Source organism: Cupriavidus campinensis (assembly GCF_905397395.1).
In the GTDB taxonomy this organism is placed as follows: domain Bacteria; phylum Pseudomonadota; class Gammaproteobacteria; order Burkholderiales; family Burkholderiaceae; genus Cupriavidus; species Cupriavidus campinensis.
This window is the reverse complement of the sequence record NZ_CAJPVH010000032.1, coordinates 1-55,851: the sequence shown is the minus strand read 5'-3', so window position 1 is coordinate 55,851 and position 55,851 is coordinate 1. Positions and strand designations below refer to the sequence as shown.

General features: G+C 65.7%; 55 protein-coding genes. 25 read left to right on the top strand and 30 right to left on the bottom strand.

The genetic code is table 11. The features are described 5' to 3' along the window. Positions 1 to 14: 14 nt before the first annotated feature. The 5 genes from hutC to KHO18_RS17715 all read right to left on the bottom strand — a co-directional run bounded on the left by hutC (position 15) and on the right by KHO18_RS17715 (position 4,675). The gene (gene hutC / locus KHO18_RS17735) at positions 15 to 788 is read right to left on the bottom strand and encodes a histidine utilization repressor (protein WP_211943639.1); all 774 of its coding nucleotides are present in this window, start codon (positions 786 to 788) and stop codon (positions 15 to 17) included. Positions 789 to 793: 5 nt separating this feature from the next. Next, the gene (locus KHO18_RS17730) at positions 794 to 1,573 is read right to left on the bottom strand and encodes an ABC transporter ATP-binding protein (protein WP_092300909.1); all 780 of its coding nucleotides are present in this window, start codon (positions 1,571 to 1,573) and stop codon (positions 794 to 796) included. Continuing rightward, positions 1,570 to 2,415 (bottom strand): ABC transporter permease, encoded by an 846-nt coding sequence (locus tag KHO18_RS17725; RefSeq protein WP_244844888.1) that lies wholly within the window; start codon positions 2,413 to 2,415, stop codon positions 1,570 to 1,572. Before KHO18_RS17725 ends, KHO18_RS17730 begins: the two co-directional genes overlap by 4 nt. A 52-nt stretch (positions 2,416 to 2,467) precedes the next feature. Continuing rightward, complete coding sequence (locus tag KHO18_RS17720; RefSeq protein ID WP_144197847.1) at positions 2,468 to 3,430, bottom strand: ABC transporter substrate-binding protein; 963 nt, start codon at positions 3,428 to 3,430, stop codon at positions 2,468 to 2,470. Between the two features lie 216 nt (positions 3,431 to 3,646). After that, positions 3,647 to 4,675: an NAD-dependent epimerase/dehydratase family protein gene (locus tag KHO18_RS17715; protein ID WP_144197846.1), complete on the bottom strand. Its 1,029-nt coding sequence runs from the start codon at positions 4,673 to 4,675 to the stop codon at positions 3,647 to 3,649. A 10-nt stretch (positions 4,676 to 4,685) separates the two neighbouring features. Here KHO18_RS17715 and KHO18_RS17710 point away from each other — a divergent pair, with 10 nt between their 5' ends. Next, entirely contained in the window at positions 4,686 to 5,741 is a 1,056-nt protein-coding gene (locus KHO18_RS17710) for a CDP-6-deoxy-delta-3,4-glucoseen reductase (protein WP_144197845.1), read from the top strand. A gap of 277 nt (positions 5,742 to 6,018) precedes the next feature. Continuing rightward, positions 6,019 to 7,206 (top strand): acetylornithine transaminase, encoded by a 1,188-nt coding sequence (locus tag KHO18_RS17705; RefSeq protein ID WP_144197844.1) that lies wholly within the window; start codon positions 6,019 to 6,021, stop codon positions 7,204 to 7,206. A gap of 80 nt (positions 7,207 to 7,286) precedes the next feature. Here the strand turns inward: KHO18_RS17705 and KHO18_RS17700 are convergent, their stop codons facing one another. The 7 genes from KHO18_RS17700 to KHO18_RS17670 form a co-directional block, all read right to left on the bottom strand. Further along, complete coding sequence (locus KHO18_RS17700; protein WP_092300924.1) at positions 7,287 to 8,003, bottom strand: ABC transporter ATP-binding protein; 717 nt, start codon at positions 8,001 to 8,003, stop codon at positions 7,287 to 7,289. A gap of 17 nt (positions 8,004 to 8,020) precedes the next feature. Next, positions 8,021 to 8,797: an ABC transporter ATP-binding protein gene (locus KHO18_RS17695; RefSeq protein ID WP_144197843.1), complete on the bottom strand. Its 777-nt coding sequence runs from the start codon at positions 8,795 to 8,797 to the stop codon at positions 8,021 to 8,023. Between the two features lie 13 nt (positions 8,798 to 8,810). Next, positions 8,811 to 9,965: an ABC transporter permease subunit gene (locus KHO18_RS17690; RefSeq protein WP_144197842.1), complete on the bottom strand. Its 1,155-nt coding sequence runs from the start codon at positions 9,963 to 9,965 to the stop codon at positions 8,811 to 8,813. Between the two features lie 13 nt (positions 9,966 to 9,978). Continuing rightward, positions 9,979 to 10,914: a branched-chain amino acid ABC transporter permease gene (locus KHO18_RS17685; protein ID WP_144197841.1), complete on the bottom strand. Its 936-nt coding sequence runs from the start codon at positions 10,912 to 10,914 to the stop codon at positions 9,979 to 9,981. A gap of 218 nt (positions 10,915 to 11,132) precedes the next feature. Next, on the bottom strand, positions 11,133 to 12,335 hold the full coding sequence (locus KHO18_RS17680; RefSeq protein WP_144197840.1) for a branched-chain amino acid ABC transporter substrate-binding protein: 1,203 nt from the start codon (positions 12,333 to 12,335) through the stop codon (positions 11,133 to 11,135). Positions 12,336 to 13,002: 667 nt separating this feature from the next. Beyond that, positions 13,003 to 13,968, bottom strand: a complete 966-nt coding sequence (gene ispH / locus KHO18_RS17675) for a 4-hydroxy-3-methylbut-2-enyl diphosphate reductase (protein WP_186296833.1) — start codon at positions 13,966 to 13,968, stop codon at positions 13,003 to 13,005. Positions 13,969 to 13,994: 26 nt separating this feature from the next. Then, a complete protein-coding gene (locus KHO18_RS17670; protein ID WP_144197838.1) occupies positions 13,995 to 14,486 on the bottom strand; it encodes an FKBP-type peptidyl-prolyl cis-trans isomerase in 492 nt (163 codons plus the stop codon). A 118-nt stretch (positions 14,487 to 14,604) separates the two neighbouring features. On the opposite strand from KHO18_RS17670, the gene radC reads away from it, so the two are divergent. The 4 genes from radC to nadB all read left to right on the top strand — a co-directional run bounded on the left by radC (position 14,605) and on the right by nadB (position 17,717). Then, on the top strand, positions 14,605 to 15,297 hold the full coding sequence (gene radC / locus KHO18_RS17665; protein ID WP_144198122.1) for a RadC family protein: 693 nt from the start codon (positions 14,605 to 14,607) through the stop codon (positions 15,295 to 15,297). A 204-nt stretch (positions 15,298 to 15,501) separates the two neighbouring features. Beyond that, positions 15,502 to 15,735 carry a 50S ribosomal protein L28 gene (rpmB, locus tag KHO18_RS17660; protein ID WP_006575661.1) on the top strand — a complete coding sequence of 78 codons (234 nt, stop codon included), beginning with the start codon at positions 15,502 to 15,504 and terminating at the stop codon, positions 15,733 to 15,735. Positions 15,736 to 15,748: 13 nt separating this feature from the next. Next, positions 15,749 to 15,919 (top strand): 50S ribosomal protein L33, encoded by a 171-nt coding sequence (gene rpmG / locus KHO18_RS17655; RefSeq protein WP_008644909.1) that lies wholly within the window; start codon positions 15,749 to 15,751, stop codon positions 15,917 to 15,919. A 178-nt stretch (positions 15,920 to 16,097) separates the two neighbouring features. Beyond that, complete coding sequence (nadB, locus tag KHO18_RS17650) at positions 16,098 to 17,717, top strand: L-aspartate oxidase (RefSeq protein WP_144197837.1); 1,620 nt, start codon at positions 16,098 to 16,100, stop codon at positions 17,715 to 17,717. 76 nt (positions 17,718 to 17,793) lie between these two features. Here the strand turns inward: nadB and nadC are convergent, their stop codons facing one another. The 6 genes from nadC to purN form a co-directional block, all read right to left on the bottom strand. Continuing rightward, positions 17,794 to 18,657 (bottom strand): carboxylating nicotinate-nucleotide diphosphorylase, encoded by an 864-nt coding sequence (gene nadC / locus KHO18_RS17645; RefSeq protein WP_211943638.1) that lies wholly within the window; start codon positions 18,655 to 18,657, stop codon positions 17,794 to 17,796. Then, on the bottom strand, positions 18,654 to 19,808 hold the full coding sequence (gene nadA, locus KHO18_RS17640) for a quinolinate synthase NadA (RefSeq protein ID WP_144202376.1): 1,155 nt from the start codon (positions 19,806 to 19,808) through the stop codon (positions 18,654 to 18,656). Before nadA ends, nadC begins: the two co-directional genes overlap by 4 nt. 139 nt (positions 19,809 to 19,947) lie before the next feature. Next, entirely contained in the window at positions 19,948 to 21,138 is a 1,191-nt protein-coding gene (locus KHO18_RS17635) for a DesA family fatty acid desaturase (protein ID WP_144202378.1), read from the bottom strand. A gap of 302 nt (positions 21,139 to 21,440) precedes the next feature. Beyond that, positions 21,441 to 22,730 carry a mechanosensitive ion channel family protein gene (locus KHO18_RS17630; RefSeq protein ID WP_244844886.1) on the bottom strand — a complete coding sequence of 430 codons (1,290 nt, stop codon included), beginning with the start codon at positions 22,728 to 22,730 and terminating at the stop codon, positions 21,441 to 21,443. A gap of 36 nt (positions 22,731 to 22,766) precedes the next feature. Continuing rightward, on the bottom strand, positions 22,767 to 24,170 hold the full coding sequence (locus KHO18_RS17625; protein WP_144202383.1) for an RsmB/NOP family class I SAM-dependent RNA methyltransferase: 1,404 nt from the start codon (positions 24,168 to 24,170) through the stop codon (positions 22,767 to 22,769). Continuing rightward, entirely contained in the window at positions 24,167 to 24,826 is a 660-nt protein-coding gene (gene purN / locus KHO18_RS17620; protein WP_144202385.1) for a phosphoribosylglycinamide formyltransferase, read from the bottom strand. The genes KHO18_RS17625 and purN overlap by 4 nt, the downstream gene beginning before the upstream one ends. Positions 24,827 to 25,060: 234 nt before the next feature. Between purN and KHO18_RS17615 the strand changes: the two genes are divergently transcribed. Continuing rightward, positions 25,061 to 25,720: a response regulator gene (locus KHO18_RS17615; protein WP_092300966.1), complete on the top strand. Its 660-nt coding sequence runs from the start codon at positions 25,061 to 25,063 to the stop codon at positions 25,718 to 25,720. Positions 25,721 to 25,791: 71 nt separating this feature from the next. Here the strand turns inward: KHO18_RS17615 and KHO18_RS17610 are convergent, their stop codons facing one another. Continuing rightward, positions 25,792 to 27,597: an ATP-binding response regulator gene (locus tag KHO18_RS17610; RefSeq protein WP_144202387.1), complete on the bottom strand. Its 1,806-nt coding sequence runs from the start codon at positions 27,595 to 27,597 to the stop codon at positions 25,792 to 25,794. A gap of 201 nt (positions 27,598 to 27,798) precedes the next feature. Here KHO18_RS17610 and KHO18_RS17605 point away from each other — a divergent pair, with 201 nt between their 5' ends. The 6 genes from KHO18_RS17605 (at position 27,799) to dut (ending at position 35,180) form a co-directional block, all read left to right on the top strand. Next, entirely contained in the window at positions 27,799 to 28,797 is a 999-nt protein-coding gene (locus tag KHO18_RS17605; protein ID WP_144202389.1) for a bifunctional riboflavin kinase/FAD synthetase, read from the top strand. A gap of 113 nt (positions 28,798 to 28,910) precedes the next feature. Further along, positions 28,911 to 31,790 (top strand): isoleucine--tRNA ligase, encoded by a 2,880-nt coding sequence (gene ileS, locus KHO18_RS17600; protein ID WP_144202391.1) that lies wholly within the window; start codon positions 28,911 to 28,913, stop codon positions 31,788 to 31,790. Beyond that, positions 31,790 to 32,332 (top strand): signal peptidase II, encoded by a 543-nt coding sequence (gene lspA / locus KHO18_RS17595; protein ID WP_092300975.1) that lies wholly within the window; start codon positions 31,790 to 31,792, stop codon positions 32,330 to 32,332. Before ileS ends, lspA begins: the two co-directional genes overlap by 1 nt. Before the next feature lie 22 nt (positions 32,333 to 32,354). Continuing rightward, the gene (coaBC, locus tag KHO18_RS17590; RefSeq protein WP_144202393.1) at positions 32,355 to 33,554 is read left to right on the top strand and encodes a bifunctional phosphopantothenoylcysteine decarboxylase/phosphopantothenate--cysteine ligase CoaBC; all 1,200 of its coding nucleotides are present in this window, start codon (positions 32,355 to 32,357) and stop codon (positions 33,552 to 33,554) included. A gap of 12 nt (positions 33,555 to 33,566) precedes the next feature. Then, complete coding sequence (locus tag KHO18_RS17585; protein ID WP_144202395.1) at positions 33,567 to 34,601, top strand: LLM class flavin-dependent oxidoreductase; 1,035 nt, start codon at positions 33,567 to 33,569, stop codon at positions 34,599 to 34,601. 81 nt (positions 34,602 to 34,682) lie between these two features. Further along, positions 34,683 to 35,180: a dUTP diphosphatase gene (dut, locus tag KHO18_RS17580; RefSeq protein WP_144202397.1), complete on the top strand. Its 498-nt coding sequence runs from the start codon at positions 34,683 to 34,685 to the stop codon at positions 35,178 to 35,180. 19 nt (positions 35,181 to 35,199) lie between these two features. On the opposite strand, the gene KHO18_RS17575 is transcribed toward dut, so the two are convergent. The 4 genes from KHO18_RS17575 to clpS form a co-directional block, all read right to left on the bottom strand. Continuing rightward, positions 35,200 to 36,045 (bottom strand): VOC family protein, encoded by an 846-nt coding sequence (locus KHO18_RS17575; RefSeq protein ID WP_144202399.1) that lies wholly within the window; start codon positions 36,043 to 36,045, stop codon positions 35,200 to 35,202. A 3-nt stretch (positions 36,046 to 36,048) separates the two neighbouring features. After that, entirely contained in the window at positions 36,049 to 37,056 is a 1,008-nt protein-coding gene (locus tag KHO18_RS17570) for a Bug family tripartite tricarboxylate transporter substrate binding protein (protein ID WP_149135247.1), read from the bottom strand. A gap of 187 nt (positions 37,057 to 37,243) precedes the next feature. Then, positions 37,244 to 39,541: an ATP-dependent Clp protease ATP-binding subunit ClpA gene (gene clpA, locus KHO18_RS17565; protein WP_144202404.1), complete on the bottom strand. Its 2,298-nt coding sequence runs from the start codon at positions 39,539 to 39,541 to the stop codon at positions 37,244 to 37,246. Next, entirely contained in the window at positions 39,538 to 39,864 is a 327-nt protein-coding gene (gene clpS / locus KHO18_RS17560; protein ID WP_008644942.1) for an ATP-dependent Clp protease adapter ClpS, read from the bottom strand. Before clpS ends, clpA begins: the two co-directional genes overlap by 4 nt. An 85-nt stretch (positions 39,865 to 39,949) precedes the next feature. Here clpS and KHO18_RS17555 point away from each other — a divergent pair, with 85 nt between their 5' ends. Together KHO18_RS17555 and KHO18_RS17550 are read left to right on the top strand one after the other, a co-directional pair. Then, positions 39,950 to 40,375 carry a hypothetical protein gene (locus tag KHO18_RS17555; protein WP_144202407.1) on the top strand — a complete coding sequence of 142 codons (426 nt, stop codon included), beginning with the start codon at positions 39,950 to 39,952 and terminating at the stop codon, positions 40,373 to 40,375. Between the two features lie 27 nt (positions 40,376 to 40,402). Beyond that, the gene (locus tag KHO18_RS17550; RefSeq protein WP_144202409.1) at positions 40,403 to 40,609 is read left to right on the top strand and encodes a cold-shock protein; all 207 of its coding nucleotides are present in this window, start codon (positions 40,403 to 40,405) and stop codon (positions 40,607 to 40,609) included. Between the two features lie 206 nt (positions 40,610 to 40,815). Here KHO18_RS17550 and KHO18_RS17545 read toward each other — a convergent pair whose 3' ends face one another. Further along, entirely contained in the window at positions 40,816 to 41,280 is a 465-nt protein-coding gene (locus KHO18_RS17545) for a VOC family protein (RefSeq protein ID WP_144202411.1), read from the bottom strand. A 214-nt stretch (positions 41,281 to 41,494) separates the two neighbouring features. Continuing rightward, positions 41,495 to 42,745: an NADP-dependent isocitrate dehydrogenase gene (gene icd, locus KHO18_RS17540; protein WP_144202413.1), complete on the bottom strand. Its 1,251-nt coding sequence runs from the start codon at positions 42,743 to 42,745 to the stop codon at positions 41,495 to 41,497. A gap of 237 nt (positions 42,746 to 42,982) precedes the next feature. Here icd and KHO18_RS17535 point away from each other — a divergent pair, with 237 nt between their 5' ends. The 3 genes from KHO18_RS17535 to KHO18_RS17525 all read left to right on the top strand — a co-directional run bounded on the left by KHO18_RS17535 (position 42,983) and on the right by KHO18_RS17525 (position 44,550). Next, positions 42,983 to 43,621: a pseudouridine synthase gene (locus KHO18_RS17535; RefSeq protein ID WP_144202415.1), complete on the top strand. Its 639-nt coding sequence runs from the start codon at positions 42,983 to 42,985 to the stop codon at positions 43,619 to 43,621. Positions 43,622 to 43,731: 110 nt separating this feature from the next. Continuing rightward, on the top strand, positions 43,732 to 43,923 hold the full coding sequence (locus KHO18_RS17530) for a hypothetical protein (RefSeq protein WP_144202417.1): 192 nt from the start codon (positions 43,732 to 43,734) through the stop codon (positions 43,921 to 43,923). 168 nt (positions 43,924 to 44,091) lie between these two features. After that, positions 44,092 to 44,550 carry a DUF192 domain-containing protein gene (locus KHO18_RS17525; protein ID WP_144202419.1) on the top strand — a complete coding sequence of 153 codons (459 nt, stop codon included), beginning with the start codon at positions 44,092 to 44,094 and terminating at the stop codon, positions 44,548 to 44,550. A 67-nt stretch (positions 44,551 to 44,617) separates the two neighbouring features. Here KHO18_RS17525 and KHO18_RS17520 read toward each other — a convergent pair whose 3' ends face one another. Beyond that, entirely contained in the window at positions 44,618 to 45,103 is a 486-nt protein-coding gene (locus KHO18_RS17520) for a YajQ family cyclic di-GMP-binding protein (protein ID WP_092301017.1), read from the bottom strand. A gap of 78 nt (positions 45,104 to 45,181) precedes the next feature. On the opposite strand from KHO18_RS17520, the gene murB reads away from it, so the two are divergent. Continuing rightward, entirely contained in the window at positions 45,182 to 46,192 is a 1,011-nt protein-coding gene (gene murB / locus KHO18_RS17515; RefSeq protein WP_144202421.1) for a UDP-N-acetylmuramate dehydrogenase, read from the top strand. Between the two features lie 31 nt (positions 46,193 to 46,223). Here the strand turns inward: murB and ppnP are convergent, their stop codons facing one another. Beyond that, the gene (ppnP, locus tag KHO18_RS17510; protein WP_144202423.1) at positions 46,224 to 46,535 is read right to left on the bottom strand and encodes a pyrimidine/purine nucleoside phosphorylase; all 312 of its coding nucleotides are present in this window, start codon (positions 46,533 to 46,535) and stop codon (positions 46,224 to 46,226) included. Positions 46,536 to 46,657: 122 nt separating this feature from the next. Continuing rightward, positions 46,658 to 47,581: an ornithine carbamoyltransferase gene (gene argF / locus KHO18_RS17505; RefSeq protein ID WP_144202425.1), complete on the bottom strand. Its 924-nt coding sequence runs from the start codon at positions 47,579 to 47,581 to the stop codon at positions 46,658 to 46,660. Positions 47,582 to 48,005: 424 nt separating this feature from the next. On the opposite strand from argF, the gene KHO18_RS17500 reads away from it, so the two are divergent. Continuing rightward, positions 48,006 to 48,311, top strand: a complete 306-nt coding sequence (locus KHO18_RS17500; protein WP_092301029.1) for a DUF3579 domain-containing protein — start codon at positions 48,006 to 48,008, stop codon at positions 48,309 to 48,311. Between the two features lie 158 nt (positions 48,312 to 48,469). Here the strand turns inward: KHO18_RS17500 and rpsT are convergent, their stop codons facing one another. Further along, positions 48,470 to 48,736, bottom strand: a complete 267-nt coding sequence (rpsT, locus tag KHO18_RS17495) for a 30S ribosomal protein S20 (RefSeq protein WP_144202427.1) — start codon at positions 48,734 to 48,736, stop codon at positions 48,470 to 48,472. A gap of 285 nt (positions 48,737 to 49,021) precedes the next feature. Here rpsT and murJ point away from each other — a divergent pair, with 285 nt between their 5' ends. Further along, on the top strand, positions 49,022 to 50,572 hold the full coding sequence (murJ, locus tag KHO18_RS17490) for a murein biosynthesis integral membrane protein MurJ (protein WP_211943637.1): 1,551 nt from the start codon (positions 49,022 to 49,024) through the stop codon (positions 50,570 to 50,572). Positions 50,573 to 50,585: 13 nt separating this feature from the next. Next, positions 50,586 to 51,434 (top strand): SirB1 family protein, encoded by an 849-nt coding sequence (locus KHO18_RS17485; protein WP_092301038.1) that lies wholly within the window; start codon positions 50,586 to 50,588, stop codon positions 51,432 to 51,434. Positions 51,435 to 51,443: 9 nt separating this feature from the next. Here the strand turns inward: KHO18_RS17485 and KHO18_RS17480 are convergent, their stop codons facing one another. After that, positions 51,444 to 52,109, bottom strand: coding sequence for a DedA family protein (locus KHO18_RS17480; protein ID WP_144202431.1), 666 nt, complete (start codon positions 52,107 to 52,109; stop codon positions 51,444 to 51,446). A gap of 110 nt (positions 52,110 to 52,219) precedes the next feature. On the opposite strand from KHO18_RS17480, the gene mutL reads away from it, so the two are divergent. Genes mutL through KHO18_RS17465 form a run of 3 tightly spaced genes read left to right on the top strand, consistent with a single transcriptional unit; the run spans position 52,220 to position 55,687 of the window. Further along, entirely contained in the window at positions 52,220 to 54,175 is a 1,956-nt protein-coding gene (mutL, locus tag KHO18_RS17475; protein WP_211943636.1) for a DNA mismatch repair endonuclease MutL, read from the top strand. A 10-nt stretch (positions 54,176 to 54,185) separates the two neighbouring features. Continuing rightward, positions 54,186 to 55,145, top strand: coding sequence for a tRNA (adenosine(37)-N6)-dimethylallyltransferase MiaA (gene miaA, locus KHO18_RS17470; protein WP_144202435.1), 960 nt, complete (start codon positions 54,186 to 54,188; stop codon positions 55,143 to 55,145). Positions 55,146 to 55,189: 44 nt separating this feature from the next. Further along, positions 55,190 to 55,687: a GNAT family N-acetyltransferase gene (locus KHO18_RS17465; protein ID WP_144202437.1), complete on the top strand. Its 498-nt coding sequence runs from the start codon at positions 55,190 to 55,192 to the stop codon at positions 55,685 to 55,687. The last annotated feature ends 164 nt before the right edge of the window (positions 55,688 to 55,851 follow it).

The following is a 55,851-nucleotide window of genomic DNA, read 5'->3' as shown; positions in this document are numbered from 1 at the left end:
CCAGCTACTCAGTTTTAGCCGAAGGCCGGATTGCCGTCGGCGCGGAAGCGGCTGCCGAGGCGATAGCGGTTGCCCGGATGCAGGCAGCGCACGAACGTGACCGGCACGCCACTCGTCCACGTGCGCCGCGTGAGCAGCAGGCACGGCTGGGTCGGCGGCATTTCCAGTTGCGCGGCCTGCTCGGGGGTGGCGGCAATCGCATCGACCACGTGTTCCACCTGGTCGTAAGGCACGTTGCGCAGCAGGTATTCACCGGGCTGCGTATCGCGGAAGTCCTGTGTGATGAAGTCCGGCGCCACGCGCGGATTGACGTAGCGGTCTTCCAGCTGCACCGGCACGCCGTCCTCGCGATGCACGCAGACCGAGTGATAGACCGACTCGCCGGTGCGCAGCTCGAGCGCCGCCGCCACCTCGATCGACGCCGAGACGCGCTCCACCAGGATCACATCGCACGCATAGTCGTGGCCGCGCATGCGGATCTCGTCCTGCAGGTTGACCACCGACAGCAGGGTCGATTGCGGCTTGTGCTCGGCCACGAAGGTGCCGACGCCGGCCACGCGCACCACCCTGCCCTGCTCCGACAGCTCGCGCAGCGCCCGGTTGACGGTCATGCGCGAGACCGAGAAGCGGGTCACCAGTTCCTGCTCCGACGGCACGCGGTCTCCCGGCTGCCACGCGCCGCTCTGGATCTGGCGGGCGATGTACTCCTTCACCTGCTGGTAGAGCGCGGAAGGGGCCGAAGGCGTGGAGGGGTTGGCGGGGGTGGAGCCGGCAGCGGGGTGATTCATGGCGGTCAGTGCTCGGCCGCGGCCATGGCCTCGGCACGAATTTCCTCGGTCAGCCGCGCCTTCAGCGCGGAGAACTCGGGCGAAGTCTTGATCGTGTAATGGCGCGGATGGGGGAAATCCACCGCGATCTCGCTCTTGATCCGACCCGGCCTGGCGGAAAACACCGCCACGCGGTTGGCCATGAAGATGGCCTCGTCGATATCGTGCGTGACGAATAATACCGTTTTGCGCGCCGACTCCCAGATGCCCAGCAGCAGCTCCTGCATCAGCACGCGGGTCTGGTTGTCCAGCGCGCCGAACGGCTCATCGAGCAGCAGGATCTTGGGGTCGTTGGCCAGCGCCCGCGCAATCGCCGTGCGCTGCTGCATGCCGCCCGAGAGCTGCTTCGGATAGTGATGCTCGAAGCCGCGCAGCCCCACGCGGGCCATGAAATAGTCGCTGCGTTCCTTCTGGTCCGCCGCGCTCATGCCGCGCTCGCGCAGGCCAAAGCGCACGTTCTGCTCGATGGTCAGCCACGGAAAGAGCGTGTACGACTGGAACACCATGCCGCGATCGGCGCCCGGGCCGGCCACCGGCTGGCCGTCGAGCAGCACGCGCCCGCCCGAAGGCGTGTCCAGCCCCGCCACGATGCGCAGCAGCGTGGACTTGCCGCAGCCCGAGGGGCCGAGGATGGTCACGAAGTCGTTGTCCCGCACGTCGAAGTCCACCGGCAGCAGCGCCTGCGTGACGCCACCGCGCGGATTCGAAAACGTACGAGAAACCTGCTGGATCGACAGCGCGCTCATTTGATCGAACTCCACGGAAACAGGCGCTGGTTGGCCAGCTTGAAGACGAGGTCGGACACCAGCCCGATGCAGCCGATGACGATGATCCCGAAGATGATCTGCCCGGTGTTGAGCAGCGCCTGGCTGTCCGTGATCATGTGGCCGATGCCGGACGACGAGCCGATCAGCTCGGCCACGATCACATAGGTCCAGGCCCAGCCCAGCACCAGCCGCAGGATCTCGGCGATCTCCGGCGCCGCGCCCGGAATCAACACGCGCCGCACGATGCCGCGCGGCGTGGCGCCGAGCGTGTAGGCCGCCTCCACCAGATCCTTGCGGGCCCCGCCCACCGTCACCGCCACCATCAGCACAATCTGAAAGAACGAGCCGATGAAGATGACCAGCAGCTTCTGCGTCTCGCCGATGCCGGCCCAGAGGATCAGCAGCGGGATAAAGGCCGAGGCCGGCAGGTAGCGGCAAAACGAGACGAAGGGCTCGAAGAACGCCTCCGCCGCCTTGTACGCGCCCATGAAGATGCCGAGCGGCACGGCCAGCACGGCGGCCAGCACGAAGCCGCCCACCACGCGCCACACCGTCATGCCGATGTCGCCGAGGAAGTTGTATTGCGTGAACAGGGTCACGCCTTCGCGCGCCATGGTCAGCGGATCGGCCAGGAAGGTACGCGGCACGAAGCCGCCCAGCGTGACCGCCGCCCACAGCGCGAAGAAGACGGCGAAGAACGACAGGCCGAGCAGCCAGCGCGCGTGGCCGCCCACCGGCACCAGCGGCGACAGCCACGGATGGCGGCGGCGCGGGGCGCTGTCGTCGCCGGCGCCGCTTGCACTGGCGGCCGGCGCGGGCATGCGGCCGGCGGGCGTGGAAACCTGCGTCACCTGGGTCATGGCGGCCTCCGGCTTACTTGAGGAATCGGGCGTCATAGAGCGTGGTCACGTCCGGCGTCTGCCGGATCACGCCAATATCGAGCAGCACGGCCGCGGCCTCCTTGCTGAAGCTGGCCAGCTCGCCCGCGAAGAAGGTGCGATTGGCCGCCTTGTCCTGCCAGCGCAGGTAGGCCGACGACTTGGCGAACTGCTCGCCGGTCTGCTTGACCGCGGCGCCCATGATCTCGTTCGACTTGGCCGGGTCCTTGCGAATCATCTCAAGGGCCTCGAAGTAGCTGTCCACCAGCGCCTGGGCAGCCTTCGGGTTGTCCTTGAGCCATTTCGGCGCGCAGCCGAGGGTGTCGGTCACCATCGGGTAGTCGAGCGTGGTGGCGAGGATCTTGCCCTTGTCCGGATTGGCACGCACCGTCGACAGATACGGCTCGTAGGTCATCGCACCATCGTTCTGGCCGGCCACGAAGGCCTGCGCGGCGGCCTGCGGGGACAGCGTGGTCAGCTTCACGTCCTTGAGCGTCATGCCGTTCTTCTTGAGCATCCACGCCAGCCCGAAATACGGCGCGGTGCCCGGCGCATCCACGCCGATGGTCTTGCCCTTGAGGTCCGCGAACGACTTCACATCCCCGCGCACCGCCAGGCCGTCCGCGCCATAGGATTTGTCCAATTGCACGATCTGCGTGATCGGCACGCCGTTGGCGTTCCACGCCACGTGGGTCTCCACCGTGGTGGCCGCGCACTGGATCGCGCCCGAGGCCAGCGCCAGGTGGCGGTCCTTCTGCGGAATCATCTTGATATCCACGTCCACGCCGTTCTTCTTGAAGATGCCGGCCTTGTCAGCGAGCGTGAGCGGGGCGAAGCCGGTCCAGCCGCTCATGCCGAGCGTCACGGGCGTGTTCTGCGCGTGGGCCGGGGCGGCGAGCGTGGTGACGAGGGATGCGAGGGCGATGGCGGCGAGCGTTGCGCGGCGGTGCAGGGTCATGCTGTCGGCTCCTTTGTGGTCGGGCAAATGGTGCTATGCCTGTCTATACAAGTCAACGCGGGGTTTGCACTAGGCGAGGCCCCGAAAAAGCGCCGGATACGCCTTGTTTCGCACCGATATGGGGTGCTTGTGCACAATCCTGTATAGACAGCAGCACCGCGGCGACATGGATCGCAAGCGGTGTGCCAGGGGAGCCTCAAACCCAGTCAGGCCGGGTCAGGCGTCAAAGAAGTCCGTGACGGTGGGATAGCGAAGCCGCAGCCGCAGTTCGCGCTTGAGGCGGCCGTTGTCGAGCCGGCGCGATTCGCTCATGAAGCTCAGCAGTGCCGGTTCGATCACCTCATGCGCCTGCTGGCGGGTGATGCGCGGCGGCCGGGGCAGGCCCCGGCGGTCCGCCACGAGGTCGAAGTAATCGGCCATGCGCAGCTCGGTGTCGTCGCTGGCGTGCACCACGCGCTGGGGCCGGCCGCGCCAGAGCGCCGCGATCATGGTGCGAGCGAGGTCGTCGGCATGGATATGGCTGGTGTAGACGTCGTCCTGCGGCGCCAGCGCCGGCGTGCCCTTGTGCAGCCGGGCCACGGGCAGGCGGTCCGCCGCGTAGATGCCGGGAATGCGGACGATGCTGGCGCGCCAGCCCGCATCGCGCCCGAAATGGCGCACGGCGGACTCGGCCGCCACGCGCCGGCGCGCCCGGGGCGTCTGCGGACGCACGGTGTCGAATTCCTGAACGCGGGCGCCGCCCCGGTCGCCGTAGACGCCGGTCGTGCTGGCATAGACGAAAACGCCGGCAGACTGGTGCCGGGCCGCCGCCTCAAACGCGCGGTGCCAGCCCCGCTCGGGTAGAATGGCGGCCTCGCTGGCGGCGTGGGCAGCCATGCGCCCGGACCGGGCGCGGCGCCATGCCGTGCGGCGCAACGCAGCCAGCAAGGCACGTGTGCGCGGATCGCCGCTCCCCTGTGCGGGCGGCGGGGCCAGGTCGATGACCCGGTCCGCCAGTCCGCGCAGCCGTGCCAGCGTGGCCGGCCGGTCCAGATCGGCCACCAGCGGCACCGCGCCCGCGGCGCGCAACTCGGCCCGCCGGGCCGGCTGCGACGTCACGGCGAACACGCGCATGCGTGCCGCCAGCAGGCGCAGCACACGCGAACCGACATCACCGCAGCCCACGATCAGCAGGCGCGGACGGCCCAGGCGGCGACCCGCCCGGGAGTAAGACAATGCCGCATGCGGCGACAGAATTTGGCTCATAGACCTGATTATGGCTTATCAAGTAACCGTCATGCCCAGCGGCCACAAGTTCGAGGTGGCTGCCGATGAAACCATCCTCGGCGCGGCCCTGCGCCACAGCATCGGCCTGCCCTACGGCTGCAAGAACGGCGCCTGCGGCTCCTGCAAGGGCCGTGTGGTCGAAGGCAGCTTCGTCCAGGGCGACCATGCCGCCTCGGCGCTGACGGCGCAGGAAAAGACCGAAGGCCGCGCGCTGTTCTGCTGCGCCAACGCCACCTCGGACATCACCATCGAGTGCCGGGAAGTGCACGGCGCCGGCGACATCCCCATCAAGAAGATTCCCTGCCGCGTGAGCACGCTGGAGCGCCTGGCGGACGACGTCATCGCCATCCGCCTGCAACTGCCCGCCACCGAGCGCATGCAGTACCTGGCCGGCCAGTACGTGGAATTCCTGCTGCGTGACGGCAAGCGCCGCAGCTACTCCATCGCCACGCCGCCCCACGAGGAAGGCCCGATCGAGCTGCACATCCGCCATATGCCCGGCGGCGCATTCACCGACTACGTGTTCGGCGCCAAGGAAGGCGCCCCGGCCATGAAGGAGCGCGACATCCTGCGCTTCGAAGGCCCGCTGGGCAGCTTCTTCCTGCGCGAGGACTCCGACAAGCCGATCATCCTGCTGGCCTCCGGCACCGGCTTCGCGCCGATCAAGGCCATCGTCGAGCATGCCGCCTATACCGGCATCGACCGCAAGATGACGCTGTACTGGGGCGGCCGCCGCCCGGCCGACCTGTACATGCACGCGCTGTGCGAGCAGTGGGCGCGCGACCTGCCGAACTTCCAGTACGTACCGGTGATCTCCAACGCCCAGGCCGAGGACAACTGGGCGGGCCGCACCGGCTTCGTGCACCAGGCCGTGATCGACGATCATCCGGACCTGTCCGGCCACGAGGTCTACGCCTGCGGCGCCCCGGTGATGGTCAACGCGGCCCGCACGGACTTCGCCGCCCAGTGCCAGCTGCACGAGGACGCGTTCTTCGCCGACTCGTTCACGTCCGAGGCCGACATGCACCCGGCCGGGGCCGCCTGACCACCCCCCGCCGTTCCGTCGACACAACAATGCCACCCGGGTCTGCCAGACTTTCCGCAATTGGTTTTGACACCCGGGTGCATGCGCCTTATATTGGCCGACATGAACACGATCATGCTCCGACGCCGCGCACGTACGTCGCTCCCTCCCAGGGTGCCTCGCGGCTGACCGTCCATCGCATCTGTTCAGGTCGACAAGCCACGGGCAACCCCCGTGGCTTTTTGTTTTTGCCGGTCTGATCCTCTCACCCCTTACTCGCCGAACCCAGGAGTCCGCCATGGCATTTGCCGATTTTCCCGTCCAATCCCTGATGTACATCACCAACCGCCCCGAGCTGGTCTTCACCGAAGGCAAGGGTTCCTGGCTGACGGACCATAACGGCAAGCGATACCTGGATTTCGTGCAGGGCTGGGCAGTGAACAGCCTTGGCCATTCGAACGAAGGCATGATCGAGGCGCTGGAGAAGCAGGCCCGCAAGCTGCTGAACCCGAGCCCCGCCTTCTACAACGAGCCGATGCTGGTGCTATCCAAGCAGCTCACCGACAACAGCTGCTTCGACAAGGTCTTCTTCGCCAACAGCGGCGCCGAGGCCAACGAAGGCGCCATCAAGCTGGCCCGCAAATGGGGGCGCAAGCACAAGAACGGCGCGTACGAGATCATCACCATGGACCACAGCTTCCATGGCCGCACGCTGGCCACCATGAGCGCGTCGGGCAAGGCCGGCTGGGACACCATCTTCGCGCCGCAGGTGCCGGGCTTCCCGAAGGCGGAGCTGAACAACCTGGCCTCGGTGGAGGCCCTGATCACCGACAAGACCGTCGGCATCATGCTGGAGCCGGTGCAGGGCGAAGGCGGCGTGATTCCCGCCACGCGCGAGTTCATGCAGGGCCTGCGCGCGCTGGCGGACAAGCACAAGCTGCTGTTCATCGTCGATGAAGTGCAGACCGGCTGCGGCCGCTGCGGCACGCTGTTCGCCTACGAGCTGTCGGGCGTGGAGCCGGACATCATGACGCTGGGCAAGGGCATCGGCGGCGGCGTGCCGCTCTCCGCCCTGCTCTGCAAGGCCGAGGTGGCCAGCTTCGAGGCCGGCGACCAGGGCGGCACCTACAACGGCAACCCGCTGATGACGGCCGTGGGCAGCAGCGTGATTGCCCAGCTGACCGCGCCGGGCTTCCTGGACGACGTGAAGGCGAAGGGACAGTACCTGCGCGAGCAGCTGCTGGCCCTGTCGGACGAGTTCGGCCTGGGCGGCGAGCGTGGCGAGGGCCTGCTGCGCGCCCTGGTGCTGAACAAGGAGATCGGTGCGCAGATCGTGGAAGAAGCGCGCGAAATGGCGCCGGAAGGGCTGCTGCTGAACGCCCCGCGTCCGGGCCTGCTGCGCTTCATGCCGGCGCTGAACGTGACGCGCGCCGAGATCGACCAGATGATCGGCATGCTGCGCACGCTGTTGAAGAAACTGGCCTGATTTGAAGTTTCTACGATGAAAAAAAGCCTCGCGATGCGAATCGCGAGGCTTTTTTTACTTGCCGGGAACCTGTCGGGCGCTTACTCGCCCAGGTAGGCCGCCCGCACCTTGGGGTCGTCCAGCATCTGCTTGGCGTCGCCGCTCATGGTGATCAGGCCGGACTCCATCACGTAGCCGCGGTGGGCAGCCTGCAGCGCCAGGCGCGCGTTCTGCTCCACCAGCAGCACGGTCACGCCCTGCGCGGACACCGTGCGCACCACCTCGAAGATCTTCTCGACCATGATCGGCGAGAGACCCATCGACGGCTCGTCCAGCAGCAGCAGCTTGGGCTGGCTCATCAGCGCGCGCGCCATGGCCAGCATCTGCTGCTCGCCGCCGGACATCGTGCCGGCCAGCTGGTCCGCCCGCTCCTTCAGGCGCGGGAAGGTCTCGAACATGCGGTCGATGTCGCGCTTGATACCCGCGTCATCGTTGCGCGTGTACGCGCCCATCTGCAGGTTCTCGGTGATGGTCATGCGCGCGAACACGCCGCGGCCTTCCGGCACCATCGCCAGACCCTGCTTCAGCAGCGTGTAGCTGGGCACGCCCTTGATGGACTTGCCCATGTACTCCACGTCGCCGCCGGCCCAGCCCTGCAGGCCGGTGATGGCCTTCATGGTGGTGGTCTTGCCCGCGCCGTTGGCGCCGATCAGGGTTACCAGCTCGCCGTCGTGGATGTCCAGATCCACGCCCTTGACGGCCTGGATGCCGCCATAGGCCACCTTCAGGCCGGAAATCTTCAGTACTGTCTGTTTCATTGCGCGTCTCTCCCGCCTTAGTGTGCCGATGCGCCGAGGTAAGCCTCGATCACCGCGGGATTGTTCTGCACGTCTTGCGGCAGGCCCTGGGCGATGACCTTGCCGTAGTCCAGCACGGTCATCTGGTTGCACAGGCCCATCACCAGCTTCACATCGTGCTCGATCAGCAGGATGGTGCGGCCGTCGTTGCGGATCTTGTCGAGCAGGCCGCGCAACTCCACCTTCTCGGTGGCGTTCATGCCGGCCGCGGGCTCGTCCAGCGCCAGCAGCTTGGGCTCGGTGGCCAGCGCGCGGGCAATCTCCAGGCGGCGCTGGTGGCCGTAGGAGAGGTTACGCGCGGTGAAGTTGGCGTACTTGCCGATGCCGACGTAGTCCAGCAGGTCGTGGGCCATGTCCTCGATGCCCTCTTCCTCGCGCCGCACCGAAGGCGGACGGAAGATCGCACCGAACACGCCAGCCTTGGTCCGCACGTGGCGGCCTACCATCACGTTCTCCAGCGCGGTCATCTCGCCGAACAGGCGGATGTTCTGGAACGTGCGGGCGATGCCAGTCCTGGCCACCTCATGCACGGCAGTGGGCTGGTAGGCGCTGCCGCCGAGCATGAACTCGCCCGAATCGGGCGTGTACAGGCCGGTGATGACGTTGAAGAACGTGGTCTTGCCGGCGCCGTTGGGGCCGATCAGGCCGTAGATCTCGCCCTTGCGGATCTGCAGGCCCACGTCGGACAGGGCCTGCAGGCCGCCGAAGCGCTTGTTGACCCCCTGTACGGACAGGAGGATTTCGTTGTTGCTCATGATGTCCTCCTGGTCAGAAACGGCCAACGCTGCCCGCCCGGCGCACCACCGGACGGTCTTCCTTGCGCGGCGACGGCCACAGGCCGGCCGGGCGATACAGCATCACCCCCACCAGTGCCAGACCGAACATCAGCTGGCGCAGCACCTCGGCATCGACGATGACATGGCCGAACAGGCCGGTCTGCATCGGCTCCGCCACCACGCGCAGCAGTTCCTGGAAGCCCACCAGCAGGATGCCGCCCAGGATCACGCCCGGGATATGGCCCATGCCGCCCAGCACCACGATGGCCAGGATGTAGATCGATTCCCACAGCGTGAACGACTCGGGCGAGACAAAGCCCTGAAATGCGCCGAATACGGCACCCGACACACCGCCAAACGAGGCGCCCATGGCAAAGGCCAGCAGCTTCACGTTGCGGGTGTTGATGCCCATCGCCTTGGCGGCGATCTCGTCTTCACGAATCGCCACCCATGCGCGGCCGATACGCGAGTTCTGCAGGCGCAGGCAGACGAACACGATCACGATGACCAGGAACACCAGCAGGTAGTAGTACATGAACACCGGCGTGAACTTCAGCCCGAAGATCTCGTGGGATTTCGAGAAATCGAAGCCAAAGATGTGTACCGGGTCTACCGCCGTGATGCCCTTGGGGCCGTTGGTGATGTTGATCGGACGGTCCAGGTTGTTCATGAAGATACGAACGATCTCGCCGAAGCCCAGCGTCACGATGGCCAGGTAGTCGCCGCGTAGCTTGAGGGTTGGCGCGCCCAGCATGACGCCGAACAGCGCCGCCACCCCAAGTGCAATAGGCAGCACAAACCACATCGACAAATGCAGCCCGTTCGGGAACAGCTGCTGGATCCATTCGAACTGGTTGGCCAGGTGCGGCGAACCGAGCAGCGCCATCAGGTAGGCGCCCACCGCGTAGAACGCGATGTAGCCCAGGTCCAGCAGGCCGGCAAAGCCGACCACGATGTTCAGGCCCAGCGCCAGCATGATGTAGAGCAGCGCGAAGTCGAGCACGCGCACCCAGTAGTTGCCGCCGAAGGTCTGGACGAAGAATGGCGCGCACAGCGCCACGACGAGGAAGCCCAGCAGGGCCGCCAGCGTCTTGGCCGGCACGCGGGACGGTGCCGCGACGGCCGTGGATGGAATCGGGGTATTCATGGATTCGCTCTCCTCAGGCGCGGTCGGCCACGCGTTCGCCCATGATGCCGGACGGACGGAACACAAGTACGGTAATCAGCACGATGAACGCGAACACGTCCTGGTAATTCGAGCCGAACACCCCGTTGGTCAGGTCGCCGATGTAGCCGGCGCCCAGTGCCTCGATCAGGCCCAGCAGCATGCCGCCGACCATTGCGCCGGCCAGGTTGCCGATGCCGCCCAGCACTGCGGCGGTGAACGCCTTCAGCCCGGGGATGAAGCCCATGTAGAAGTGCGCGTTGCCGTAGTTGGTGGCCATCATCACGCCCGCCAGCGCCGCCAGGGCGGCGCCGATCATGAACGTGGCCGAAATCACGAAGTTGGGGTTCACGCCCATCAGGCCCGCCACCTTCTGGTTCTCGGCGGTGGCGCGCATGGCGCGGCCGAGCTTGGTGCGGTTGACCAGGGCCAGCAGGCCAGCCATCACCATCACGGCCATGCCGATGATGACGATTTCCTTGCCAGTGATGGTGGCGCCCGTGGAACCGATGTCGATCGGGCTCGAGGGCAGTAGCTGCGGGAAGGTCAGCGGGTTGCGCGACCAGATCAGCATGCCCATCGTCTGGAGGATGATGGAGACGCCGATGGCGGTGATCAGCGGGGCCAGGCGCGGCGCGTTGCGCAATGGCCGGTAGGCAATCCGCTCGATCGAAAAGGACAGTACTGCACAGACCGGCATGGCGATCAGCGTGGCGATCACCAGCGTCAGCCACTCGGGCAGGCCGGGGGCGAACTTCTGCAGCCCCATGATGGCTGACAACGCGGTCAGCGCGCCAATCATCAGCACGTCGCCGTGCGCGAAATTGATGATGCCCAGAATGCCGTAGACCATGGTGTAGCCCAGTGCGATCAGCGCATAGATGCTGCCGAGCACCAGACCGTTCACGATCTGCTGGATAAAGATATCCATGAAAACTCCTGCTTCAGCCCCGCGCCGCGCGGCATGGTGTGGATGCCGTGGGTGGGACGGTAATGTTGGATGGTTCGGGTAGAGAGGTGATGAGTTGCTGGTGTGCTGCCCGCCCTGTTCCATCCATGGTAAGGATGCTGTCAACCGTTGGCGAGACTAAAAAGAACGGCACCGCAAAATACTCACGGTGCCGTTCGGATGGGCCGGTAAGCCCGGAATTACATCTTCACGACGTCGAGGACGGACTTCTTCTTGTCCTTGTACTCGTACAGCGTGATGGTGCCTTCCTTCATGTCGCCCTTCTCGTCGAAGGCGATGTTGCCGATCACGCCCTTGTAGTTCGTCTTGGGCATTTCGGCCAGGATGGCGGCCGGCTCGGACGAGTTGGCGCGCTTCATGGCATCGACAACGACCATCACGGCGTCATACGTGAACGGTGCGTAGATCTGCACCGGGGCGTTGAAACGGGCCTGGTAGCGCTTCTGGAAGTCGTCGCCGGCTTCCATCTTGGACAGGGCCAGACCAGCTTCCGAGCAGATGATGTTGGTCACGGCATCGCCGGCCAGCTCAGCCACCTTGTCGGTACACACGCCGTCGCCGCCCACGATCTTCGAGGCGATGCCCAGTTCCTTGGCCTGCTTGGCGAACGGACCGCCGGTGGCATCCATGCCGCCGTACATGATCACGTCCGGCTTCTTGCCCTTGATCTTGGTCAGAATGGCCTTGAAGTCCGTGGCCTTGTCGTTGGTGGCTTCACGTGCCACCACGTTCACGCCCGAAGCCTTGGCAGTCTTCTCGAACTCGTCGGCCAGGCCCTTGCCGTAGGCGGTGGCATCGTCGACGATGGCCACGCTCTTGGCGCCCAGGCTCTTGGCGGCGTAGTTGGCCAGTGCCGGACCCTGCTGGGCGTCGGTGGCCACCACGCGGTACGTGGTCTTGAAGCCTTGCTTGGTGTAGTCGGGATTGGTCGACGACGGCGAGATCTGCACGATGCCCGCATCGCTGTAGATCTTCGAGGCCGGGATCGACACGCCCGAGTTCAGGTGACCCACCACGGCGACGACCTTGGCGTCCACCAGCTTCTGGGCCACGGCGGTGCCGGTCTTCGGATCGGCGGCGTCATCTTCACCCACCAGCTCCAGCTTGATCTTCTTGCCGCCGATTTCCAGACCGGTCTTGTTGACTTCTTCCACGGCCAGGCGGGCGCCGTTTTCGTTGTCCTTGCCAAGGTGGGCAATGCCGCCCGTCAGCGGAGCCGCGTGACCGATCTTGACGATGGTTTCACCGCCACCTGCAGCCGGCGCCGCCGCGGCAGGTGCCGATGCTGCCGCATCAGCCGGCTTTTCTTCTTTCTTGCCACATGCAGCGACCAGCGCCACAGCGGCCGCGATCGGCAGAATCTTGGCAAACGTGAATTGCATGAGTGATCTCCTAGGATTCACAAAAACAGGGAAATACTACGCCTCCCGGACGTATTCCCTGGACCGCCCTTTGTTTAGTTTCAATTTGAAACGCGCGCATTGTATCCCCTTTCTTCGCGGATGCAATACGCGACGCAACAACCTGAACCATTTACCCACCAATTGCGCTAGGGAATTTCCCCAATGCACAGATTGGGGCAATCTCCGCCCATTTGGCAGACCTGTCCCCCGTGCTTACAAGAATCGTGCCCGAGTCTCTCCGGAGGCGCTTGCGCCACGTCGTAAGCCTGTGCCGCGCCACATATAATGGGCAGGTATTAATTAGGTATTTCATTTCAAATATCGAGCGGCCACTCTAATGTGCAGAATGTAGCGGCGCACCATAATAGGGAAAACCCCATCATCGGGGATTACCCTGATATTGTCTGGGTGTTAAGACACGTATTGCGGCATTATGGCGCGGGGCGTGGGTTTGCAAACCCTTAAATGTCTACAATAGTGCGGCAGCGCACGTCGGGACGAAAATGGCGGGCGCACAGAGACGCACCAGCGCGGTGCGATGGCAGAGCATCGAACAACGGGGAAGGAAAAAAGGCGGGGGGACGGCAGGCGCGGACACCGACCCGCTTCAGGTCGATGTCCGGCAATCAGGCGGAAACAGGCAGGATCAGGACTGCACGGACACGCTGGCGAGGCCGCGCGGCAGCGGGAAGGACATGTTCTCCTCCACGCCTTCCAGCGCACGCACATTGCGCACGCCGAACGTGCGCAGGCGCTCGACAATGGCCTGGGCCAGTGCTTCGGGCGCCGAGGCCCCCGCGGTCAGGCCGATCCGGCGCTTGCCCGCCACCCATTCCGGCTTGAGCTGGTCAGGATCGTCGACCATGTAGGCCGGCACGCCGAGGCGGTCCGCCAGTTCGCGCAGGCGGTTCGAGTTGGAGCTGTTCGGGCTGCCCACCACGATCACCACCTCCACCTGCGGCGCCATGAACTTCACGGCGTCCTGGCGGTTCTGCGTGGCATAGCAGATGTCCTGCTTCTTGGGTTCGCGGATATCCGGGAAGCGCGCCTTCAGCGCCGCCACGATCTCGGCGGTCTCGTCCACCGACAGCGTGGTCTGCGTGACGTAGGCCAGCTGCGACGGATCGGACACGGCCAGGCGGTTGACGTCCTCGACCGACTCCACCAGCAGCATGCCTCGCTCGGCCTGGCCCATCGTGCCTTCCACCTCGGGATGCCCCTTGTGGCCAATCATGATGATCTCGCAGCCTTCGGCGCGCATCTTGCCCACCTCGACGTGCACCTTGGTCACCAGCGGGCAGGTGGCGTCGAACACGGTGAGGCCACGCGCGGTGGCGTCCGCGCGCACTTCCTTCGACACGCCGTGGGCGCTGAAGATCACGGTGGAACCGGGTGGCACTTCGTCCAGTTCGTCGACGAACACCGCGCCCTTGTTGCGCAGATCGGCCACCACGTAGGCGTTGTGGACAATCTCGTGGCGCACGTAGATCGGCGCGCCGAACAGCGCCAGCGCGCGTTCGACGATCTCGATCGCGCGGTCCACGCCGGCGCAGAAGCCGCGCGGCTGCGCCATCAGGATCTCGGCGTCGATGGGGAGAGTGAGCTCGGGCATGCTGGGGTCCGTCACAACGGCTGACATCAGAGAATTCCGATCAATTGGACATCGAACAGGATGGTCTGTCCGGCCAGCGGGTGGTTGAAGTCGAACAGCGCGGCGGTCTCGCCGAATTCCTTCAGCACACCGGCGTACTTGCCGCCGTTCGGTGCATTGAATTCCACGAGGTCGCCGGGCGAATAGTCTTCCTCGAACGAGCTGTTCTCGCGCAGCGTGGCCAGCGAGACCCATTGCAGCAGTTCGGGGTTGCGCGGGCCGAAGGCATGCTCCGGCGCCAGGCGGTAAGTCATGCGCTGGCCCTCGGGCATGCCGAGCAGCGCCGCCTCGAGATTGGGCGCGAGCTGGCCCTGGCCAAGCAGCAGCGTGGCGGGTTTTTCCTCGAACGTGCTCACGACTTCGGTGCCGTTATCGAGGGAGATACTGTAGTGGAGGGTCAGGAAGGAGTCCGCCAGGACTGTCTTGCGGGCGGCCGCGCCGCCGCCTTCCGCTTCCGACGCAAAAGTTTGCAAATTCATGGGTGATCAACCGGTCAACAACCCGTATTGTATTCGACTGGCCCATCCGGCGCCGGCCTCCGTCGCAGCCGGCATGACTGACAGTGTGGCAATTTCTGGAGACGATTCGATGTCGATGATGCCAATTCCCCGCTGGCCCGCCCAGGAGCGACCCCGCGAAAAGCTGGCCCTGGGCGGCCCGGGAGCATTGTCCGACGCTGAATTACTCGCTGTTTTCCTGCGCGTAGGAAGCCCCGGCAAGAGCGCCGTGGACCTCGCCCGGGAGCTGCTGGTGCGCTTTGGCTCGCTGACGCGGCTGTTCGCCGCCGATACCGATGCCCTCGCCACCATCAAGGGCATGGGCGCCGCCAAGCAGGCCCAGCTGCGCGTGGTGCCGGAGCTGACCCGGCGCGCGCTGGCCGAGACGCTCAAGGCCCCGCGCAGCCTGGATTCCGAGCGCGCCGTCCGCGCCTACCTGCGGCTGACGCTGTCACGCCTGCCGCACGAGGTCTTCATCGCCCTCTATCTGGATAGTGCGTACCGCCTGCTCGCCAATGTGGAGCTCGGGCGCGGATCACTGGGCGGCGTCACGGTCTACCCGCGAGAAGTGGCGCGCGAAGCGCTTTCTTACAACGCCGCCTATATCATCGTCGCGCACAACCACCCACACGGCCCCCCGGAACCCAGCCTCGCTGACCTTTCCACCACACGACATCTCGCGCGGGCGCTCGCCGTGCTGGACATCGGGCTGCTGGACCATTACATTGTGGCCGGCAGCGAAATCTACTCGTTCGCCGAACATGACCGGCTGCCTGCCGTCCCGCCCACGTGAGCGCGTCCACGTGATCCCGGCAGCACGGCAAACCTGCGGCACAACACTTAGTCTTCCCCTCAGCGCGGAAGGCGTTGATTCGCCAGTCGTTTCCGGTCTATAATGTTCGTTTTGCTGAAGTCTCAATCCGCTGCAGTCCGGGCCCGCGCGCCTTTTGTTGATCTGTTGCGAACATTGTCCACGAATAAGATTTAGGAGTGCTTCATGGCACGCGTCTGTCAAGTGACCGGGAAAGCGCCGATGGTCGGCAACAACGTTTCCCACGCAAACAACAAGACCAAGCGCCGTTTTCTGCCCAACCTGCAGAACCGCCGCTTCTTCGTTGAATCGGAAAACCGCTGGGTGAGCCTGCGCGTCTCGAACGCCGGCCTGCGCCTGATCGACAAGAAAGGCATCGACTCCGTGCTCGCCGACCTGCGCGCACGTGGCGAAGTCTAAATAGGAGTACAACATGGCCAGCAAAGGCGGACGCGACAAGATCAAGCTGGAATCGACCGCAGGTACGGGTCATTTCTACACGACCACGAAGAACAAGCGCACCATGCCGGAAAAGATGGAGATCTCGAAGTTCGATCCCGTCGCCCGTAAGCACGTGCCTTACAAGGAAACCAAGATCAAGTAATTGATCCGGTCTCCGATGAAGAACCCCGCCGAGCACCTCGCTTCGCGGGGTTTTTTGTTGCCCACTTTTATGGGCCGCAAACCCTTGCGCCATAAGGGCTGCGACGTCCGCGAACCCGTATGCGGGTGTACACTTTCCCGCTTTCCCTGACGCGCATTCGCTCCGCGCGACCTGCACCATGAACTTCGACGTCGCGATCGTCGGCAGCGGGCTGGCCGGCCTCACCGTCGCGCTGGAACTGGCCGATAGCCACCGGGTTGTTATTCTCAGCAAGCGCGCCATGACCCAGGGCGCCAGCGACTGGGCCCAGGGCGGCATCGCCGCAGTGCTCGACTCCGGCGACAGCCACGACGAGCACACGCAGGACACGCTGGTTGCCGGCGCCGGCCTGTGCGACGAAGGAGCGACGCGCTTCATCGTGGAGCACGGGCGCGAAGCCATCCAGTGGCTCATCGACCGGGGCGTGCCCTTCACGCGCGACGCGCAGGCCGAACTGGGCTTCCACCTGACGCGCGAAGGCGGCCACAGCCGCCGCCGCATCATCCACGCGGCGGACGCCACGGGCCACGCCGTGGTCACCACGCTGACCGAGCAGGCGCGACAGCACCCGAACATCACGATCATCGAAGATCATTTTGCGATCGACCTGATCACGGCCGCCAAGCTCGGCCTGCCGGGCAACCGCTGCTACGGCCTCTATGTGCTCGACGACACCACGGGCGCCGTGCGCACGATCACGGCCACCCACACGGTGCTGGCCGCCGGCGGTGCGGGCAAGGTCTATCTCTATACGACCAACCCGGACACCGCGACCGGCGACGGCATTGCCATGGCGTGGCGCGCCGGCTGCCGGGTGTCGAACATGGAATTCATCCAGTTCCATCCGACCTGCCTCTACCACCCCTACGCCAAGTCGTTCCTGATTTCCGAGGCGGTGCGTGGCGAAGGCGGCCTGCTGAAGCTGCCCGACGGCACCCGCTTCATGCCCGACCATGACCCGCGCGCCGAACTGGCGCCGCGCGACGTGGTAGCACGGGCCATCGACTTCGAGATGAAGAAGCGCGGCCTCGACTGCGTCTACCTCGATATCACGCACCAGCCGGAAGCGTTCCTGAAAGAACATTTCCCGACGATCTACGCACGTTGCCTGGAGTTGGGCATCGATATCACCCGGGAGCCGATTCCCGTGGTGCCGGCCGCCCACTATACGTGCGGCGGCGTGGTGACTGACACAGCGGGCCGCACGGACCTGTCGAACCTGTACGCCGTGGGCGAGACCGCCTGCACCGGCCTGCACGGCGCGAACCGGTTGGCCTCCAATTCGCTGCTCGAATGCATGGTGATCGGGCGCGCGGCCGCCGAGGACATCGCCCGGCAGGACAAGGCCGGTGCACCGGACATCCGGCTGCCAGCCTGGGACGCCAGCCGCGTGGCCGATGCGGACGAGGAAGTGGTGGTGTCCCACAACTGGGACGAACTGCGCCGCATGATGTGGAATTACGTGGGCATCGTCCGCACGGACAAGCGCCTGGAGCGCGCCCAGCACCGGATTGGCCTGTTGCGCGAGGAAATTTCCGAGTATTACGCCAACTTCCGCGTGACGCGCGACCTGCTGGAACTGCGCAATCTGGTAGAAGTGGCCTCGCTGATCGTCGACAGCGCGTACTCGCGTCACGAAAGCCGGGGCCTCCACTTCAGCCGCGACTATCCCGATACCCTGCCCAAGGCGCTGCCGACCGTGCTCCAGCCGCTGCTGGGCCGCGCGGCGCAGCATCGACGCCACAAGGAAAAGTCGTAAAGCACACGTGAAAAAGGGGCCGATACGGCCCCTTCCCTTGCTTCCTCGCTGCACGCTTTGCCGATCTTGGCAGGCGTTATCCGACGATCCGCAGCGAATAGTCGGTCGCGCGCACATCCTTGGTCAGCGCGCCCACCGAGATCCGGTCCACGCCCGTCTCGGCGAATTCCCGGATCGACTCGGCATTGACGCCACCCGACACCTCCAGCAGGGCCCGCCCACGGTTGATTTCCACCGCTTCGCGCATCATCGGCACCGTAAAGTTGTCGATCAGCACCGATTTGGCGCCGGCAGCCAGCGCTTCTTTCAGTTCGGCGATCGATTCCACCTCGATCTGCACCGAAGCGTCCGTGCCCAGCGCCAGCGCGGCCTGCATGGCCGCCGTGATGCTGCCCGCCGCCGCGATATGGTTTTCCTTGATCAGGATGCCGTCATAGAGCGCGAGCCGCTGGTTCTCGCCGCCGCCGATGCGCACCGCGTACTTCTGCGCCAGGCGCAGGCCCGGCAGCGTCTTGCGGGTGTCGAGCACACGGGCCCGCGTGTCGGCAATCAGATCCGCATAGCGCCGGGTGGCCGTGGCCACGCCGGACAGCAGTTGCAGGAAGTTCAGCGATGGGCGCTCCGCCGTCAGCAGCGCGCGCGCCGGACCGGCGATCTCGCACACCACGTCATCGGGCGCCATCCGCGCGCCTTCCTCCTTGAGCCAACGCACCTGAAGCCGCGCGTCGACGGCCGCCATGCATGCGTCGAACCAGGGCTGGCCGCACAGCACCGCACTCTCGCGCACGATCACGCGCGCCCGCACGGGCTTGTCGGCCGGAATCAGCAGACCCGTCAGGTCGCCGGTGCCCACATCCTCGGCAATTGCCGCCTGTACGTTGGCCGCCAGCGCCGCTTGCAGCGCCGGGCCGTAACTCTCGAACACGGAATTCAGGGTCATGCCGGGCCCACTCCCTGGAACAGCGCGCCCGCCTGGGCCAGATCGCTGGCCGGGCGCACATTGGCCTTCTGCTGTGCGGCGAAGTCGAGCATCCGCTCGATGCAGGTAACAGCGCGCTGGCCGATGATCGGGTCCACATGGATCTCGTTGCGCCCCGTTTCCAGCACTTCGGCCAGATTCGTCAGTGCATTCATGGCCATCCACGGGCAATGCGCGCAGCTCTTGCAGGTGGCGCTGTTGCCGGCCGTGGGGGCCTCAATGAAATGCTTGCCCGGCGCGGCCATCCGCATCTTGTGCAGGATGCCGTTGTCAGTGGCCACGATGAATTCGTTGGCGTCGAGGTGCTGGGCTGCCGCAATCAGCTGGCTCGTGGAACCCACCACGTCTGCCTGCGCCACCACATTGGCCGGCGATTCGGGGTGCACCAGGATCTTGGCGTTTGGATAGTCCTTGCGCAGCAGGTCCAGTTCGATGCCCTTGAACTCGTCATGCACCAGGCAGGAGCCCTGCCACAGCAGCATGTCGGCACCGGTTTCCTTCTGGATGTAGCTGCCGAGGTGCTTGTCCGGCGCCCAGAGAATCTTTTCGCCGCGCGCGTGTAGATGTTCGACGATTTTCAGGCCGATGCTGGACGTCACCATCCAGTCCGCACGGGCCTTCACGGCCGCACTGGTATTGGCGTAGACCACCACCGTGCGATCCGGGTGGGCATCGCAGAATGCCGAGAATTCGTCCGCCGGGCAGCCGAGGTCCAGCGAGCACGTAGCGTCGAGGTCCGGCATCAGGATGGTCTTCTCGGGGCTCAGGATCTTGGCGGTCTCGCCCATGAAGCGCACGCCGGCCACGACCAGCGTCTGGGCGGCATGATCGCGGCCGAAGCGCGCCATTTCCAGCGAATCCGACACGCAGCCGCCGGTTTCCTCGGCTAGGTCCTGCAGGTCGGCATCGACGTAATAGTGCGCCACGAGCACCGCGTTGCGCTCCTTGAGCAGCTTGCGGATGCGGGCCTTGAGCCCCTGGCGCTCGTCGGGGGTCAGCGCGGGCGGCACTTTGGCCCAGGCATGAGCCACGCAACTGCCGCCGGCTGCGCTTTCGGTATCCGTCAGGTTCGGTTTCTCGAACTCGACGGCCTTGATCGTTTGTGGGGTCATCTCAGCAGTACTCCTCGGGGCACCCGTGGGCCGCCGCGCTTGGAAGCACGCGGTCTGACCTGGACATGGGGGAGTGTAGCGAAAAGAAAAGCCCCGCCAGGGGCGGGGCTTTTACCATGCGGGCGCGACGCGAATTGTATCAGGCGTACCGGCGCAGGCGCAGCGAAAACTCTTGCAGGGCCTGGATACCGCTGGCTTCGGCGCGATGGCACCACGCCTGCAGTTGCTGGAGCAGCTGTTCGCGCGTGAGGCTCGAACGGCCCCAGATCGCGGCGAGCTCGCGGCGCATTTCCACGAAGGTATGCAGCGCCTTGTTCTGCTCGACGATGCTGGCCAGTTGCTGGCGCTGCGGCGCGGCCAGCTTGCCTTCCTCGCGATGGAACCACTTGCGGGCAAGCTCGAAGTGGCTGTAGTCGGCCGCGCGGCCTTCCTTCAGCTTCTCCAGTTCCTCGTTGTACGCGCTCTTCACGGCCTTGGCGTAGCGCGCCATGACGTCGTAGCGGTTGGCGATGATCGCTTCCAGCGTGTTGTGGTCCACCGGGCGGGCATCCACCAGACGGGCCTTGGGCGGGGTCTTCTTGACCTTGGCCAGCCCCACGGCCTGCATCGCGCGGATGTACCACCAGCCCACATCGATCTCGTACCACTTGATCGAGAACTTGGCTGACGTCGGGTACGTGTGGTGGTTGTTGTGCAGCTCTTCGCCGCCAATGATGAAGCCCCACGGCGACACGTTGGTCGAAGCATCCTCGCAATCGTAGTTGCGATAGCCCCACCAGTGGCCCAGGCCGTTGATGATGCCGGCCGCGTGGATCGGGATCCAGAGCATCTGTACGGCCCAGACCGACAGGCCGATCACGCCGAACAGCGCCACGTCGATGATCAGCATCAGGCCAACGCCCTGCCAGGCGAAGCGCGAGTACACGTTACGCTCGACCCAGTCGTCAGGCGTGCCATGGCCGAACTTGGCGATGGTTTCCTTGTTCTTGGCTTCCTCGCGATACAGCTCCGCGCCTTCCAGCAGCACCTTGCGGATGCCGCGGGTCTGCGGGCTGTGCGGATCGTCCTCGGTCTCGCACTTGGCGTGGTGCTTGCGGTGGATGGCGGTCCATTCCTTGGTCACCATGCCCGTCGTCAGCCACAGCCAGAAGCGGAAGAAGTGCTGCGCAATAGGGTGCAGATCCAGCGACCGGTGCGCCATGCAGCGGTGCAGGAAAATGGTCACGCCGGCGATCGTGATGTGCGTCACCACGAGGGTGTAGATCACGATCTCCCACCAGGACCAGTTGGCAAGGCCGTTGGCGGCCCAGTCAAGAATTGAGTCGAACAAACTGTTCTCCGTCTGTGAATCGAAGGTCTTGCAGCGCGGCACGATGGTGCGGCGCGGCGAACGCGCAGAAAAAAGACTGCGAAATCAGGCGATTGCGATTATTACTGGCGCCTGGCGCAACCTGTCGAGACAGTATGGGAGCCGGGCGAAGGCACGAGCCGCTGCAATCTGGCGGCTGTCTGATGTGGGGCTGCGGCTTGCTCTGCAGGCGCGCGTCAGCCCGGTATTCTACCGGATCGGCGCGACTCGAACATCCGCTTTTTCCCCGACTTTGAGTAGCCCCCGTGGCTTTCGTTCCCCTTTCATGCAAGGGGTGGCGCGGACGCCGCATCCGCCGCCAGGACACGCATTTCCCGCTGCGGATACGGAATCGAGATGCCATGCTCGCGGAAAGTGCGCCAAATGGCACGATTCATCGCCGATTGCACGCCGAGCTTGCCGTTTTGCGGGTCGGCGATATTGACCGCCACCTCGTATTCGATGCCGCTGTCCGCGAACATGACGAGAAAGGCAGCCGGGGCCGGCTCGGGCAGCACGCGCGGCAGGCCGCGCACGCAATCCTGCAGCAAGGTGATCACGGTTTCGGGGTCGGCGGCGTAGTCGGCCTGCACGCGTGTCGCCACGCGCACATTGGTGCCCGAAAACGAATGGTTCTGCACCGATTGGGCAACAAGTTGCTCATTCGGCACAAGCGTCTCGCCATCGCCATTCCGGACCACGGTGTAGCGGGTGCGGATCTGCGAGACGATTCCGGTGTACTTGTCCACCGTGATCTGGTCGCCGAGCTTGACCGAGCGGTCCAGCAGGATGATGAAGCCCGAGATGTAGTTGCTGGCGATCTTCTGCAGACCCAGGCCGAGGCCCACGCCCAGCGCGCCGCCGAAGACCGACAGCACGGTCAGGTCAATGCCGACCAGCGACAGGCTCAGCAGCAGCGACACCAGCAGCAGCAGCGCCTTGGCGATGCGCGTGAGCACCACCTTGAGGTTCGAGTCCAGGCTCGGCGCGCGCATCAGCCGCTCCTCGAGCCAGGAGCCGAACCACATCGCCGCGAGCACGGTCAGCAGAATCCAGACCACGCCCATCAGTGTGCTGGCCAGGCTGACGTCGTGCTTGCCGCCGATCGAGAAGCGCACCGCATGCATCCACGCCATCACATCGGACAGCACGCCCAGCACATACAGCGCCATGCCGAGCCAGACCACCGTGGTGAGCACCTTCTCCACCAGCACCAGCATGCCGTGCAACTGCCCGTTGCCCGACAATACGCGCCGCAGGATGTAGAAGCCGACATAAAGCGAGCTGATACCGAACAGCGGCACCAGCGCCAGCCGCAGCACGCTGATTGACAGGAAGGGCGCCAGCGCGAAGCGCGCCGTCAGGACCAGCAACCAGCCAATCAGCGGAAACATCGCCCGCTCAAGGCTGACGGCGGCCAGCCTGAGCGAGAAACTCGACGATTCGTAGCGCGCTTCCAGCCGTCCGGTCACATGGCGCGCAAGCGGCCATGCCACCAGCAGGCAGGCAGCCAGGACCCCCAGCTGCCAGAAGAAGCCCGGCCCGCCCGCATCGCGGAGCAGGTCGTCAAGCATCTTGCCAAATCCGGAATGCTCCATGGATGCCGGGGCTTATCGGGTACGTTCCAGCACCGCCGCAAAGAAGCCATCGGTCTGATGGATGTGCGGATACAGCGCCAACATGCCGCCTTCTGCCGGCAATTCCGGCACTTCGATCTTCTGCTCGGCCAGCACCTCGGCCACGGGCACCAGACGGAAATTCTCGTGGGTTGCCAGGAAATCGCGGATGATCGCCTCGTTTTCGGCTTCCAGCACGCTGCACGTGGCGTACACAACACGTCCGCCACCCTTCACCAGCCGGGCAGCCGAATCAAGGATGGCCGACTGCTTGGCGGTCAATTCGAGCACCGACTCCGGTGACTGGCGCCACTTCAGGTCGGGGTTGCGGCGCAGGGTGCCCAGGCCGCTGCAAGGCGCGTCCACCAGCACGCGGTCAATCTTGCCGGCCAGACGCTTGATCTTGGCGTCGCGTTCGGAATCGATCAGCACCGGATGCACGTTCGACAGCCCGCTGCGCGCCAGACGCGGCTTCAGGTTGGCCAGCCGCTTCTCGGACACGTCGAAGGCGTAGAGCCGGCCGGTCGAGCGCATGGCGGCGCCCAGCGAGAGCGTCTTGCCGCCGGCGCCCGCGCAGAAGTCCACGACCATCTCGCCACGCTTGGGCGCCACGAGGTGGCACAGCAACTGGCTGCCTTCGTCCTGCACCTCCACGCCGCCGTTGATAAACAGCGGCAACTGGTTCAGCGCGGGCTTGCCCTTGAGGCGGATGCCGGCGGGGGACATCGGGGCGACTTCGGCGGCGATACCAGCCGTTTCCAGCTCGGCCAGGGCCTCTTCGCGGGAGATCTTCGCCGTATTCACACGCAGGTCAAGCGGCGCGGGGCGCAGCCAGGCATCGCCGAGGGCGGTGGTGAAGGCTTCGCCATGGCGCGCGACGAGGTCGTCGTAGAGCCATTCCGGCAGGTTGGCGCGCACGCGCGGCGAGAGGCTGGAGCGCTCAATCGTCGTCAGCCGGTCCAGCCACTCGGCTTCGTCCGGGTAGAGGAACGGGCTCAGGACATCGCGGCCCAGCGTTGCGGCGAGGCCGAGCAGGCCCAGCCGGCGGGTGGCCGCACCGGTGCCGCTTTCGGCGAATTGGCCGAATTCGACGCGTCGGCGCAACACTGCGTAGATCGCCTCGGCGATGATGCCGCGATCCCGATGGCCGAGCTTCGCGTTCTCGCGGAAGTAATAGCTGACCACGGCGTCGGCCGGGCGCGCGAACAGCAGCACCTTGCCCAGCAGCCGCTCGATGTGTTGCAGGTGGAACGCCTGCAGGCCGCTCCCCGAGCGCCCATATGCGCCATCCACCCCTTGCGGGCGCGGCGTGGCGGCCTTGCGGATGGGGCTGCCCTTGCCTTTGCTGCTGCGCGAACGCTGGCGGTTGTCCTGAGGTGTTGCGGGATTACGACTCATTGAGAGATGCCTGCCGCCGGAGCGGAGAGGGCCAGCAACCACTGGGGTTCGGCCGGTTGAACTTGAACCACGCCGTCGCGTACCTGCAGACGGTCTTCCACAAACCAGCGGACGGCGCGGGGATACATCACATGCTCGCAGTCGAGCAAACGCGTGGCGAGCGACTCCGGAGTGTCGCCAGGCAGAACATCGAGTGCTGCTTGCAGCACGATCGGACCATGATCGAGCTCCGGAGTGACGAAATGGACCGTCGCCCCGTGAAACTTGACGCCGGCCTCGAGGGCCTGGCGATGGGTATGGAGTCCCGGGAAACTGGGCAGCAGCGACGGGTGGATATTCAGCATGCGGCCCGCGTAATGCTCCACGAACTCGGGCGTCAGAATGCGCATGAAGCCCGCCAGCACAACGAGATCGGGCTGGTGCGCGTCGATGGCATTGCGCATCGCCGCATCAAAACCGGCACGATCGGGGTACTGCTTGTGGTCCACCACGCCCGTGGCAATGCCGTGTTCCGCCGCAAACGCCAGACCGCTGGCGTCGGGACGGTTCGACAGCACCGCCGCCACGCGCCCCGGCCACTGCTCGGCGGCACAGGCCCGGACGATGGCTTCCATGTTGCTGCCACGCCCGGAAATCAGGATCACAATATTTTTCATCGGCGCGATTCTACCAAGCTGTCGTCCAAACGCTTGCAAAGCGAGCACATTAGGTACTTAATTCACGCGAAACCGACCTCCGGCGCGGGCGCGCGGTGCCCAGTACGATGCATATACCCCTGTGTGATGGATTGTGACGCCTTCCCCGCTCTGATAGAGTGGTCACTACGTCCACGCGCCACTGTGCAAGTAGGTGACAACAAGGACGAGACGGGAAATTAGACGGGAATACGCATGTCGAACGCTGCACCGACTTTGTTGGTGGTCGATGATCATCCTATGGCCCTCTCAGGCACCACCGCATTTCTCGCGGAGGTGATGCCCGATGTCGCCGTCCATGCGGCGGGCAGTGCCAAGGAAGCTCTCCACTCGCTGAACCAGGGATTGCGCCCCGATATCGTGCTGCTCGATATCTGGCTGAACGACGGTACCGGCTTCGATGCCATGCTGGCATTCAAGACCGTGATCCCGAGCGCGCGCTTCATCTTCATGTCCGCCGAGGCCACACCAGAGATTGTGGGCCGCGCGCGGGCGCTCTCCGCCTGCGGCTTCGTGGGCAAGCACCTCGACGCCAACGCCTTCACGGCCGCCGTGCGCAAGGTGCTGGCCGGCGATACCAGCTTCCCCACCGACGAGGCGCTCTCCGGCCGCTCCCAGTCCTTCGGCCCCGCCCATGGCATTCCCGTGACGCCGGCCGAGCTGGGCCTGACGCCGCGCCAAGGCTCGGTGCTCGCACTGGTGCTGGAAGGACTGCCGAACAAGGTCATCGCCCGCAAGCTGGGGCTCACCGAGAATACGGTCAAGGAGCACGTCTCCGCCATCCTGCAACGGCTGGGCGTGCGCACGCGGATGCAGGTCATGTCGCGCATGGAACGGTTCCGGCTTCGCCAGTAATCCATCGTAGGATCTTCAAGCCATAACGCCACCCCGAGCGGTGGCGTTATGCATTGCAGCACGAACGATGGTCAGGCCGGATGGAGCCAGCGCCGCAGCAGCATGCGCAGATTACTCGGGTCCACCGGCTTGGGCAGCACGAAGTAGCCCGCCTCCTCGGCGGCCTGGAGCGCCGCCGATTTCAGGTCTCCGGTCAGCAGTGCGCTGCGCGCCTGGGGCTGCGTGGTCTGCCAGCGTTCGAGCAGATCCAGGCCATTTTCGCTGCCGGGCAGGCGCAGGTCGCAGAAGATGATGTCCGGCTTCAGCCCCTTGGCGAACAGCGCGTCGGCCTCGGCGCCATGGGCGGCGCAGGCCACGCGGATGCCCCACGCCTCCATCAGCGCGATCCACGCCTTGCGGATCTGGCTGTCGTCGTCCACCACCAGCACCGTGCCGCGCAGCCGCTCGGGCTTGGCCTCCTGCGCCTGGATGTTGGCGCGCATGGCGCGCACGGCCTCCACGGTCTCAGCCGGCACCGGCGCCAGCGCGAACCAGAACACCGAGCCCTTGCCCGGCACCGAGCGCACGCCATAGGTGCCGCGCATCAGGCGCACGCATTCCTTGAAGATCGCCAGCCCCAGCCCCAGGCCCTGCGAGGGGTCGCGCTGCGGGTTATGGACCTGGTAATACGGCGAGAAAATGTCCGGGAGGTGCTCGGGCGTGATACCGGCGCCGGTGTCCCAGACTTCGAGCCGGATATGCTTGCGCCGCTGCCGCGCCGTCACCAGCACGCCGCCGCGCTTGGTATAGCGCAGCGCGTTCTGCACCAGATTGAACAGCGCGCGGCGCAGCAGCACCGGCTCGGCCATCGCATACAGCTCGCTCGGCACGCGCGGGCTCAGGGTCAGGCCGCTGTCGCGCGCATCGGCGGCAAACTGGCTCATGACATCGTTGATCAGCGAACTCAGCTCGCACGGCTCCAGCGTCGGCAGCACCTTGCGGCCTTCGAGCTTGGAGAGGTCGAGCAAGGACCGGAACAGCAGGTCGATGGTCTGCGTGCCGGCCGCGACCTGCTCCACCAGCGGATGGAGCGAACTCGACTGGTTGCGCGCACGCAACGCTTCCACGAGCATGACCAGCGCATGCACGGGCTGGCGCAGGTCGTGGCTGGCGGCGGCCAGGAAGCGGGATTTCTCCTCGCTGGCGTGGAGCGCGCGCTCCTTTTCCTCCTGGAACTGCTTGGCCAGCCGGCGGCTTTCGCTCTCCAGCTGGATGGCGCGCACCAGCGTCTGCTGCAGGTTCAGCGCGTGGCGCGCCAGCATCAGCGCGTACAGGGCGAGCAGCACCTGCACGTAGCCGCCGTGGTTCGGGAAGGCGAAATCGGCCAGCAATACGTTCGGCACGAGGATCGGCACGCCCGCGAAGACAAGGTTCGACGGGATGGGCGATTGCGAGGTAGCGCCGCCCGCCAGCACGCCGAGCGTGAGCAGGTACAGCACGCTCGAGAACACCACGGAGCTGGAATACAGGTGCAGCAGCGCAGAGCTGCCCCAGGTCAGGCCGGTGAGGAAGGCGATGGCGCGCATGTGGTTCCACCACTTGCGCGTGTGCGCTGAACGGCTCATTTTTCCAGCGTCGCGCTGGTAGCCAAGATAGAACCAGGTGCCACTGGCGGTCAGCACGGCCATGATCGCGCACCAGGCCAGCAGGGCAATGTGGTTGGCCTCGCTCCAGAAGGCGGCGGCGGTCAGCCACGGCAGCAGGACCGACGCGGCGATGCCGGTGGGCGAGACGCGGTGCACCGTGGCAAGCAGCTTGGCCCGTGTCTCGGTATCCAGTTGTGGCCCGGGCGGGGGCAATATCTTGTTGAGCAGCGCGTTCAAAGAGGGCTCTGGCATGTCCGAGTCGCGCATATCATGCCGGCTTTTGCCTGAGGGCGCCACGCCCGGCGGGCCGGATGACGCACAAAATCAACGCTTGCGGGCAAGGCGCCGCCCTGCCCGGCCCCCGGCTGGCCCGGTCCACCCCCAAAGCGGGGCAAGCCGCCCCATTCGCCTTATAATGCCCCCTTTCCCCAAAACGCTAAGTCCGCCGTCCTCGTGAAAGTCTTCCGCGGCCTGCCCAACGCCGAAAGCCGGGCGCCCTGCGCGCTCACCATCGGCAATTTCGACGGTGTGCATCGCGGCCACCAGTCGTTGCTCGCCCGCGCCCGCGCTGCCGCGGATGCCCGTGGCCTGCCGCTCTGTGTGATGACGTTCGAGCCGCATCCGCGCGAATTCTTCACCCCCGAGCACGCGCCCACGCGCATCGCGCTGTTGCGCGACAAGCTCGACGCCCTGCGCCGCAACGGGGTGGACCGCGTGGTCGTGGAACACTTCAACGCCCATTTCGCCGCCCAGTCCCCGCAGGCATTCGTCGAGAACGTGCTCTGGCACGGACTGCACGCGCGCTGGGTGCTGGTGGGCGATGACTTCCGCTTTGGCGCCCGCCGCGCCGGCGACTTTGCCTATCTCCAGGAAGCGGGCCGCCAGTTCGGGTTCGACGTCGAGCAGATGGGCTCCGTCTCCGAAGGCGGCATCCGCATCTCCAGTTCGGCCGTGCGCCAGGCGCTGGCCGACGGCGACCTCGAGCACGCCCGGCGCCTGCTCGGCCATGGCTATGCCATCAGCGGGCACGTGATCCACGGCCGCAAGCTCGGCCGTGACCTCGGTTTCCCGACGCTGAACCTCAAGATCTCGCACAAGCGGCCCGCCGTGAACGGCATCTTCGTGGTGCAGGTGCACGGGCTGGCCGAACATCCGTTGCCCGGCGTGGCCAGCATCGGCGTCCGGCCCACCGTCGAGGATGCCGGCCGCGTGCTGCTGGAAGTGCATCTGTTCGACTTCAACGAGAACCTGTACGGCAAGCTGGTCCGCGTGGAATTCATGAAGAAGCTGCGCGACGAAGCGCGCTTCGACACGCTCGAGGCCCTGACGGCCGCCATCGCCCAGGACACCCTCGACGCCCGCGCCTTCTTCGGCCTGGCCGCCCCCGGCGGCACCGAGGCCGGCCCGGGCCGGCGCGACTTCGCCACCTCCGCCACCGACCGAATTAGCTAGCGGCCGGCCGCTGCCAGAGGTTGCAGCAGCCGGGACCCGCCCCGCCGTAGCCCATGACCAGCGCGCCGGCCATCCACCCGCCGCGCCCAACCGAATTGCCCCGAGAATCGAACATGTCCGACGAGAAACGCGCCAAGCCCGAGAAAAGCAAGTATCCGGTGAACCTGCTGGATACCCCCTTCCCCATGCGTGGCGACCTGCCCAAGCGCGAGCCGCAATGGGTGAAGCAGTGGCAGGACAAGCAGCTGTACAGGAAGATCCGCGCCGCGCGCAAGGGCGCGAAGAAGTTCGTGCTGCACGACGGCCCCCCGTATGCCAACGGCGACATCCACATCGGCCACGCCGTGAACAAGGTCCTCAAGGACATGATCATCAAGGCGCGCGGGCTGACCGGCCTGGACGCCGTGTACGTGCCGGGCTGGGACTGCCACGGCATGCCGATCGAGATCCAGATCGAGAAGAAGTTCGGCAAGGGCCTGCCGGTGCAGGAAGTGCAGGCCAAGGCACGTGCCTACGCCACCGAGCAGATCGCCCGCCAGAAGGTGGACTTCGAGCGCCTGGGCGTGCTGGGCGACTGGGACCACCCCTACCTGACCATGAACTTCAGCAACGAGGCCGATGAGCTGCGGGCGCTGGGCAAGATCATGGAGAAGGGGTACGTGTTCCGCGGCCTGAAGCCCGTGAACTGGTGTTTCGACTGCGGTTCGGCGCTGGCCGAGGCCGAGGTCGAGTACAAGGACAAGACCGACCTGTCGATCGACGTGGGCTTCCCGTTCGCGGAGCCTGAGAAGCTCGCGCACGCCTTCCAAGTGCCGGTGGCGCAGCTCGCCGGCAAGCCCGGCTGGGTGGTGATCTGGACCACCACGCCGTGGACCATCCCGAGCAACCAGGCGCTGAACATGCACCCGGAAGTGGAATACGCGCTGGTGGACACGCCGCGCGGCTTCCTGATCCTGGCCAAGGATCGCGTCGAGGAACAACTCAAGACCTATGCGCTGGAAGGTAGCGTGGTGGCCACTGCGCGCGGCGACGCGCTGTCGGAAATCCGCTTCCACCACCCGCTGGCCAAGGTCGATGCCGGCTACGCGCGCACCTCGCCGGTCTACCTCGGCGACTACGTGACCACCGATACCGGCACCGGCATCGTCCACTCGGCGCCGGCCTATGGCGTGGAAGATTTCCAGTCCTGCAAGGCGCACGGCATGCCCGACGCGGACATCATCAGCCCGGTGATGGGCGATGGCGTCTACGCCAGCACGCTGCCGCTGTTCGGCGGGCTCTCGATCTGGGCCGCGAATCCCAAGATCGTGGAGGTGCTGCGCGAGTCCGGCAACCTGTTCAATTCGCATAAGTACGAGCACAGCTACATGCACTGCTGGCGTCACAAGACGCCGATCATCTACCGCGCCACCTCGCAGTGGTTCGCGGGGATGGACGTGGACCCGGTCGACAACGGCCCCACGCTGCGCGCGACCGCGCTGGCCGGTATCGAGGCCACCGAGTTCTACCCCGCCTGGGGCAAGCAGCGGCTGCACAACATGATCGCCAACCGCCCGGACTGGACGCTCTCGCGCCAGCGCCAATGGGGCGTGCCGATGGCGTTCTTCGTCCACAAGGAAACGGGCGCCCTGCATCCGCGCACGCCGGAGCTGCTGGAGCAGATTGCCCAGCGCGTGGAGGCGCACGGCATCGAGGCCTGGCAGGCACTCGATCCGAAGGAATTGCTAGGCGATGAGGCCGCCGTCTACGAGAAGAACCGCGATACGCTCGACGTCTGGTTCGACTCCGGCACCACGCACTGGACCGTGATCCGGGGCTCGCACCGCGATGACCTCTACGATCCGGCTGCCGATACCCCTGATGGCCGCCTGGCGGACCTCTACCTCGAAGGCTCGGACCAGCATCGCGGCTGGTTCCACTCGTCGCTGCTGACCGCCTCGATGCTGTACGGCAAGCCACCGTACAAGGCGCTGCTGACCCACGGCTTCACCGTGGACGGCGAAGGTCGCAAGATGTCCAAATCGGTCGGCAACACCGTGTCGCCGCAGGACATCTCCAACAAGATGGGCGCCGAGATCATCCGCCTCTGGGTGGCTTCCACGGACTACTCCGGCGAACTGTCGATCTCGGACGAAATCCTGAAGCGCGTGGTGGAAGGCTATCGCCGGATTCGTAATACGCTGCGATTCCTGCTGTCGAACCTGACCGACTACGACCACGCCAAGCATGCGCTGCCGGCCTCCGAATGGCTCGAGATCGACCGCTACGCCGTAGCGCTGACAGACCGCCTGCAGAAGGAAGTGCTGTCGCACTACCAGGCGTACGAGTTCCACCCGGTGGTGGCCAAGCTCCAGACCTTCTGCTCGGAAGACCTGGGCGGCTTTTACCTCGACGTGCTCAAGGACCGCCTGTACACCACGGCGCCCGATTCGCAGGCCCGCCGCGCCGCCCAGAACGCGCTGTATCACATCACCCAGGCCATGCTGCACTGGATGGCGCCGTTCCTGTCGTTCACGGCCGAGGAAGCGTGGCAGGTCTTCGCCCACGGCACCGAGCACACGGACACCATCTTCACGAGCACGTACTACGCGGTGCCCGCCGTCGACAACGCCGACGATCTCCTGCAAAAATGGCACGAAATCCGCGCCGTGCGCGCGGAGGTGACCAAGCAGCTGGAGTCGGTGCGTGTGGAAGGCGAGATCGGTTCGTCGCTGCAGGCCGAAGTCACGATCGCGGCCGGCGGCCCGGTGCTGGAGGCCCTGCAGAGCCTGCACGACGACCTGCGCTTCGTGCTGCTGACCTCTGCGGCCAAGGTCACGGCCGCGCCGGAAGGCGGCGACCTGCTCGTCACGGTCACGCCGTCGGCGCACGCGAAGTGCGAACGTTGCTGGCATTACCGCGCCGATGTGGGCCATAACCCCGAACATCCGACTCTTTGCGGCCGCTGCGACAGCAACCTGTTCGGCGCCGGTGAACACAGGAGCCACGCCTGATGGCATCGTCCTCCACCCGATCGACGCGCGCCACGCCGGCTCGTAAAACTTCCAAGAGCCGTGGCAGTGCCAATGTCACGCCCTGGCTCTGGATGGCCTTCGCGCTGCTGGTGGTCCTGATCGACCAGTTCTTCAAGATCCTGATCACGCGTTCGTTCCAGTACGGCGAGTCGCGCCCGGTCACGCGCTTCTTCAACCTCGTGCTGGTCTATAACAAGGGCGCGGCGTTCAGCTTCCTGGCCGACGCCGGCGGCTGGCAGCGTTGGTTCTTCACGCTGCTGGGCGTGGTGGTAGGCGGCTTCATCGTCTGGCTGCTGTACCGCCATACGGGACAGAAGCTGTTCTGCCTGGCGGTGTCCCTGATCCTGGGCGGCGCCATCGGCAACGTCGTGGATCGCGTGCTGTACGGCCATGTGATCGACTTCCTCGACTTCCACTGGCGCAACATGCATTTCCCGGCGTTCAACGTGGCCGATTGCGCCATCACGGTCGGCGCGGTGCTGCTGATTCTGGACGAACTGCGACGCGTTCGTCGTCACTGACTGGAACCCTGAGAGCCTACCCATGGATCTGCGAGGCAAGCACATCGTCCTTGGCCTGACCGGCGGCATCGCCTGCTACAAGTCGGCCGAGCTGGTCCGGCTGCTGACCAAGGCCGGGGCCACCGTGCAGGTGGCGATGACCGAGGCGGCAACGCATTTCATCACGCCCGTGACCATGCAGGCGCTGTCGGGGCGGCCCGTGTTCCTGTCGCAGTGGGACGCGCGCATCGACAACAACATGGCCCACATCGACCTCTCGCGCGAGGCCGATGCCATCCTGATCGCCCCGGCCTCCACCGATTTCCTGGCCAAGCTGGCCAACGGCCTGTGCGACGATCTGCTGACAACGCTCTGCATCGCGCGCGAATGCCCGCTGCTTGTGGCGCCAGCGATGAACCGCCAGATGTGGGCAGCCGCGCCCACCCAGCGCAACGCCGCGCAACTGCGCGCGGACGGCGTGGCGATTCTCGGCCCGGGCACCGGCGACCAGGCCTGCGGCGAGATCGGCGATGGCCGGATGCTGGAACCGGCGGAGATCGTCGAGGATCTCGTCGCCTTCTTCCAGCCCAAGCCGCTCGCCGGCAAGCGCGTGCTGATCACGGCCGGGCCGACCTTCGAGGCGATCGACCCCGTGCGCGGCATCACCAACCTGTCGTCGGGCAAGATGGGCTTCTCGATTGCCCGCGCCGCGCGCGAGGCCGGCGCCGACGTGCTGCTGGTGGCCGGCCCCACCGCGCTGCCCACGCCGCGCGGGGTGGTGCGCACCGACGTACGCAGCGCCCAGCAGATGCACGACACGGTGATGGCGCAACTGCGCGATGTCGACGTCTTCGTCGCCGTGGCGGCCGTGGCCGATTGGCGCCCTGCCGAGGTGTCCCGGCAGAAGCTCAAGAAGGCCAACGACACCGACACGCCTACGCTGCAGTTCGTCCAGAATCCGGACATCCTGGCCGCCGTGGCGGCGCGCGCCGATGCGCCCTATTGCGTGGGGTTCGCCGCCGAAAGCGAGAACCTGGAGCAATACGGCGAGCAGAAGCGCCAGCGCAAGGGCGTGCCGCTGCTGGTGGGCAATATCGGCCACCACACCTTCGGCATGGACGACAACGAGATCGTGCTGTTCGATGCAGGCGGCATGACGCGGCTGCCGCGCGCCGACAAACTCTCGCTCGCACGCGACCTCGTGGCCGCTATCGGCCAGCGCCTGCCGCGCAAACCCGTCTGAGCCTCCGACCGCATGACTGCTGAGAATCGTCCCAAATTGCGCCTGTCGGTGCTCGACCAGAGCCCGGTGATTGCCGGCCACACCGCGCGCGACGCGCTGGCCGCCACCATCGAACTGGCCCAACTGGCCGACGACCTGGGCTACACGCGCTATTGGTGCGCCGAGCACCATGGCCTGCAGGGCGTGTGCAACCCGGCGCCCGAGGTCATGCTGGCGCGGCTCGGCAGTGTGACAAACCGTATCAGGCTCGGCTCGGGCGGCGTGATGCTGCCCTACTACAGCCCCTTCAAGGTGGCCGAGCAGTTCCGCATGCTCGAGGGCCTGTTTCCCAACCGGATCGATCTTGGCGTGGGCCGCGCGCCCGGCGGCGACATGCGCACGGCACAGGCCGTGGCGATGGGCCAGTACAACCGGGGCGACCAGTTTCCGCAGCAGGTGCAGGACCTGGTTTGGCTGTTGCGCGGCGAGGTGCCGCCCGGCCACGTGGCCGAAGGCGTGCTGCTGCAACCCGCCATCGACACCCGGCCGGAACTCTGGGTGCTCGGCTCGAGCGATTTCGGCGGCGCGCTGGCCGCGAAACTGGGCCTCCGCTTTGCGTTCGCCCACTTCATCAATGCCCATGGCGGACACGCCGTGGCCCAGCAGTACCGGGCCGGATTCGAGCCCGGCTACGAGGATGCCCCCTACAGCGCGGCCGCCGTCTTCGTGATCTGCGCCGATACCGAGGCGGAAGCGGCCGAACTGGAACGCGCCGTGGACATTCGTCGCCTGCAGATGGCGTATGGCGTCAACGCGCCGATTCCTTCGCTGGCCCAGGCGGCCGATTTCACGCCGAACGAGCGCGATCGCATGATTATCGAGCGCGAACGTCCGCGAACCATCTGCGGCACGCCCGAGGTGGTGGCCGAGCGCATGCTGGCGCTGCGCGAGCGCTTCGCGGCCGACGAACTGGTGGTGCTGAGCGTGACGGCGTCGTACGCGGCGCGGCTGCGCACCTACCAGCTGCTCGCCGAGGCGTTCGACCTCTCCGGCGAAGCGGCCGGCTGAGTCCCGCGCGCAGTTATCATCCCACCCTGCCTTCTTCAGATTTTTCCTGGCCCTTTGCAGGCCATTTACCCGGATTCGCACATGACCGCACCCCTGAACCCCGCCGTCGAAATCAAGGTCCTGGACGCCCGCCTCAATGACTGGGGCCTGCCGGCGTACCAGAGCGACATGGCCGCCGCCATCGACCTGCACGCCTGCGTGGACGGCCCGGTCAGCATCGCCCCCGGCACCGCCGCGCAACTGGTGCCGGCCGGCATCGCCGTGCACATGGGCAACCCCTACATGGCCGCCACCATCGTGCCGCGCTCGGGCCTGGGCCATAAGAAAGGTCTCGTACTCGGCAATTCGATCGGGGTGATCGACGCCGATTACCAGGGCCAAATCATGGTGAGTGTGTGGAATCGCAACGCGCCCGGTACCGAGCCGATCGTGATCCAGCCCGGCGAGCGCATCGCCCAGATGATGTTCGTACCGGTGCTGCGACCCGTGTTCACGACCGTGACCGAGTTTTCGGCGGACACCGCCCGCGGCGCGGGCGGCTTCGGCTCGACCGGCGTGCATCACGCCAAGGCCGGCTGAGCGACGTTTTAAGGCTCGATCAGGCCTGCGCGAAGACCAGCGCCACGCCGTTGGCGCTGGCCGCCGGGACCAGCGTGGCCTGCTGGCCAAGGTCCACCGTGGCAACCGACTGCGTGCCCCAGTGAGTGCGCGCTTTTGCCAGATCCGACGTGCTAAGCCGAATTGCGGCGTATCCCGTCGTCTTCGCGGTGATGTGTAGCGTACCCGTCACCTCAGCCAGCGCATCGGCCGTCGAGATGACCAGTTCGGCGCCATCCACCGCGATGCGCGCGACGCGATCATCGGCAGCAATCGGCGTGCCGGCGGTCATCTCCGCATAGGCGGCTGCCGCCGCCCTCACCTGCCCCGCTTCCACGACCAGATAGGCCACTTCGATGGCGGTGGCGCCGTTCGCGTGCGTCATCCATTCCGGACGCCACAGCAATTCCGGCGTGCGGTGCTCGCAGACGAAGTAACGCGCGCCGGGGGCCTCGTCGAGGGCCGTCACGCGGAAGGTAGCCGGGTGCTCCGAGCCGTCGTCCAGGCGCACTGGCCGGGAGAACTCGATCGGATCGGATGTCTGGTAGCCCGCCGCGCGCAGCCGTGCCGCCGTGGCGAAGGCATCGCGGCTCTTGCAGGACATCGCCGCGCAACCGTCGCCGCGCTGCTGGGCGTCCCAGTAGTACTGGCGGCTCGGGCTCGGCGCGGTCACGTGGAGCAGCTCGAGATAATCGCGCGCCAGCATGATGCAGTGGTTCTGCGAACCGAGCGTGTGATAGCCGCGCGGCGTCAATGTGAAGCCAAGGGCACGCCAATTGGCGGCGGCAGTATCGAGATCGCCGCAGACCACCACGGCGTGGTCAAACGGTTCGGAGACAGCCGTCATCGCTTATTCGAACTGGATATTGGCCTTGCGGGCCACGGCTTGCCACTTGTCGTGCTCGTGCCGCACCAGGTTGCCGAGGTCCGTCGGCGTACCCACGGCGATCTCGAAACCCTGGGCCGACAACGCCTCGACCACCTTGGGCTGGCGGATCGATTCCGCCAGCGCGTCATGCAGCCGCGTCACCGTGGCGGACTGCATGCCGGCCGGGCCGAACACACCGATCCACGAATACGCCTCGAAGCCCTTGAAGCCCTGCTCGGCCACGGTCGGCACCTGCGGCAACTGGCGGATGCGGCTCGTGCCGGTCACGCCAAGCACCTTGATGGTCTTGGCCGCCACGTGCGCCTGCACCGCCGCGAAGCTGCTGAAGAACACGTCCACCTCGCCCGCCAGCACGGCCTGCACAGCCGGGCCGCCGCCCTTGTAGGGCACGTGGAGGAACTGCACGCCGGCCTCGGTGGCCAGTGCCTCGGCGGCCAGCTGGTTCAGGCTGCCAATGCCCGACGAGGCATAGCGAATGCCGCCCGGCTTGCCCTTGGCCAGTTCGATCAATTCCTTGACGTTCGATGCGCCGAGTGCCGGATTTGCGGCAATGACCAGCGGAAAGCGCACCAGCTGGGTAATCGGCGTGAAGTCCTTGAAGGTGTCGTACGGCAGGTTCTTGTACGCAAATGGGTTGATCGCGTGCGTATCGAACGCCATCAGCAGCGTCGTGCCGTCCGGCTTGGCGCGCGCCACGGTGCTGCTGGCGATCAGGCCGCCTGCGCCGGGCTTGTTGTCGACCACCACGGTCTGGCCGAGGCCAGTCTTCAGCCCCGGTTGCAACTGGCGCGCCACGATGTCCACGCTGCCACCCGGCGGGAACGGCAACACCATCGCAATCGGCCGGTTCCCGGCACCGGTTTCGGCATGGGTCACGGCGGCGAAGGACGCCAGGGACGTGGGCAGGGCCCCCATCGGCAGCGTCTTGAGCAGCAGGCGGCGAAGCCGCGCGCGTTCGGGAGAAGACATCGATAACTCAGGCTGGGCGGTCAACCGACCGCGTACAAAAAAAGAAAGGGCGGCACGCCGCCGCCCACTATTTTGCCCGATGATCGCCCACGTTGCTGGCGCGGGCGTCGTTGATCGCCCAGAAATGGAACAATCCACGAACAAACGGGCCGGCACTGAGGCCGGCCCGCCAAGCCCGGTGAGAGATTCAGGCCTCGGCGCGCTGTTCGCTTTCCGGTGCTTCCGGCGGTTCCGGATCAGCCTCGGAGAACGTCAGCTTGATCTGATCGCCCTCGTCCAGGTCCACGACCACCTTGCCGCCGGTCACAAGCTTGCCGAACAGCAGCTCGTCGGCAAGTGCCTTGCGGATCATGTCCTGGATCAGGCGCTGCATCGGCCGCGCACCCATCAGCGGATCGAAGCCCTTCTTGGCCAGGAACTTGCGCAGCTTCTCGGTGAAGCTCGCTTCCACCTTCTTCTCATGCAGCTGCTCTTCCAGCTGCATCAGGAACTTGTCCACCACGCGCAGGATGATCTCCTCATCCAGCGAGCGGAAGCTGATGGTCGCGTCCAGGCGGTTGCGGAACTCCGGCGTGAACATGCGCTTGATGTCAGCCATCTCGTCGCCCTGCTCGCGCGCACTCGTGAAGCCGATCGTGGCGCGGTTCATGGTTTCCGCCCCCGCGTTCGTGGTCATGATGATGATCACGTTGCGGAAGTCAGCGCGCCGGCCGTTGTTGTCGGTCAGCGCACCATGGTCCATCACCTGCAGCAGGATATTGAAGATATCCGGATGTGCCTTTTCGATCTCATCGAGCAGCAGCACGCAGTGCGGCTTCTTCGTCACAGCTTCAGTCAGCAAACCACCCTGATCAAAGCCGACATAGCCCGGAGGCGCGCCAATCAGCCGGCTGACCGCGTGGCGTTCCATGTATTCGGACATGTCGAAGCGCAGCAGCTCGATGCCCATGATGAACGCGAGTTGCTTGGCGACTTCGGTCTTGCCGACGCCGGTCGGGCCGGAGAACAGGAACGAGCCGATCGGCTTGTCCGTCTTGCCCAGGCCAGCCCGCGACATCTTGATGGCCGACGACAGCGCCTCGATGGCCGGATCCTGCCCGAACACCACCGACTTCAGGTCACGATCCAGCGTCTGCAGCTTGCTGCGGTCGTCCTGGTTCACGCTCTGCGGCGGGATGCGCGCGATGCGCGAGACGATGTCCTCGATCTCGCCCTTGCCAATGGTCTTCTTCTGCTTCGACTTCGGCAGGATACGCTGCGCAGCGCCTGCCTCATCGATCACATCGATGGCCTTGTCCGGCAGATGACGGTCGGTGATGAAGCGCGCCGACAACTCGGCGGCCGCAGTCAGCGCCGCCGCCGCGTACTTGACGCCGTGGTGCTCCTCGAAGCGCGACTTCAGGCCGCGCAGAATCTGCACGGTCTGGTCCACGGAGGGCTCGACCACGTCAATCTTCTGGAAACGACGCGACAACGCCGCATCTTTCTCGAAAATGCCGCGATATTCGGTGAACGTGGTCGCACCAACGCACTTGAGCGCCCCCGACGACAGCGCCGGCTTGAGCAGGTTGCTGGCGTCCAGCGTGCCGCCCGATGCGGCACCCGCGCCAATCAGCGTATGGATTTCGTCGATGAACAGGATCGCGTTCGGATTGTCCTTGAGCGACTTCAGCACACCCTTCAGGCGTTGCTCGAAATCGCCCCGGTACTTGGTGCCGGCCAGCAGCGCGCCCATGTCGAGCGAGTACACGACTGCCTTTTCCAGGATGTCGGGTACTTCGTTCTTGGTGATGCGCCACGCCAGGCCCTCGGCGATGGCGGTCTTGCCCACGCCAGCCTCGCCCACCAGCAGCGGGTTGTTCTTGCGTCGGCGGCACAGCACCTGCACCACGCGCTCCACCTCGGAATCCCGGCCGATCAGCGGATCGATCTTGCCGGCCTTGGCCAGGGCGTTCAGGTTCTGGGTGTATTGCTCGAGCGGGCTTTCCTTGCCGTCACCGCCCTCGCCCTCGGCATTGCCCTCGCCGTGCTTGGCCGGCTCGGACTGGTCCTTGCGGATGCCGTGGCTGATGAAATTGACGACATCGAGGCGCGTTACCCCCTGCTGTTGCAGGTAGTAGACCGCATGTGAGTCCTTTTCGCCGAAGATAGCCACCAGAACATTCGCGCCGGTGACTTCCTTCTTGCCGTTGGACGTGGACTGCACGTGCATGATGGCGCGCTGGATCACACGCTGGAAGCCCAGCGTGGGTTGCGTGTCCACCTCGTCCGACCCCGGTACGACCGGGGTGTTATCGGCAATGAAGTTCTTCAGGCTGGTGCGCAAGTCCTCGATGTTGGCTGCGCACGCGCGCAGCACTTCGGCTGCCGTCGGGTTGTCGAGCAACGCCAGCAGCAGGTGTTCCACGGTAATGAACTCGTGGCGCGCCTGGCGGGCTTCGACAAAAGCCATGTGCAGGCTTACTTCCAATTCTTGCGCAATCATGCTTCCTCCATCACGCACTGCAACGGGTGGCCCGCCTGCCGCGCATGGGTTGATACAAGCTCGACCTTGGTCGCTGCGATATCCCGCGTGTAGATACCGCAAACGCCCTTGCCTTCCCGGTGGACGGTGAGCATGATCTGCGTCGCCGTTTCCCGGTCCCTGCTGAAATACTGCTGCAGGATCATCACGACGAACTCCATCGGTGTGTAGTCGTCGTTGAGCAGGACCACCTTGTACATCGCCGGGGGTTTGAGCTGTTGCTCCTTCCGTTCGATGACGGTGCCTGTCTCGCGTTGTGGGGTATTCGCCAGCCGTGTCGCCATGGCTTTATTCTAACCCTTACTCACAAGTCTGCAATTTGGGGAAATGGCCACGTATTCAAGGGCCACACCTTCGGAAAGTTCCAACGTGTCCGAACGCACGGAAATGCCGCAAACGACTTACGCCGCACGTCCGTGGTGCACGGCGCGCCCGGCCTTCGGGCGGGCTGCACGCCTCCTCAAAGGTACCATTCCGGGCCGTTTCAATCCCGCCACACCCTACGCCGAGTGGGGAATCTGCCAGCTTGACAGTATGGTGGTTTGCCAGAAAAATCGGTCGCACATCCAGGCCCGGCCGGCGAGCCAAACGTACAAGGCCGGCCCGGATGATTCCGTGAGCAGGGAGGCCCACGACCGGCGTCGGCATGACGTGTTCCACCTGATTATCAGGCGGATCGCAATGTCTTGCCACGCGCTCCACAAGACCTGGCGATTCCCACCGGCCGCATCCGACAAGGACCGGCCCGGCGGGCGTGCCGGCGTCATGCGGCTGGCCACAGGTTTCCCCGCTTGAAAATCTGTTTTTTCGTTGGGGGAGTTTATGGCTAGCGGTATCGTCAAATGGTTCAATGACGCCAAGGGTTTCGGTTTTATCAAGCCGGACGATGGCGAGGAAGAACTGTTTGCGCACTTTTCGGCGATCCAGATGGCGGGTTTCAAGACGCTGAAGGAAGGCCAGCGCGTGGTGTTCGAGGTGGTGCAGGGCCCTAAGGGCAAGCAGGCCACGAATATCCAGGACGCACAGTAAAAGTCGCGCCGCGACCGCACGGGCCCCAGAGCCGCGGCGGTCAAACGGATGCGGGGGGACGCGCTCCCCCGGAACGGGATCCTGTGCCACGCTGGCCCGCCAGCGCGGCACGCTGCAGTAGCGGTTCACAAGCGATACGCCACGCATCCAACAAGACGCCCGGTGAGAGCCGGGCGTCTTGCTTTGTACGGTCGGCGTGGCTTGCGTCAGCCGGTCCACCCCTCTATGTTCAGCCCGCTGGCCAGCTCGGCCGCCTCGCGGCTGACCTTGCGCACCGACTGCCCGAAACTCCAGACATGCCCTTCCGGGTCGCGCGCCGAATAGACGCGGTCGCCGTAGAACTGGTCTTCCGGCTCCCGTACGATCACCGCACCGGCGGCACGCGCCCGCTCGCAATGCTCGTCAAGCCCATCCGGCATGTGCACATGCACCGCCTGCGTGTTCTTGCCGCCGACCGACGCCGGGCTGGCCGTGTAGTCGGCCCACTCGCTGCCCACCATCAGGTAGCTGTCGCGATAGCGCATTTCCGAATGCACGAGATGGCCTTCCTTGTCGGTAATCACCATCACGCGCTCGAAGCCAAACGCGCGTTCGAGCCAGTCGAGCGCGGTCAGCGGATCCTTGTAGAACAGCGCGGCACCAAGCGCCGTGCGGCGAAACGGGTCATCCATGACGATCTCCTCGTAAAACACCGAATTCTGATGTTGTAGCGGATGGCGAGGTCAACCGCCAGAAGGGGCCATGCCGTCTACACCGGCAGCCTGACCACGCCACCATACAGCGAGGGCGTGCTGTGGCACTCCCCCAAGCCAACAAAAAACCCCGGTCGCCTGTCAGCCACCGGGGTTCTTTGCTTGGAATCGGCCGATGAGGCCCGAAACATCCTTACATATTGTCAATCATCACCTGCCCGAACCCCGAGCAGGATACCTGCGTGGCGCCTTCCAGCAGCCGTGCGAAGTCGTAGGTCACCTTTTTCGACTGGATCGATTTTTCCATCGACGCGATGATCAGGTCGGCTGCTTCGGTCCAGCCCATGTGGCGCAGCATCATTTCCGCCGAGAGGATCTCCGAGCCCGGATTCACATAGTCCTTGCCGGCATATTTCGGCGCGGTGCCGTGGGTAGCCTCGAACATGGCCACCGTGTCGGACATATTCGCGCCCGGCGCAATGCCGATGCCGCCCACCTGGGCCGCCAGCGCGTCGGAGACATAATCGCCATTCAGGTTGAGCGTGGCGATGACCGAGTACTCGGCCGGACGCAGCAGGATCTGCTGCAGGAAGGCATCGGCAATGGCGTCCTTGATGACGATGTCCCGGCCCGTCTTCGGGTTCTTCAGCTTGCACCACGGACCGCCATCGACCAGTTCCGCGCCGAATTCCTGCAGCGCCAGTTCGTAGCCCCAGTCACGGAAGCCACCCTCGGTGAACTTCATGATGTTGCCCTTGTGCACCAGCGTGACCGACGGCTTGTCGTTGTCGATGGCATACTGGATTGCCTTGCGCACCAGCCGCTGGGTGCCCTCGCGCGACACAGGCTTCACGCCGATGCCCGATGTCTCCGGGAATCGGATTTTCTTGACGCCCATCTCGTCCTGCAGGAACTTGATCAGCTTCTTCGCGCCTTCGCTGCCCGCTTCCCATTCGATACCGGCATAGATATCTTCCGAATTCTCTCGGAAGATCACCATGTCGATCTTCTCCGGCTCGCGCACCGGCGAGGGCACACCCTTGAAGTAGCGCACCGGGCGCAGGCAGACGTAGAGGTCGAGTTGCTGGCGCAGCGCCACGTTCAGGGAGCGGATGCCACCACCCACCGGGGTGGTCAGCGGGCCCTTGATCGACACCACGTAGTCCTTCACCACCTGCAGGGTCTCGTCCGGCAGCCACACGTCCGGGCCATAGAGGCGCGTGGACTTCTCGCCGGCGTAGATCTCCATCCAGGCCAGCTTGCGCTTGCCGCCGTAGGCCTTTGCCACGGCGGCGTCCACCACCTTGAGCATCACCGGGGTGATATCCACACCCGTGCCGTCGCCCTCGATGTACGGAATGATGGGATTGTCCGGCACGTTGAGCGAGGAATCGGCGTTGACCGTGATCTTCTCGCCTGCCGGGACCTTGATGTGCTGGTACATGAACGTCTCCACTTGCGGGTTGTGTCGCTGCCCGGCCAGTGCCCGGCAGTGCCAATGCGTGACTGATGCGAAGCATTGTAGAGGGGAACCCCGCCGCGCCGCTCGGTCAGCATGGATATTGTCAAATGAGTCTTATATAAGACATAAGACTAGTCTCATTATTATGCAACATGGATTTGGGATTCGCCAAATCGGGCCGCTGCCGCTGCAGGCCGGCGGCTGGCATACTTCGCGCCCATGACCCTGATTGCCCTGAACAAGCCGTTCAACACGATGAGCCAGTTCTCCGCGCATCCTACGCGGCCAACGCTGGCGGACTGCGTGCGCGTGCCCGGCGTCTATCCGGCAGGCCGGCTGGACGCCGACAGCGAGGGCCTGCTGCTGCTGACCGATGATGGCGCGCTCCAGGCCCGCATCGCGGACCCGCACCACAAGCTGGCCAAGACCTATCTGGCCCAGGTCGAGGGGGTGCCCGATGCCACCGCGCTGGCCGCGCTGCGCGCCGGCGTCGATCTAGGCGATTTCCGTACGCTGCCGGCTTCGGCGCGCATCATCGACGAACCCCACTGGCTCTGGACGCGCGATCCGCCGATCCGCTTCCGTGCGGCCATTCCCGCCACCTGGGTGGAATTGCAGATCCGCGAAGGCAAGAACCGCCAGGTCAGGCGGATGACCGCCGCCGTGGGGTTTCCCACGCTGCGGCTGGTGCGCGTGGGCATCGGCGCGCTGGCCTTGCCCGAGCTGGGACTGGCGCCGGGCGCCTGGTGCGAGATCGATCCGGCCATGCTCGGGCTGCCGCAGCCGTCGCCGAAGCCGTCCCCTCGCCTGCAAACACGCCCGCAAGCCCGGCCACCGGTAAGGCGCCGTTACAAATAGTGACAAGCACAACGTCAACGGCACGATTGCGCACGCCGTTTCAGTGGGCAGACGGGCCAGGCACCGCCCCGTCGAATCCCTTACGCAGAACCCACTTTGAGGTACTCGCAATGAAAAAACTGATCGCTGCCCTGGTTGTCGGACTGTTCGCCACTGGCGCGTTTGCCCAGGCTCCGGCCGCTCCCGCCACGGACACCGCACCGGCCGCCAAGGAAGCCGCCAAGCCCGCGAAGACCAGCAAGAAGAAGCACACGAAGCACGCCTCCACCAAGAAGGCACCTTCGGCAACTACCACCCAATAAGGGCGGTGCTGCGGCGGCCCGGCGCAAGCCCGGCGTGCCGCCCATCGGAAAGGCAGGCGCGCATCGGCGGCCTGCCTTTTTTCATGCGCCGGTGCGTCCGCGCAAGCGCGGGGGCGCCGGGCTGCGCTATGCTCTCGGCGGTCGAACTTCCAAATCCCCTCCCAAGCCATGCAACTCGTGCCCAAGATTCTGCTGGCCGCCGGCGCCGCCGCGCTGACGTCCCTCGCCAGCCTCGCCCAGGCCCAGGCCGCGCTGCCCGTGATTTCGCTGACGGCCGGCATGTATGCCATCCAGGCCGAGGTGGCCGCCTCGCCCGAGGCGCGCGAGCGCGGCCTGATGTATCGCAAGACCATGCCCGCCAACGCCGGCATGCTATTCGTTTTCGATGAAAAAGCCGGTCACTGCTTCTGGATGAAGAACACGAACCTGCCGCTCTCGATTGCCTTCCTGGCCGACGACGGCAGCATCGTGAACATCGAGGACATGGCCCCGCAGAGCGAGGACAACCACTGCCCGCGCGCGGCGGTGCGCTATGCGCTCGAGATGAACAAGGGGTGGTTCGCGCAGAAGGGCATCAAGCCGGGCGCGAAGATCGGCGGTCTGCCGCAGGCGCGGCAGACGCAATAAGATGGCGCACTAAGCCGGCGCAATCACACGTACCCGGGCGCGGCGCAGACGCCGCGCCGGCGGGCGCTTAGTCGCGGAAGTTGTTGAAGTCCAGCGGCGCGTCCGAAACATCCTTGCGCAGCAGCGCGATCACCGACTGCAGGTCGTCGCGCTTGGTGCCGGAGACGCGCACGGCGTCGCCCTGGATGCTGGCCTGCACCTTGATCTTGCTGTCCTTGATCATGCGGACGATCTTCTTGGCCAGATCGCCAGTCACGCCCTTCTTGATCGTGATGACCTGCTTGAGCTTGTCGCCGCTCATCTTCTCGGTCTTGCCGTAGTCGAGGAAGCGCACGTCCACGTTGCGCTTGGCCATCTTGTTGATGAGCACGTCCTTGACCTGGCCGAGCTTGAAGTCATCATCGGCAAACGCGGTCAACTCGCCTTCTTTCTGTTCCACACGGGCGTCGGAGCCCTTGAAGTCGAAGCGCGTGGAAATTTCCTTGTTGGACTGCTCCACGGCGTTCTTCACTTCCACCATATTGGCTTCACACACTACGTCGAACGACGGCATTTTCGATTCTCCTACGTATAATCGGGCCTACCCCGCAGTCCGGGTCGCCCGCCGCGGCGGCCGCAAACCCTTCCCTTGATGGCAGATTTCCACGAATTCTATCCCCTGCGCCGGCACAATACATTCGGTTTCGATGTCCGGGCGCGCCTCGCGGCCCACATTCGCACCGAAGCCGACCTGCTGGCCGCGCTGGCCGACCCGCGCGCGCAGGGCTTGCCGCTGGTGGTGCTGGGCGGCGGCAGCAATGTGGTGCTGACCGGCGACCTCGACGCGCTGGTGCTGCTGATGGAAATCCCCGGCTACGCGGTGGTGGATGACGGCGACGGCTGGCTGGTCACCGCCGGTGCCGGCGAGAACTGGCACGGGCTGGTAGGCCGCACCATCGCGGACGGCCTGCCCGGGCTGGAAAACCTCGCCCTGATCCCCGGCACGGCCGGCGCGGCGCCGATCCAGAACATCGGCGCCTATGGCGTGGAGCTGCGCGAGCGCTTCGCCAGCCTGCGCGCCCATGATCGCCAGACTGGCGCCTTCGTCACTCTGGACCGCGAACAATGCGCCTTCGGCTACCGAGACAGCCTGTTCAAGCGCAACGGGCGCGACCGCTACCTGATCACGGCCGTCACCCTGCGCCTGCCGAAGGCGTGGGCGCCGGTGCTCAACTATGGCGAACTGGCGCGGGAACTGGAGTCGGTGGCCACGCCCGATGCGGCCCAGGTCCGCGACGCCGTGGTGGCCATCCGCTCGCGCAAACTGCCGGACCCCGCCCAGATCGGCAATGCTGGTAGTTTCTTCAAGAATCCCGTGGTCGATGCCGCGCTGCGCAACGCGCTGCTGGCCGCGCACCCGTCGCTGGTCAGTTATCCACAGCCCGACGGCGGGTACAAGCTCGCGGCGGGCTGGCTGATCGATCAATGCGGGTTCAAGGGGTTCGATGACGGCCCGGTGGGCGTCTACGGCAAGCAGGCGCTGGTGCTGGTGCACCACGGCGGCGGCACGGGTGCCGCGCTGCTCAAGCTGGCGGACCGCATCGCCGATACGGTCCAGGCGCGTTTCGGCGTGCGGATCGAGCCGGAGCCGGTGATCCTCTGAGGCCGCCGCGCGGCCCCCTCACCCCGGCAAATCAGCCAAAGTGGCAGACGTAGTCCAGCGTCTCGGTCACTTCGATATCGAAATTGCTGTTGCCCGGCACGTCGAACTGCTGGCCCGCGCCATAGGTCTTCCATTCTTCCGAGCCAGCCAGACGCACGCGGCAGCTGCCGCCGTTGATCTCCATGATCTCCGGCGCGCCCGTGTTGAAGTTCAGCGTGGCCGGGAAGATCACGCCCAGCGTCTTGCGCGTGCCATCGGGAAACACCACCGTGTGGCTCACGCACTTGCCGTCAAAGTACAGGTTGGCCTTCTTGACCACGGAAACATTGTCGAACTGACTCATTTGTTCACTCTCCTCAGGGATTTGGACGGATATCGATTGACTTGACCGGAATTTGGCCGAATGACGGCGGACGTAAAAACGGGGCCCTTGCAGGCCCCATTTCGTCGGGTGTGGCGCGGTGTTCAGTAACGGCCGCAGAGCAGGAATTCCATCAGCGCCTTCTGCACGTGGAGGCGGTTCTCGGCTTCCTCCCAGACCACGCTGCGCGGGCCGTCGATGACCGCCGCTTCCACTTCCTCGCCACGGTGGGCGGGCAGGCAGTGCATGAACAGCGCGTCATCGGTGGCGCGGTCCATCATCGCCGTGGTCACCATCCAGTCCTGGAACGCGCGCTTGCGCACGTCGTTCTCGGCCTCGAAGCCCATGCTGGTCCAGACATCGGTGGTCACCAGGTGCGCGCCCTGGCAGGCATCGAGCGGATTATCGAACACCTTGACCAGGTGCGCGGCCGTGGCCGGCACCATGGCCGGCTCGAGCTGATACCCCGGCGGGGCCGAGAAATGGAACGTGAAACCCAGACGCTCGGCGGCCTGGATCCAGGTGTACGCCATGTTATTGGCATCGCCGATCCACGCCACGGTCTTGCCCGCAATGCTGCCGCGCTGCTCGATGTAGGTGAAGATATCGGCCAGCACCTGGCACGGATGGTATTCGTTGGTAAGCCCGTTGATGACCGGCACGCGCGAATGCGCGGCAAAGCGCTCCAGGATCTCCTGGCCGAACGTGCGGATCATGATGATGTCCACCATGCGCGAGATCACCTGGGCGGCGTCCTCGATCGGCTCGCCACGGCCCAGCTGGGAGTCACGCGTGTTCAGGAACACCGCATGGCCGCCAAGCTGGTGGATGCCGGCTTCGAACGACAGGCGCGTGCGCGTGGAATTCTTCTCGAAGATCATGGCCAGCGTGCGGTCGTGCAGCGGGTGCCATGTCTCGTAGTTCTTGAACTTGGCCTTGAGGATCCGCGCGCGGTCCAGCAGGTATTCGTACTCTTCGGGTCCGAAATCGCTGAACTGGAGGTAATGCTTGATCGGGGTTGGGCTCATAAAACAAAGAAGGCGGCTCGATCAGGACACGCAACCCGGAAGCCGGAACTGGCTGTCCCTGAGGGTCGGAGCGTGTCGCGGAGCCGCCTTTCGCGTCGCTTACGCAATGTAATTGCAAGAATCATAAGGGATTATTTCAGCTTTGGCGAGCCCGGGCAGACCCGCCCGCATGCGCCCGCTGACAGCTTCCCGACAGGATTCGCCCCTATGCGCAGGTCTTATATAAGATATAATACTGGCTGATTCACGCGGGGCCCCGGCATACCCATGCCACCGCCCGCCGTCGGCATCAAAAGTGCCCCCGCAGACAAAGCGCCCCGCTCTCCCATCCGGATGCGTGCGAACCAATCGCCAGCCGGACACGTCAAACGGGCGCCCGTCCAGCGGGTTTACCGTCGAGTCACCGTCTTATCCCCGCAGTCCCATGACCACCCCCAACGTTCGCGAATACTTCATCCAAGGCGTCACCAAGGAAGGCAAGACCTTTCGACCGAGCGATTGGGCGGAGCGGCTATGCGGCGTGATGGCGCAATTTCGCCCAGAGGGCGACACCGGCGACCCCCGCCTGACCTACTCGCCCTATGTGCGGCCCGTGATCGTCGCCGGCGTGAAAAACGTCGTGGTCGATACCCGCCTGCGCGACATCGAACCGAAGGCGCTCGACTTCGTCCTCAACTTCGCCCGTGACAACAACCTCCAGGTGGTGGAAGCCTGCTTCCTGAACGACTGAAGGTCCCTGGCCGGCCCGGACACCCGGGCCAGGCTGGCGCCAGAACGCAAAAAAGCTCGTCGCGATGACGAGCTTTTTTCATACCGGACCGATGCCGATCCGGCGCACTGCGTACTCCTTGGACTGCAACAGGACCGCCGGAGCGGCCCATGCGGCAATCAGGCAGCCATCGACTTGATAGCAGCCGACAGGCGCGACTTGTGACGTGCAGCCTTGTTCTTGTGCACGATCTTCTTGTCGGCGATGCTGTCGATCACGGTCTGCGACTGCTTGAAGATCTCGGCAGCGGCGGCCTTGTCACCAGCGTCGATTGCCTTGCGAACGGCCTTGACGGCGGTGCGCAGGCGCGAACGCAGGCTGGAGTTGTGAGCGTTCTGGGTGACGGCCTGGCGCGCGCGCTTGCGGGCTTGTGCGGAATTTGCCATGTAATTTCTTCCTGAATTCAGAATGCGCGCCCGGGGCGACGCAATGATTTGGGACGCAACAATTAAGTCACATCGTGCGACCCGGGATGCTCTGACACACGAATCCGGAACGCGACTGTCCTTTGCGAATCGGCGATTATACACACATGCCGGCGCGGTGGGCAAGACCGATACGCACCTGCCGCATCCTGGCCTTGCCGCGCGGCCCGATCCGTATAATAGCCGCCACATTCCCAGCCGGCCCCCGCCTCATACGTGGCGCCGCAGCAACTTTCACGGCCCATCTTGAACCTGCTCAAAGCGCTCGCCACCATCAGCAGCCTGACCATGCTCTCCCGCGTCACAGGGCTGGTGCGCGAAATCCTGATTGCCCGGGCCTTCGGTGCCTCGGACATGACCGACGCCTTCAATGTGGCGTTCCGTATACCCAACCTGCTGCGCCGGGTCTTTGCCGAGGGCGCATTCTCGCAGGCTTTCGTGCCGATCCTGAATGAATACCACGGCAAGCGCGGGCCGGACGAGACCCGCCACCTGATCGACGCGGTGGCCACGGTGATGTCCTGGGTACTCGTAGCGGTGTCCGTGCTGGGCGTGATCGGCGCCCCGGTCGTGATGACGGTGGTAGCAACCGGCTTCCGGGGCGATTCCGAGACCTACAACGCGGCCGTGTTCATGACGCGCGTCATGTTTCCCTACATCGGCCTGATCTCGATGGTGGCGCTGGGGTCGGGCATCCTCAATACCTGGCGCAACTTCGCCGTGCCGGCCTTCACGCCGGTGCTGCTGAACCTGTGCCTGATCGTGGCGGCGCTGTTCGTCGGCCCGCACATGAGCCAGCCGATCTATGCCCAGGCCTGGGGCGTGCTGGCGGGCGGCGTGCTCCAGCTGGTCATCCAGGTACCGGCGTTGCGCCGGCTTGGCGTGATGCCGCGGCTCTCTTTCAACCTGCGCGCGGCCTGGTCGGATGCCGGCGTGCGGCGTGTGATCCGCCAGATGCTGCCGGCGCTGCTGGCCGTGTCGGTGGCGCAGATCAGCCTGATCATCAACACGAATATCGCCTCGCACCTGGCCGCCGGCAGCGTCTCGTACCTGACCTATGCGGACCGCCTGATGGAATTCCCGACCGCGCTGCTGGGCGTGGCGCTGGGCACCATCCTGCTGCCGAGCCTCTCGCGCGCCAGCGCCACGGACGACCGCGAGGAGTACTCGGGCCTGCTCGACTGGGGCCTGCGCCTGACCTTTCTGCTGGCCGTGCCCGCCGCCGTGGGCCTGTTTGTGTTCGGCACGCCGCTGACGGCCGTGCTGTTCCACTATGGCAAGTTCGACGCCCACGCGGTGGAAATGACGCGCCAGGCGCTGGTGTCGTACGGCGCCGGCCTGGTGGCGCTGATCCTGATCAAGATCCTGACGCCGGGCTTCTACGCGCGGCAGGACATCCGCACGCCGGTCAAGATCGCGCTGCTGGTGCTGGTCATCACGCAGGCTTCGAACTATGTCTTCGTGCCGCTGCTGGGCCACGCCGGGCTGGCGCTGTCGATCAGCTTCGGCGCCACGGTCAACGCCCTGCTGCTGTTCTTCGGCCTGCGCCGGCGCGGTTTCTACCGGCCGGCCCCGGGCTGGGGCCTGTTCCTCGCCCGGCTGCTCGCGGCGGTGCTGATCCTGGCGGGCATGCTGCTGTGGTTTGCCCGGAACTTCGACTGGGTGGCCATGGGCGCCACGCCGCTTGCGCGCATCGCGCTGATGGCATCGTGCCTGGTACTTGCGGCGGTGGTCTACTTCGGTACACTGTGGATCATGGGGCTGCGTTACGCCGCCTTCCGGCGCCGCGCCGGCTAGTCAGGAACCCGCAATGACATCCACGAAAGTCCTGGATTACTTCGCCAGCCTCGTGGCCGACGAAAACGGCATCCCGCTGACGGAAACCGCGCTCTCCATCGCCCAGGACGCGTACCCGGACCTCGACCTCCAAGCCGAACTGGCCTCGCTCGACGTACTGGCGCTGCGGCTCAAGCGGCGGATCGCCGAGGGCACGCCCGCCATCCAGCGCCTGCGCCTGCTCAATCATTTCTTCTACCGCGATCTCGGTTTCGGCGCCAACGCCAACGACTACTACGATCCGGACAATTCCTACCTGAACGTGGTGCTGCGCCAGCGGCGCGGCATTCCGATCACGCTGGCCGTGCTCTATATGGAGCTGGGGCAGCAGATCGGGCTGCCGCTCAAGGGCGTCTCGTTCCCGAATCATTTCCTCGTGCGCATGACCATCCCCGCCGGCGAGGTGGTGCTGGACCCGCTCACCGGGGAGACGCTGTCGAAGGAGCAACTGCAGGAGATGCTGGACCCCTACCTCGAACGGGAGGGGATTTCGGACCCGAACCAGGTGCCGCTGGGGCTGTTTCTGCAGGTGGCGAGCCACCGCGAGATCGTCGCCCGCCTGCTGCGCAACCTGAAGGCGATCTACCTGCAGGAGTCGCGCTGGCAACGGCTGCTGGCGGTGCAGAACCGCCTGGTGATCCTGTTGCCGAATTCGATCGAGGAAGTGCGCGACCGGGGGCTGGCCTATGCCAACCTGGAGTGCTTCCGGCCGGCGCTGGAGGACCTGGAAGCCTACGTCCAGGCCCGCCCCGATGCGGCCGACACCACTCAGATCCGCGACCGCATGCCGGCGCTGCGGATGATGAGCCGCAGCCTCAGTTAAATTCCGGGATCAGTCCTTGAGATCCGCGCGGGCGCGCGGCTTGCCGCGCACCAGCTTCCACAGCCCGCCCAGCACCAGCGGCACCACCGCCGCGCCAATGCCCGCCAGCACGATCAGGTTCAGGTACTGCTTGATAAAGGGCAGATTGCCGAAGAAGTAGCCGGCGAACACCAGCCCGCAGACCCAGGCCACCGCGCCAAGCACGTTGAACATCTGGAAGCGCGCGAACGTCATCTGCGACACCCCCGCCACGAACGGCGCGAAGGTCCGTACGATCGGGATGAAGCGCGCCATCACCAGGGTCTTGCCGCCGTGCCGCTCATAGAAGTCATGCGTCTTGCGCAGCGCCTTCTGGTCCAGGAAGCGCCATTGGTGGTCGAACACCTTCGGCCCGATCCAGCTCCCCACGAAGTAGTTGACCGTATTGCCCGTGATCGCGGCCACCAGCAGCAGCCCGCAGAGCACCCACTCGTTCATCGCGCCGGTGGCGCACATCGCGCCGGCAATGAACAGCAGCGAGTCGCCGGGCAGGAACGGCAGCACCACCAGGCCGGTCTCGGCAAAGACGATGGCGAACAGGATGCCGTACACCCAGACGCCATAGTCCTGAACGAACTGGCCGAGGAATTTGTCGATGTGCAGGACCATGTCCAGCAGTTGCAATACGGTGTCCAAACTGATCCCCTAGAAGAAGGTCCCCATGATACAAGAGCCGCCGGGCGAGTCCGTCACCCGGCGGGCCGAAGTGTGCCGAAAAGGTGTCCGGCCGCACGTATAATCGCCGCATGCCTGCCGACGCCCTCCGCACCACCCAGCCCAGCCGCCCCATCCGCGCCCTGCCGGACCAGTTGATCAGCCAGATCGCCGCCGGCGAAGTGGTGGAACGGCCCGCCTCGGTGGTCAAGGAACTGCTCGAAAATGCACTCGATGCCGGCGCCACGCAGCTGGCCATCCGGCTCGAGGAGGGCGGCGTGCGGCGCATGGTCATCACGGACAACGGCTGCGGCATTCCGGCCAACGAACTGCCCGTGGCCCTCACGCGCCACGCCACCAGCAAGATCGCCTCGCTCGACGAACTGGAATCCGTGCTCACGCTCGGCTTCCGGGGCGAGGCGCTCGCGTCCATCGCGTCGGTCTCGCACCTCGTGCTGACCAGCCGCACCGCCGATGCCGCCCATGCCACCCAGGTCAGCGCCGACACCGGCCACCTCCAGCCCGCCTCGGGCGGGGTCGGCACGATGGTCGATGTGCAGCACCTGTACTTCAACACGCCAGCGCGCCGAAAGTTCCTCAAAACGGAACAAACCGAGCTGGGACACTGCCTGGAGATGATCCGGCGGGCGGCGCTGGCGCGGCCCGATGTCACGATTTCGGTCCATCACAACGGCAAGCCGCTCGAGCACTGGAACGGCGGCGACGTGGCCACGCGCACCGCGCAGGTGCTGGGCACCGACTTCGCACGCGCCCGGCTGGCGCTGGACGAGGAAGCCGGCACGCTGCACCTCTATGGCTTCGCGGGGCTGCCCACGGCGTCCCGGGGGCGGCCGGACCAGCAGTATTTCTTCGTCAACGGCCGTTTTGTGCGCGACAAGCTGCTCAACCACGCCGTGCGCAGCGCCTATCAGGACGTCCTGCATGGCGACCGCTTCCCGTCGTACGTGCTGTGCCTGGACCTGCCGCCGGAAATGGTCGATGTGAACGTGCATCCGTCGAAGATCGAGGTGCGCTTCCGCGAATCCCGCGCGGTGCACCAGTTCGTCTACCACGCCGTGCAGCGCTGCCTGGCGCGGCAGGCCGGCGAACAGGGCGACAGCCTGCATACCGACGCGGTGGACAGCGCCGCGATGCCGACCGCCCGCCCGATGGGCAGCGGCGGCGTGCCCGGCGCCGCACCGCAGTGGGTCAATTACTCCGCAGGCCGCCAGACCGAACTCGGCATTGCCCAGCCGCGCCAGGCCTACCTCGGCATGGTGCGCGAGGCCACCGGCGATGGCGCCGGCCGCGCCTGGCAGCCATCCACGCAGCCGCCCGCCTGGCTGGCCAATGCACAGGCTGCCCGCGCCGACGAACCGCCCAGCCTGCTAGACCACCTGCCGATGGGCGCTACATCGCCCTTCGTCCAGCACGACGCGGACGGCGCCGAAGCCGACGAGGCCAATCATCCGCTCGGCTACGCGGTGGCCCAGCTCCACGGCATCTACGTGCTGGCGCAGAATGCGCGCGGGCTGGTGCTGGTGGACATGCATGCCGCGCACGAGCGCATCCTGTACGAGCAGATCAAGACCGCGCTCGAAGCGCGCGAACTGGCCGTGCAGCCGCTGCTGATCCCGGTCACGCTGCCGGCCAACCCGGTCGAGATTGGCGCAGCCGAGGAACATCAGGAGACGCTGACCCTGCTCGGCTTCGACATCGCCCCGGTCTCCCCGACCACGCTGGCCGTGCGGGCCATTCCCGCGCTGCTCAAGCAGGCCGATGCCGAGGCGCTCGCGCGCGATGTACTGCGCGACCTGCAGTCCTACGGCGGCTCGCGCGTGCTGGCCGAGCGCCAGAACGAGCTGCTCGCCACGCTGGCCTGCCACAGCGCCGTGCGCGCCAATCGCAAGCTCACGCTGGAAGAGATGAACGCGCTGCTGCGCCAGATGGAGCAGACCGAGCGCGCCGACCAATGCAACCACGGCCGCCCCACCTGGGTGCAGCTCACCGTGGCCGAGCTGGACCGGCTGTTCCTGCGTGGCCAGTAACGGTTCGTCGATGTCTGCCTTGCCTTCTGGCCATCCGCCCGTCGTCTGCCTGCTCGGCCCCACCGCTTCCGGCAAGACCGCCGCCGCGCTGGCACTGGCTGCGCGCACGCCGGTGGAGATCATCAGCCTCGATTCCGCGCTGGTCTATCGCGAGATGGACATCGGCACCGCCAAGCCCACGCGCGACGAACTGGCCAGCGTGCCGCACCACCTGATCGACATCATCGATCCGGCCGATAGCTACTCCGCTGCGCAGTTCGTCACCGATGCCGAGCGGCTGATCGGCGAAATCCGCGCGCGCGGCCGGGCGCCGCTGATCGTGGGCGGGACCATGCTCTATTACAAGGCGCTGACGCAGGGACTCAATGACCTGCCGCAGGCCGACGCCACGCTCCGGGCCGAACTCGACGCGCTGGCGGCCGAACGCGGCTGGCCGGCGCTGCACGCGATGCTGGCCGAGGTGGACCCGGTCACCGCCGCCCGGCTGGCGCCCAACGATGCGCAGCGCATCCAGCGCGCGCTGGAGATTTTCCGATTGAGCGGGCAGCCGATGTCCGCGCTGCTGGCCCGGCAGGCCGACGCCCGCACCTTCACCGGCGCGGCCGATGCGCGCTACCGTGTGATCGCGCTGGAACCGTCGGATCGCGCGGTGCTGCACGCACGGATCTCGGAAAGATTCGATGCGATGCTGGCCGGCGGCCTGATCGACGAGGTGCAGCGGCTACGCGCGCGCGGCGACCTGCATCTCGGCCTGCCGTCGATGCGCTGTGTGGGCTACCGGCAGGTGTGGGAGTACCTCGACGGCGCCTGCGACGCCGCCGCCATGCGCGAGCGCGGCATCGCCGCCACGCGCCAGCTCTGCAAGCGCCAGCTCACCTGGCTGCGCAGCACGCCAGAGCGTGTGAGCGTGGACTGCCTCGCCCCGGACTACGTGGCCCAGGTGGCCCGGCTGGCGGGGATGTTGGGGTAGGATTGCCGCTTTCCTTCGCACCATTGCTGCCCACTACCGCTCCCATGACTGCCTTCGCCATCCGCCCTGCCGCGCCCGCGGACAGCGCCACACTGTTCCGCCTGATCGCCGCGCTGGCCGAGTACGAAAAGCTGACCCATCTGGTCGAAGCCACGCCGGAAAAAATCCAGAACGCGCTGTTCGGCGACCGCCCGCACGCCGAGGCAGTGCTGGTGGAGGTGGAGACGGCGGCTGGCCGGCAGGCGGTCGGCTTCGCGCTGTTCTTTCACAATTTCTCCACCTTCCTGGCCAAGCCGGGCCTGTACCTCGAAGACCTGTTCGTGGAGCCGGCATGGCGCGGCCACGGGCTGGGCAAGGCGCTGCTGCGCCATCTGGCCGGCATTGCCCTGGCGCGCGGCTGCGGCCGCTTCGAATGGTCGGTGCTGGACTGGAACCAGCCATCGATCGATTTCTATCAGGCGATGGGGGCCGACGTGATGCCGGACTGGCGCATCTGCCGCGTGACCGGGGATGCGCTAACCAAGCTCGGCGGCCAGCCCTGAGGCGCTGCGCCCCTGCATCGAGCAAGGCCCAAAAACAAAAACGCCCGATGTTGTGAACTGCACCCCAAAAGTTGGACACCAACTTTTGGGGTGTTTTCATGTATCGGTACTCGGAGCAGTTCAGGCTGACAGTTATCCAGAGCTACCTGGACGGTCAGGCAGGC

Coding starts and splice junctions, on each gene's coding strand:
- coaBC (WP_144202393.1), top strand. CDS start 32,355: ATGGATCTGCGAGGCAAGCACATCGTCCTTGGCCTGACCGGCGGCATC.
- KHO18_RS17695 (WP_144197843.1), bottom strand. CDS start 8,797: ATGAGCAACAACGAAATCCTCCTGTCCGTACAGGGGGTCAACAAGCGC.
- KHO18_RS17625 (WP_144202383.1), bottom strand. CDS start 24,170: ATGAGTCGTAATCCCGCAACACCTCAGGACAACCGCCAGCGTTCGCGC.
- KHO18_RS17710 (WP_144197845.1), top strand. CDS start 4,686: ATGGCTTATCAAGTAACCGTCATGCCCAGCGGCCACAAGTTCGAGGTG.
- KHO18_RS17680 (WP_144197840.1), bottom strand. CDS start 12,335: ATGCAATTCACGTTTGCCAAGATTCTGCCGATCGCGGCCGCTGTGGCG.
- argF (WP_144202425.1), bottom strand. CDS start 47,581: ATGAGCCCAACCCCGATCAAGCATTACCTCCAGTTCAGCGATTTCGGA.
- rpmG (WP_008644909.1), top strand. CDS start 15,749: ATGGCCAGCAAAGGCGGACGCGACAAGATCAAGCTGGAATCGACCGCA.
- ileS (WP_144202391.1), top strand. CDS start 28,911: ATGTCCGACGAGAAACGCGCCAAGCCCGAGAAAAGCAAGTATCCGGTG.
- KHO18_RS17705 (WP_144197844.1), top strand. CDS start 6,019: ATGGCATTTGCCGATTTTCCCGTCCAATCCCTGATGTACATCACCAAC.
- KHO18_RS17690 (WP_144197842.1), bottom strand. CDS start 9,965: ATGAATACCCCGATTCCATCCACGGCCGTCGCGGCACCGTCCCGCGTG.
- KHO18_RS17700 (WP_092300924.1), bottom strand. CDS start 8,003: ATGAAACAGACAGTACTGAAGATTTCCGGCCTGAAGGTGGCCTATGGC.
- KHO18_RS17525 (WP_144202419.1), top strand. CDS start 44,092: ATGCAACTCGTGCCCAAGATTCTGCTGGCCGCCGGCGCCGCCGCGCTG.
- rpsT (WP_144202427.1), bottom strand. CDS start 48,736: ATGGCAAATTCCGCACAAGCCCGCAAGCGCGCGCGCCAGGCCGTCACC.
- KHO18_RS17520 (WP_092301017.1), bottom strand. CDS start 45,103: ATGCCGTCGTTCGACGTAGTGTGTGAAGCCAATATGGTGGAAGTGAAG.
- KHO18_RS17530 (WP_144202417.1), top strand. CDS start 43,732: ATGAAAAAACTGATCGCTGCCCTGGTTGTCGGACTGTTCGCCACTGGC.
- radC (WP_144198122.1), top strand. CDS start 14,605: ATGCCAATTCCCCGCTGGCCCGCCCAGGAGCGACCCCGCGAAAAGCTG.
- KHO18_RS17720 (WP_144197847.1), bottom strand. CDS start 3,430: ATGACCCTGCACCGCCGCGCAACGCTCGCCGCCATCGCCCTCGCATCC.
- lspA (WP_092300975.1), top strand. CDS start 31,790: ATGGCATCGTCCTCCACCCGATCGACGCGCGCCACGCCGGCTCGTAAA.
- purN (WP_144202385.1), bottom strand. CDS start 24,826: ATGAAAAATATTGTGATCCTGATTTCCGGGCGTGGCAGCAACATGGAA.
- nadC (WP_211943638.1), bottom strand. CDS start 18,657: ATGACCCTGAATTCCGTGTTCGAGAGTTACGGCCCGGCGCTGCAAGCG.
- KHO18_RS17725 (WP_244844888.1), bottom strand. CDS start 2,415: ATGCCCGCGCCGGCCGCCAGTGCAAGCGGCGCCGGCGACGACAGCGCC.
- KHO18_RS17570 (WP_149135247.1), bottom strand. CDS start 37,056: ATGTCTTCTCCCGAACGCGCGCGGCTTCGCCGCCTGCTGCTCAAGACG.
- KHO18_RS17500 (WP_092301029.1), top strand. CDS start 48,006: ATGACCACCCCCAACGTTCGCGAATACTTCATCCAAGGCGTCACCAAG.
- KHO18_RS17550 (WP_144202409.1), top strand. CDS start 40,403: ATGGCTAGCGGTATCGTCAAATGGTTCAATGACGCCAAGGGTTTCGGT.
- clpS (WP_008644942.1), bottom strand. CDS start 39,864: ATGGCGACACGGCTGGCGAATACCCCACAACGCGAGACAGGCACCGTC.
- rpmB (WP_006575661.1), top strand. CDS start 15,502: ATGGCACGCGTCTGTCAAGTGACCGGGAAAGCGCCGATGGTCGGCAAC.
- KHO18_RS17615 (WP_092300966.1), top strand. CDS start 25,061: ATGTCGAACGCTGCACCGACTTTGTTGGTGGTCGATGATCATCCTATG.
- mutL (WP_211943636.1), top strand. CDS start 52,220: ATGCCTGCCGACGCCCTCCGCACCACCCAGCCCAGCCGCCCCATCCGC.
- KHO18_RS17465 (WP_144202437.1), top strand. CDS start 55,190: ATGACTGCCTTCGCCATCCGCCCTGCCGCGCCCGCGGACAGCGCCACA.
- clpA (WP_144202404.1), bottom strand. CDS start 39,541: ATGATTGCGCAAGAATTGGAAGTAAGCCTGCACATGGCTTTTGTCGAA.
- hutC (WP_211943639.1), bottom strand. CDS start 788: ATGAATCACCCCGCTGCCGGCTCCACCCCCGCCAACCCCTCCACGCCT.
- KHO18_RS17630 (WP_244844886.1), bottom strand. CDS start 22,730: ATGCTTGACGACCTGCTCCGCGATGCGGGCGGGCCGGGCTTCTTCTGG.
- KHO18_RS17585 (WP_144202395.1), top strand. CDS start 33,567: ATGACTGCTGAGAATCGTCCCAAATTGCGCCTGTCGGTGCTCGACCAG.
- icd (WP_144202413.1), bottom strand. CDS start 42,745: ATGTACCAGCACATCAAGGTCCCGGCAGGCGAGAAGATCACGGTCAAC.
- miaA (WP_144202435.1), top strand. CDS start 54,186: ATGTCTGCCTTGCCTTCTGGCCATCCGCCCGTCGTCTGCCTGCTCGGC.
- KHO18_RS17545 (WP_144202411.1), bottom strand. CDS start 41,280: ATGGATGACCCGTTTCGCCGCACGGCGCTTGGTGCCGCGCTGTTCTAC.
- KHO18_RS17535 (WP_144202415.1), top strand. CDS start 42,983: ATGACCCTGATTGCCCTGAACAAGCCGTTCAACACGATGAGCCAGTTC.
- KHO18_RS17670 (WP_144197838.1), bottom strand. CDS start 14,486: ATGAATTTGCAAACTTTTGCGTCGGAAGCGGAAGGCGGCGGCGCGGCC.
- nadB (WP_144197837.1), top strand. CDS start 16,098: ATGAACTTCGACGTCGCGATCGTCGGCAGCGGGCTGGCCGGCCTCACC.
- dut (WP_144202397.1), top strand. CDS start 34,683: ATGACCGCACCCCTGAACCCCGCCGTCGAAATCAAGGTCCTGGACGCC.
- KHO18_RS17685 (WP_144197841.1), bottom strand. CDS start 10,914: ATGGATATCTTTATCCAGCAGATCGTGAACGGTCTGGTGCTCGGCAGC.
- KHO18_RS17715 (WP_144197846.1), bottom strand. CDS start 4,675: ATGAGCCAAATTCTGTCGCCGCATGCGGCATTGTCTTACTCCCGGGCG.
- ispH (WP_186296833.1), bottom strand. CDS start 13,968: ATGCCCGAGCTCACTCTCCCCATCGACGCCGAGATCCTGATGGCGCAG.
- nadA (WP_144202376.1), bottom strand. CDS start 19,808: ATGACCCCACAAACGATCAAGGCCGTCGAGTTCGAGAAACCGAACCTG.
- KHO18_RS17575 (WP_144202399.1), bottom strand. CDS start 36,045: ATGACGGCTGTCTCCGAACCGTTTGACCACGCCGTGGTGGTCTGCGGC.
- ppnP (WP_144202423.1), bottom strand. CDS start 46,535: ATGAGTCAGTTCGACAATGTTTCCGTGGTCAAGAAGGCCAACCTGTAC.
- KHO18_RS17610 (WP_144202387.1), bottom strand. CDS start 27,597: ATGCCAGAGCCCTCTTTGAACGCGCTGCTCAACAAGATATTGCCCCCG.
- KHO18_RS17730 (WP_092300909.1), bottom strand. CDS start 1,573: ATGAGCGCGCTGTCGATCCAGCAGGTTTCTCGTACGTTTTCGAATCCG.
- murB (WP_144202421.1), top strand. CDS start 45,182: ATGGCAGATTTCCACGAATTCTATCCCCTGCGCCGGCACAATACATTC.
- KHO18_RS17485 (WP_092301038.1), top strand. CDS start 50,586: ATGACATCCACGAAAGTCCTGGATTACTTCGCCAGCCTCGTGGCCGAC.